The sequence below is a fragment of the Tessaracoccus lubricantis genome, assembly GCF_039544535.1.
Classification (GTDB): domain Bacteria; phylum Actinomycetota; class Actinomycetes; order Propionibacteriales; family Propionibacteriaceae; genus Arachnia; species Arachnia lubricantis.
The window spans coordinates 114697-172367 of the sequence record NZ_BAABLV010000035.1 but is presented as its reverse complement, the minus strand read 5'-3'; the positions used below and the strand labels follow the sequence as shown (position 1 = coordinate 172367).

At 70.0% G+C, this 57671-nt stretch carries 55 protein-coding genes (2 of these 55 only partly in view); 51 read left to right on the top strand and 4 right to left on the bottom strand.

The features are described from left to right. The 5 genes in view from ABEA30_RS11085 to hisH are tightly spaced (at most 11 nt apart) and all read left to right on the top strand, a layout consistent with a single transcriptional unit that may run on beyond the window. On the top strand, window positions 1-75 hold the 3' portion of the coding sequence (locus ABEA30_RS11085) for a hypothetical protein (protein ID WP_345582790.1). It extends 495 nt beyond the left edge of the window; the window shows 75 of its 570 coding nt (coding positions 496-570); its start codon lies beyond the left edge, outside the window; the stop codon is at window positions 73-75. A gap of 11 nt (window positions 76-86) precedes the next feature. Continuing rightward, window positions 87-1388 (top strand): histidinol dehydrogenase, encoded by a 1302-nt coding sequence (hisD, locus tag ABEA30_RS11080; RefSeq protein WP_386085541.1) that lies wholly within the window; start codon window positions 87-89, stop codon window positions 1386-1388. After that, the gene (locus ABEA30_RS11075; RefSeq protein ID WP_345582788.1) at window positions 1385-2467 is read left to right on the top strand and encodes a histidinol-phosphate transaminase; all 1083 of its coding nucleotides are present in this window, start codon (window positions 1385-1387) and stop codon (window positions 2465-2467) included. Before hisD ends, ABEA30_RS11075 begins: the two co-directional genes overlap by 4 nt. Then, complete coding sequence (hisB, locus tag ABEA30_RS11070; protein WP_345582786.1) at window positions 2464-3072, top strand: imidazoleglycerol-phosphate dehydratase HisB; 609 nt, start codon at window positions 2464-2466, stop codon at window positions 3070-3072. Before ABEA30_RS11075 ends, hisB begins: the two co-directional genes overlap by 4 nt. Continuing rightward, window positions 3072-3680 (top strand): imidazole glycerol phosphate synthase subunit HisH, encoded by a 609-nt coding sequence (gene hisH, locus ABEA30_RS11065; protein ID WP_345582807.1) that lies wholly within the window; start codon window positions 3072-3074, stop codon window positions 3678-3680. The genes hisB and hisH overlap by 1 nt, the downstream gene beginning before the upstream one ends. 53 nt (window positions 3681-3733) lie before the next feature. On the opposite strand, the gene ABEA30_RS11060 is transcribed toward hisH, so the two are convergent. After that, window positions 3734-4708: a DUF4091 domain-containing protein gene (locus ABEA30_RS11060; RefSeq protein WP_345582784.1), complete on the bottom strand. Its 975-nt coding sequence runs from the start codon at window positions 4706-4708 to the stop codon at window positions 3734-3736. Between the two features lie 8 nt (window positions 4709-4716). Between ABEA30_RS11060 and ABEA30_RS11055 the strand changes: the two genes are divergently transcribed. From ABEA30_RS11055 to ABEA30_RS10980, 16 genes are all read left to right on the top strand, one after another. After that, window positions 4717-4974: a hypothetical protein gene (locus ABEA30_RS11055; protein WP_345582782.1), complete on the top strand. Its 258-nt coding sequence runs from the start codon at window positions 4717-4719 to the stop codon at window positions 4972-4974. Between the two features lie 11 nt (window positions 4975-4985). Beyond that, window positions 4986-5765 (top strand): bifunctional 1-(5-phosphoribosyl)-5-((5-phosphoribosylamino)methylideneamino)imidazole-4-carboxamide isomerase/phosphoribosylanthranilate isomerase PriA, encoded by a 780-nt coding sequence (gene priA, locus ABEA30_RS11050; protein ID WP_345582780.1) that lies wholly within the window; start codon window positions 4986-4988, stop codon window positions 5763-5765. Then, a complete protein-coding gene (locus ABEA30_RS11045) occupies window positions 5758-8106 on the top strand; it encodes an HAD-IB family hydrolase (protein ID WP_345582778.1) in 2349 nt (782 codons plus the stop codon). The genes priA and ABEA30_RS11045 overlap by 8 nt, the downstream gene beginning before the upstream one ends. A gap of 16 nt (window positions 8107-8122) precedes the next feature. After that, window positions 8123-9640: a lactate racemase domain-containing protein gene (locus tag ABEA30_RS11040; RefSeq protein WP_345582776.1), complete on the top strand. Its 1518-nt coding sequence runs from the start codon at window positions 8123-8125 to the stop codon at window positions 9638-9640. Beyond that, window positions 9637-10425: a hypothetical protein gene (locus tag ABEA30_RS11035; RefSeq protein ID WP_345582774.1), complete on the top strand. Its 789-nt coding sequence runs from the start codon at window positions 9637-9639 to the stop codon at window positions 10423-10425. Before ABEA30_RS11040 ends, ABEA30_RS11035 begins: the two co-directional genes overlap by 4 nt. A 1-nt stretch (window position 10426) precedes the next feature. After that, entirely contained in the window at window positions 10427-11407 is a 981-nt protein-coding gene (locus ABEA30_RS11030) for a GNAT family N-acetyltransferase (protein WP_345582772.1), read from the top strand. Window positions 11408-11466: 59 nt separating this feature from the next. Beyond that, window positions 11467-12240, top strand: coding sequence for a YebC/PmpR family DNA-binding transcriptional regulator (locus tag ABEA30_RS11025; protein ID WP_345582770.1), 774 nt, complete (start codon window positions 11467-11469; stop codon window positions 12238-12240). A 19-nt stretch (window positions 12241-12259) separates the two neighbouring features. Beyond that, window positions 12260-12772, top strand: coding sequence for a crossover junction endodeoxyribonuclease RuvC (gene ruvC / locus ABEA30_RS11020; RefSeq protein WP_345582805.1), 513 nt, complete (start codon window positions 12260-12262; stop codon window positions 12770-12772). After that, complete coding sequence (gene ruvA, locus ABEA30_RS11015; protein ID WP_345582768.1) at window positions 12769-13389, top strand: Holliday junction branch migration protein RuvA; 621 nt, start codon at window positions 12769-12771, stop codon at window positions 13387-13389. Before ruvC ends, ruvA begins: the two co-directional genes overlap by 4 nt. Next, window positions 13389-14408, top strand: a complete 1020-nt coding sequence (gene ruvB / locus ABEA30_RS11010; protein ID WP_345582766.1) for a Holliday junction branch migration DNA helicase RuvB — start codon at window positions 13389-13391, stop codon at window positions 14406-14408. Before ruvA ends, ruvB begins: the two co-directional genes overlap by 1 nt. Window positions 14409-14498: 90 nt before the next feature. After that, the gene (gene yajC / locus ABEA30_RS11005; protein WP_345582764.1) at window positions 14499-14924 is read left to right on the top strand and encodes a preprotein translocase subunit YajC; all 426 of its coding nucleotides are present in this window, start codon (window positions 14499-14501) and stop codon (window positions 14922-14924) included. A 2-nt stretch (window positions 14925-14926) separates the two neighbouring features. Then, window positions 14927-16525, top strand: coding sequence for a protein translocase subunit SecD (gene secD, locus ABEA30_RS11000; RefSeq protein WP_345582762.1), 1599 nt, complete (start codon window positions 14927-14929; stop codon window positions 16523-16525). After that, window positions 16525-17670, top strand: coding sequence for a protein translocase subunit SecF (gene secF, locus ABEA30_RS10995; protein WP_345582760.1), 1146 nt, complete (start codon window positions 16525-16527; stop codon window positions 17668-17670). Before secD ends, secF begins: the two co-directional genes overlap by 1 nt. Further along, window positions 17667-18215 (top strand): adenine phosphoribosyltransferase, encoded by a 549-nt coding sequence (locus ABEA30_RS10990; RefSeq protein WP_345582758.1) that lies wholly within the window; start codon window positions 17667-17669, stop codon window positions 18213-18215. Before secF ends, ABEA30_RS10990 begins: the two co-directional genes overlap by 4 nt. Before the next feature lie 3 nt (window positions 18216-18218). Beyond that, window positions 18219-19301 (top strand): potassium channel family protein, encoded by a 1083-nt coding sequence (locus ABEA30_RS10985; protein WP_345582756.1) that lies wholly within the window; start codon window positions 18219-18221, stop codon window positions 19299-19301. A gap of 48 nt (window positions 19302-19349) precedes the next feature. Further along, window positions 19350-21623, top strand: coding sequence for a RelA/SpoT family protein (locus tag ABEA30_RS10980; RefSeq protein ID WP_345582754.1), 2274 nt, complete (start codon window positions 19350-19352; stop codon window positions 21621-21623). Window positions 21624-21686: 63 nt separating this feature from the next. Here the strand turns inward: ABEA30_RS10980 and ABEA30_RS10975 are convergent, their stop codons facing one another. Further along, window positions 21687-22931, bottom strand: coding sequence for a DUF349 domain-containing protein (locus tag ABEA30_RS10975; protein ID WP_345582752.1), 1245 nt, complete (start codon window positions 22929-22931; stop codon window positions 21687-21689). Between the two features lie 212 nt (window positions 22932-23143). Here ABEA30_RS10975 and hisS point away from each other — a divergent pair, with 212 nt between their 5' ends. The 13 genes from hisS (at window position 23144) to aroB (ending at window position 36850) form a co-directional block, all read left to right on the top strand. After that, complete coding sequence (gene hisS / locus ABEA30_RS10970) at window positions 23144-24478, top strand: histidine--tRNA ligase (RefSeq protein ID WP_345582803.1); 1335 nt, start codon at window positions 23144-23146, stop codon at window positions 24476-24478. A gap of 5 nt (window positions 24479-24483) precedes the next feature. After that, on the top strand, window positions 24484-25101 hold the full coding sequence (locus ABEA30_RS10965; RefSeq protein WP_345582750.1) for an NADPH-dependent F420 reductase: 618 nt from the start codon (window positions 24484-24486) through the stop codon (window positions 25099-25101). An 80-nt stretch (window positions 25102-25181) separates the two neighbouring features. Further along, the gene (gene aspS, locus ABEA30_RS10960; RefSeq protein WP_345582748.1) at window positions 25182-26981 is read left to right on the top strand and encodes an aspartate--tRNA ligase; all 1800 of its coding nucleotides are present in this window, start codon (window positions 25182-25184) and stop codon (window positions 26979-26981) included. Window positions 26982-26988: 7 nt separating this feature from the next. Further along, window positions 26989-28350, top strand: coding sequence for a replication-associated recombination protein A (locus tag ABEA30_RS10955; RefSeq protein WP_345582746.1), 1362 nt, complete (start codon window positions 26989-26991; stop codon window positions 28348-28350). 21 nt (window positions 28351-28371) lie between these two features. Further along, window positions 28372-28752 (top strand): DUF948 domain-containing protein, encoded by a 381-nt coding sequence (locus ABEA30_RS10950; RefSeq protein ID WP_345582744.1) that lies wholly within the window; start codon window positions 28372-28374, stop codon window positions 28750-28752. Then, window positions 28749-28982, top strand: a complete 234-nt coding sequence (locus ABEA30_RS10945; protein WP_345582742.1) for a hypothetical protein — start codon at window positions 28749-28751, stop codon at window positions 28980-28982. The genes ABEA30_RS10950 and ABEA30_RS10945 overlap by 4 nt, the downstream gene beginning before the upstream one ends. A gap of 25 nt (window positions 28983-29007) precedes the next feature. Beyond that, complete coding sequence (gene alaS, locus ABEA30_RS10940; RefSeq protein WP_345582740.1) at window positions 29008-31659, top strand: alanine--tRNA ligase; 2652 nt, start codon at window positions 29008-29010, stop codon at window positions 31657-31659. Beyond that, complete coding sequence (gene ruvX, locus ABEA30_RS10935; RefSeq protein ID WP_345582738.1) at window positions 31652-32113, top strand: Holliday junction resolvase RuvX; 462 nt, start codon at window positions 31652-31654, stop codon at window positions 32111-32113. The genes alaS and ruvX overlap by 8 nt, the downstream gene beginning before the upstream one ends. Next, on the top strand, window positions 32110-33243 hold the full coding sequence (mltG, locus tag ABEA30_RS10930; RefSeq protein ID WP_345582736.1) for an endolytic transglycosylase MltG: 1134 nt from the start codon (window positions 32110-32112) through the stop codon (window positions 33241-33243). The genes ruvX and mltG overlap by 4 nt, the downstream gene beginning before the upstream one ends. Next, window positions 33240-34067, top strand: a complete 828-nt coding sequence (locus tag ABEA30_RS10925; RefSeq protein WP_345582734.1) for a shikimate dehydrogenase family protein — start codon at window positions 33240-33242, stop codon at window positions 34065-34067. Before mltG ends, ABEA30_RS10925 begins: the two co-directional genes overlap by 4 nt. Window positions 34068-34080: 13 nt before the next feature. Next, window positions 34081-35277, top strand: coding sequence for a chorismate synthase (aroC, locus tag ABEA30_RS10920; protein WP_345582732.1), 1197 nt, complete (start codon window positions 34081-34083; stop codon window positions 35275-35277). Further along, window positions 35274-35780, top strand: coding sequence for a shikimate kinase (locus tag ABEA30_RS10915; RefSeq protein ID WP_345582730.1), 507 nt, complete (start codon window positions 35274-35276; stop codon window positions 35778-35780). Before aroC ends, ABEA30_RS10915 begins: the two co-directional genes overlap by 4 nt. Then, complete coding sequence (gene aroB, locus ABEA30_RS10910) at window positions 35777-36850, top strand: 3-dehydroquinate synthase (RefSeq protein WP_345582728.1); 1074 nt, start codon at window positions 35777-35779, stop codon at window positions 36848-36850. Before ABEA30_RS10915 ends, aroB begins: the two co-directional genes overlap by 4 nt. A gap of 67 nt (window positions 36851-36917) precedes the next feature. Here aroB and ABEA30_RS10905 read toward each other — a convergent pair whose 3' ends face one another. After that, complete coding sequence (locus tag ABEA30_RS10905; protein WP_345582726.1) at window positions 36918-39827, bottom strand: ExeM/NucH family extracellular endonuclease; 2910 nt, start codon at window positions 39825-39827, stop codon at window positions 36918-36920. 197 nt (window positions 39828-40024) lie between these two features. Here ABEA30_RS10905 and ABEA30_RS10900 point away from each other — a divergent pair, with 197 nt between their 5' ends. The 16 genes from ABEA30_RS10900 to rpe all read left to right on the top strand — a co-directional run bounded on the left by ABEA30_RS10900 (window position 40025) and on the right by rpe (window position 56461). Continuing rightward, a complete protein-coding gene (locus ABEA30_RS10900; RefSeq protein ID WP_345582724.1) occupies window positions 40025-40663 on the top strand; it encodes a hypothetical protein in 639 nt (212 codons plus the stop codon). Continuing rightward, entirely contained in the window at window positions 40660-41613 is a 954-nt protein-coding gene (locus ABEA30_RS10895; protein ID WP_345582722.1) for a hypothetical protein, read from the top strand. The genes ABEA30_RS10900 and ABEA30_RS10895 overlap by 4 nt, the downstream gene beginning before the upstream one ends. Window positions 41614-41667: 54 nt before the next feature. Next, on the top strand, window positions 41668-42231 hold the full coding sequence (gene efp / locus ABEA30_RS10890) for an elongation factor P (protein WP_345582721.1): 564 nt from the start codon (window positions 41668-41670) through the stop codon (window positions 42229-42231). Beyond that, complete coding sequence (gene nusB / locus ABEA30_RS10885; protein ID WP_345582719.1) at window positions 42232-42660, top strand: transcription antitermination factor NusB; 429 nt, start codon at window positions 42232-42234, stop codon at window positions 42658-42660. A gap of 19 nt (window positions 42661-42679) precedes the next feature. Continuing rightward, the gene (gene carA / locus ABEA30_RS10880) at window positions 42680-43807 is read left to right on the top strand and encodes a glutamine-hydrolyzing carbamoyl-phosphate synthase small subunit (protein WP_345582717.1); all 1128 of its coding nucleotides are present in this window, start codon (window positions 42680-42682) and stop codon (window positions 43805-43807) included. Further along, window positions 43807-47109, top strand: a complete 3303-nt coding sequence (carB, locus tag ABEA30_RS10875) for a carbamoyl-phosphate synthase large subunit (protein WP_345582715.1) — start codon at window positions 43807-43809, stop codon at window positions 47107-47109. The genes carA and carB overlap by 1 nt, the downstream gene beginning before the upstream one ends. After that, a complete protein-coding gene (locus ABEA30_RS10870; protein WP_345582713.1) occupies window positions 47109-48164 on the top strand; it encodes a quinone-dependent dihydroorotate dehydrogenase in 1056 nt (351 codons plus the stop codon). Before carB ends, ABEA30_RS10870 begins: the two co-directional genes overlap by 1 nt. Then, window positions 48161-48973, top strand: coding sequence for an orotidine-5'-phosphate decarboxylase (pyrF, locus tag ABEA30_RS10865; protein ID WP_345582711.1), 813 nt, complete (start codon window positions 48161-48163; stop codon window positions 48971-48973). The genes ABEA30_RS10870 and pyrF overlap by 4 nt, the downstream gene beginning before the upstream one ends. A gap of 116 nt (window positions 48974-49089) precedes the next feature. Beyond that, window positions 49090-49401 (top strand): integration host factor, actinobacterial type, encoded by a 312-nt coding sequence (gene mihF / locus ABEA30_RS10860; protein WP_345582709.1) that lies wholly within the window; start codon window positions 49090-49092, stop codon window positions 49399-49401. A 21-nt stretch (window positions 49402-49422) separates the two neighbouring features. Then, window positions 49423-49974 (top strand): guanylate kinase, encoded by a 552-nt coding sequence (gene gmk / locus ABEA30_RS10855; protein ID WP_345582707.1) that lies wholly within the window; start codon window positions 49423-49425, stop codon window positions 49972-49974. A gap of 36 nt (window positions 49975-50010) precedes the next feature. Next, entirely contained in the window at window positions 50011-50355 is a 345-nt protein-coding gene (gene rpoZ, locus ABEA30_RS10850; protein ID WP_345582705.1) for a DNA-directed RNA polymerase subunit omega, read from the top strand. Window positions 50356-50440: 85 nt separating this feature from the next. After that, window positions 50441-51628, top strand: coding sequence for a methionine adenosyltransferase (gene metK, locus ABEA30_RS10845; protein ID WP_345582703.1), 1188 nt, complete (start codon window positions 50441-50443; stop codon window positions 51626-51628). Between the two features lies 1 nt (window position 51629). After that, complete coding sequence (locus ABEA30_RS10840; protein ID WP_345582701.1) at window positions 51630-53564, top strand: primosomal protein N' family DNA-binding protein; 1935 nt, start codon at window positions 51630-51632, stop codon at window positions 53562-53564. After that, the gene (fmt, locus tag ABEA30_RS10835; protein ID WP_345582699.1) at window positions 53561-54469 is read left to right on the top strand and encodes a methionyl-tRNA formyltransferase; all 909 of its coding nucleotides are present in this window, start codon (window positions 53561-53563) and stop codon (window positions 54467-54469) included. Before ABEA30_RS10840 ends, fmt begins: the two co-directional genes overlap by 4 nt. Continuing rightward, complete coding sequence (locus ABEA30_RS10830) at window positions 54466-55797, top strand: RsmB/NOP family class I SAM-dependent RNA methyltransferase (protein WP_345582697.1); 1332 nt, start codon at window positions 54466-54468, stop codon at window positions 55795-55797. The genes fmt and ABEA30_RS10830 overlap by 4 nt, the downstream gene beginning before the upstream one ends. A gap of 10 nt (window positions 55798-55807) precedes the next feature. Further along, complete coding sequence (gene rpe, locus ABEA30_RS10825) at window positions 55808-56461, top strand: ribulose-phosphate 3-epimerase (protein WP_345582695.1); 654 nt, start codon at window positions 55808-55810, stop codon at window positions 56459-56461. 15 nt (window positions 56462-56476) lie between these two features. Here the strand turns inward: rpe and ABEA30_RS10820 are convergent, their stop codons facing one another. Continuing rightward, a complete protein-coding gene (locus tag ABEA30_RS10820; RefSeq protein WP_345582693.1) occupies window positions 56477-57340 on the bottom strand; it encodes a proteasome assembly chaperone family protein in 864 nt (287 codons plus the stop codon). A gap of 42 nt (window positions 57341-57382) precedes the next feature. On the opposite strand from ABEA30_RS10820, the gene metH reads away from it, so the two are divergent. Further along, window positions 57383-57671, top strand: the 5' portion of a protein-coding gene (gene metH, locus ABEA30_RS10815; RefSeq protein ID WP_345582801.1) for a methionine synthase. 3176 nt of this gene lie beyond the right edge of the window; only the first 289 of its 3465 coding nucleotides appear in the window; the start codon lies at window positions 57383-57385; its stop codon lies beyond the right edge, outside the window.

Genomic DNA, 57671 nt, shown 5'->3' with positions numbered 1-57671 from the left:
GTGATGCTGTTGGCCGCCTTCTGGCCGGAGCCGCTCGATGAGCAGCACCTCGAGGAGCTCGAGCCCACGCAGTAAGATGGCTCATCGTGCTGCGCAATCTTGATTTCACCGGGGCCCAGGGGCCGTACCGGTCCATGCTGCCCCGCGGTTCCTTCGACGTGGAGGCGGCCGTCGGCGTGGTCCGGCCCATCGTCGCGGACGTCGCAGCGCGTGGCGAGGCGGCCCTGCGGGAGTACTCGGAGAAGTTCGACGGCGTGGTGCCGCAGTCGCTGCGGGTCCCGGCCGCGGAGCTCGCCCGTGCCGCGGAACAGCTCGACCCGGCGCTGGCGGATGCGTTCGCCGTGTCCATCCAGCGCCGCCGCCAGGTGGCCGAGGACCTGGAGCTGGACTCCAACCCCACGCCCGCCGTCCTCGCAGACGGTGCGCGGGTCGGGTTGCGCAACATCCCCGTCGAGCGCGTCGGCCTCTACGTCCCGGGCGGCCTGGCGCCGCTGGCCTCGTCGGTGATCATGAACGTGGTGCCTGCCCAGGTGGCGGGCGTCCCGTCGATCGCGGTGGCGTCGCCGCCCCAGAAGGAGTTCGGGGGCCTCCCGCACCCCAACATCCTGGCCCTGTGCCACATCCTGGGCATCGAGGAGGTCTACGCGGTCGGCGGTGCGCAGGCGGTGGCCATGTTCGCCCACGGCGTCGAGGGCCTGTGTGAGCCCGTCTCGCTGGTGACCGGGCCCGGCAACATCTACGTGGTGGCCGCCAAGCGGCTGTTGCGCGGCCTGGTCGGCATCGACTCCGAGGCCGGACCCACGGAGATCGCCATCGTGGCAGACGACACCGCCAACCCGGCCTACGTCGCCGCAGACCTCATCTCGCAGGCCGAGCACGACCCGCTCGCCGCCTCCGTCCTGATCACGCCGTCCACGGCACTCGCCGAGGCCGTCCAGGCGGAGCTGGTGCGGCAGGTGGACACGCAGAAGCACCGCGAGCGGATCCGCACCGCGTTGACCGGCCAGCAGTCCGCCGTCGTGCTGGTGCGTGACCTCGACCAGGCCGTGGCCGTGGCAGACGCCTACGCGGCCGAACACCTCGAGATCCAGACCGCAGACGCCGAGGCGGTCGCCGCCCGCATCCGCAACGCCGGAGCGATCTTCGTCGGGGGCTACGCCCCGGTCTCGCTGGGCGACTACTCGGCCGGCTCCACCCACGTGCTGCCCACCGCGGGGTGCGCCTGCCACTCCTCGGGCCTCAACGTGCGCTCCTTCATGCGCACGGTCCACGTCATCGGCTACACCGAGGGTGCGCTCATGGCCATCGCAGACGGCGTCGAGCGGTTCGCCCTGGCAGAGGACCTGCCCGGCCACGCGGCCGCCATCACCGTGCGGAGGCCGCAGTGATCAGCCTCGATGACCTCCCGCTGCGGGCAGACCTGGTGGGGGAGGAGCCCTACGGCGCGCCCCAACTCGACGTGCCCGTCGTCCTCAACGTCAACGAGAACCCGTACCCGCCGTCGCCCGCGATCAGGCAGGAGATGGCCGCGGCCATCGTCAACGCGGCCGGCACGCTCAACCGCTACCCCGACCGGGAGGCGCGCGCGCTGCGGGCCGACCTGGCCGCCTACCTGGGCCACGGCGTGACGGCCGACCAGGTCTGGGCGGCCAACGGCTCCAACGAGATCATGAGCCACCTGCTGACGGCCTTCGGCGGCCCCGGCCGCAAGGTGCTCACGTTCGCCCCGACGTACTCGATGTACCCGGAGTACGCCCGCAACACCTGCACCGAGTACGTCACCGTGCCGCGCCGCGACGACTACACGCTCGACGCCGAACTCATCCTCGGCGCCATCGCCGAGCACCAGCCCACCGTCGTGCTCATCACCACGCCGAACAACCCCACGGGCACCACGGTCCCGCTGGAGGTCATCGACGAGGTCTGCGCGAACACCGACGCCATCGTCGTGGCCGACGAGGCGTACCAGGAGTTCTCGAGCCGCCCCAGCGCGCTGGAGTTGTTGGCCAAGCATCCTCGCCTCGTGGTCTCGCGCACCATGAGCAAGGCCTTCGCGCTGGCGGGGGGCCGGGTCGGCTACCTTGCCGCCACGCCCGCCATCGTCGACGCCTGTCGGATCGTGCGCCTGCCGTACCACCTCAGCGCCCAGACCCAGGCCGTCGCCCGGGTCGCGCTCGCGCACGCCGACGAACTGCTGGCGCAGGTGCGTGCCCTCACGGCCGAGGCCCGCGGCTTCGAGGCCTGGGCGCGCACGCACGGCTACGCCGTCGTCGACTCGGGGGCCAACTTCTCGCTGATCGGGCGGTTCCCCGATCGCCACCAGGTCTGGCAGGCGCTGCTGGACAGGGGCATCCTGATCAGGGAGACCGGCCCCGCCGGCTTCCTGCGCGTCTCCGCAGGCACGCCCGCGGAGATGGCCTCGCTCAAGGAGGCCCTCACAGATCTCGAGCCCGAAAGGCAGCCATGACCCGCACCGCCACCGTCGAACGCACCACCAGCGAGTCGTCCATCACGGTCACCCTCGACCTCGATGGCACCGGCACGTCGCACATCTCCACCGGCATCGGCTTCTACGACCACATGCTCACGGCGCTGTCGAAGCACTCGCTGATCGACCTCACCGTCCAGGCGGAGGGCGACCTCCACATCGACGGCCACCACACCATCGAGGACACCGCCATCTGCATCGGCCAGGCGCTGAAGCAGGCGCTGGGGGACAAGTCGGGCATCCGCCGCTACGCCTCCGCGGTCGTGCCGCTCGACGAGGCGGTCGCCGAGGTCGTCGTCGACGTGGCCGGTCGCCCGTACGTCACCTGCCAGGGCGAGCCCGAGGGGCAGGTGTACGCACGCATCGGCGGTTCCGGCGTTCCCTATGCCGGTTCGATGACCTACCACTTCTTCGAGTCGCTCGCCCTCAACGCGGGCCTCTGCCTCCACCTCACCCTGCGTGCCGGCCGTGACCCCCACCACATCGTGGAGGCCGAGTTCAAGGCCCTCGCGCGTGCCCTGCGTGACGCCGTCGAGATCGACCCGCGCCAGCAGGGGATCCCCAGCACGAAGGGTGCACTCTGATCCGGCGGGTGGGGCTGCTCGACTACGGCTCGGGCAACCTCCACTCCGCAGCCCGGGCGTTCCGCAACGCGGGGGCCGACGTCGTGGTGACCTCTGACCAGGCCGTGCTGCTCCAGCAGGACGGCCTCGTGGTGCCTGGCGTCGGCGCCTTCGCCGCCTCGATGGCGGGCATCGCCGCCGTCGGGGGCATCGACGTGATCCGTCGGTGGGCCGAGGCCGAGCGCCCGCTGTTCGGCATCTGCGTCGGTCACCAGATCCTGTTCGAGGCGGGCCACGAGCACGGCACCCACACCGACGGCATCGGCCTCTACGACGGCGAGGTCATCGGCCTCGATGCCAGGCGCCTGCCGCACATGGGCTGGAACACCGTCGTGGCGCCGGCGGGCAGCGCCCTCTTCAGCGGGCTGGGCGACGAGCGCTTCTACTTCGTGCACAGCTATGCCGCCCTCACGGGGCCCGCGGACGCCCTGGTCACCACCGCGGAGCATGAGGACGCGCGTTTCGTCGCGGCAGTCGAACGTGGGCACGTCTCCTCGACCCAGTTCCACCCGGAGAAGTCCGGCGCCGCGGGGGCGCGGCTCATCGCGAACTGGTTGCAGACCTCCTGACATGACATCGGGCCGCCGGCACACGCCGGCGGCCCGATGCGTCCTGGGCGTCGTCAGGCTGATCGCGCCGGGGCCAGGGCCTCGGCGACGGCCGCGTCGAGACGCGCACGGCGCTCCAGCCATTCCTCCCCGGAGACCCACCCGGCGTTGTAGTCGAGGTCCCCGTGGGGGTCGACGATCGCCAGCACCCGTTCCCGACCGATGAGTGCCTCGGCGCCGCGCGCCACGGCGAGGTCGTCGAACGCGTCCCGCACCAGGCGGTGGCGCAGCGACTCCCATGGCTCGCCGCCCGGGCCGGGGTAGACGATGAAGGGGTCACCGCTGATGAAGCCGCCTCCGGCGCTGGTCTCCGCGAAGGGATCGATGGGCCAGCGCGACAGCTGGCTGGAGTAGAAGTTGAACGCCCAGTGCAGGAAGCCCTGCGCGTTCGCCTTGTACAGCTGCCAGCCGAGCGCCCGCGTGCGTATCGCGTCCTGGGCGATGAAGCGGTTGGCGACGTCCCACGACTGCGCGATGCAGTGGTAGACCCAGGCCGGCTCCACGCCGTGGGCCCGGAACGCGGGGACTGCGTCGGTGGCGACCACGGGGGTCTCGACCAGCGCGGCGAACTCCGGGTGCGACAGGGCGTCCAGCACGCGGCAGCCGTCGAGGAGGTCGAGGACGGACTTCCTGGCCAGCCGATAGGACTCGACGTGCTGGTCGTTGGGTTCGTCGGAGATGTGGAAGACCGTGCGGTCCAGGCCCAGCCGCTCGGCGAAGTACTGCTTCAGGAAGGGGATGAGGGCCCGCAGGAACTCCTGGTAGGACTCGTCGGTCGCGGCGGCGTCCCAGCCGAACATGTCGCGTGGCTCGCCGGCCACCCGTACCCGGAAGCGCGGTGCGGCCTTGGCGCCCCACTGGGTGAACAGGTGGGGGAGTTCGACCTCGTGGATGCCCACGGCGGTGAGCATGTCGAGCCACCGGTCGAGGCGCTCGGTGCCGAACGCGTAACGGCCGTCCTCGAGGCTGATGTCCAGGAGCTGGGTCAACCGCCGAGGTGATCGGGCACGTCGCACAGGGGGTCAGGCCCCTGATCCTCGCGCTCGACCCTGACGCGGTCCTGCTGGGCGGCGAGCTCGCGGAGAACGGCCAGCAGCTGCGCAGCGTGCTCACCACCCAGATCGCGTCGCTCGGGCTGACGCCGCCGTCGATCCACGTGGTGGAGGGTTCCGTCGACGCCATCATGCGCGGCGCGCCCCAGATGGCCGTGGCGCAGGCGCGTGACGCGATCGCCTCCAGCCTGATGGCGGAGTAGCGGCCTCGGCCATGGTGTCGGAGGGCGGCGCCGACCGGGTAGGGTGGGGCGTCGTGGAGAAGCTTCAACTGTTGCCCGCCGTCGACGTCCAGAACGGCCAGGCCGTTCAACTGGTGCAGGGCATTGCCGGCACCCAGAAGGAGTTCGGCGACCCGCTCAAGGCCGCCCTGCGCTGGCAGGAGGGTGGCGCCGAGTGGCTCCACCTCGTGGACCTCGACGCCGCATTCGGGCGCGGCAACAACGGCGCGCTGCTGCGCGAGATCGTGGGACGACTCGACCTCCAGGTGGAGATGTCGGGCGGCATCCGCGACGACGAGTCGCTGGAGCGGGCGCTTGCCACTGGCTGCCGGCGCGTCAACATCGGCACAGCCGCCCTGGAGAACCCCGAGTGGTGCGAGCGCATCCTCTCCGAGCACGGCGACCGCATCGCCATCGGGATCGACGTGCGCGGCGAGAACCTCGCGGCCCGCGGCTGGACCACCGAGGGTGGCCCGTGGCACGAGGTCGTCGACAGGCTCACCGCCGCAGGCTGCGAGCGCTTCGTGGTGACTGACGTCAACGCGGACGGCATGCTGACCGGCCCCAACGTGGACCTCCTCCTCGAGGTGGCGCAGCGCAGCGGACAGAAGGTCATCGCCTCCGGCGGCATCGCCACGCTCGACGACCTGCGGGCGCTGCGCCGCCACGTCGACCAGGGCGTCGAGGGCGCCATCGTCGGGACCGCGTTGTACGTTGGCCGGTTCACGATCGAGGAGGCGCTCGCCGTCGCAGAGGGCGCCATCGATGGCTAGGCCGCCCGCCAGCACCTTCGGTGCCGTCGACCCGACCCACGGGCACGTCCCGCCGCTCCTGACCGGGCGGATCAAGGACCTCCTCGCAGGCAAGAAGATCGCGATGACCGGCGTGACCGGCTTCATCGGCGAGCAGTTGCTCTGGAAGGTGCTCACCGAGTGCCCCGACACCACCACGGCCGTCCTCGTGCGACGCAAGGGCTCGGTCACGGCCGAGCAACGCGTCGTGGCCATGCTGAAGAAGAAGATCTTCAAGGACCTCGCGGACGCGGCCGGCGGCCCGGCGGAGCTGATGGCCGCCCGTGTCCAGGTCATCGAGGGTGACCTGCCGAAGGTGCCTGACCTTCCGCGCGACATCGACGTCCTCGTGCACTGCGCCGGCGACGTCTCCTTCGACCCGCCCATCGACCAGGCCTTCATGACCAACGTCGTGGGCACCAAGGCCCTGCTGACGAAGCTGCGTGAGTCGTGCTCCGACGAGGACGGCACCCTGGTGCGCGTACCGCACTACGTGCACGTGTCGACGGCGTACACCGCCGGCCGGCGCAGGGGCGCGATCCCCGAGGCTGCGCACGTCCACAGCATCGACTACGAGGCCGAGACGGCGGCGGCGCTGGCCATGGCGGAACACATCGAGGCCCGCTCCCGCAGCGCAGAGCAGCTCACCGTCCTGCGCAAGCAGGCGGAGGCGCTGCACCGCCAGGCTGGCTACCTCACCACGTCCGAGGACACGGAGCGTCGCCGCCTCGAATGGGTCAAGAAGGAACTGGTCCAGGCCGGTACCGAGCGCGCCCGCTCACTCGGCTGGACCGACGTGTACACGTTCGCCAAGGCCCTCGGCGAGAGGGTGGTCGCCGACCTGACGCACGACATGCAGGTGTCGATCTTCCGCCCCGCCATCGTCGAGTCCTCGCTCCAGTACCCCCATCCGGGCTGGATCGAGGGCTTCAAGATGGCGGACCCGATCATCCTGGCCTACGGCCGCGGACAGCTGCCGGAGTTCCCGGCCTCACCTGACGCCGTCATCGACATCATCCCGTGCGACTACATCGTCAACGGGCTCGTCGCCGTCTGCGCCACGCAGCCCGCCGTCGGGGAGGTGGAGTACTACCACGGCTCGTCCGGCGCCAGGAACCCCCTGACGTTCCGCGGCATCTACGAGCACGTGCGCAACTACTTCAGCCAGCACCCGTACACCTCGGGCCAGGGCTCGACCCCGCTGGCGACCTGGAACTTCCCGGGCGCCGAACCCATCGAGAAGCTGATGTGGGCGGCGGAGAAGGGCGTCAAGGTCGGCAACAAGCTGCTGAGCTTCGCGCCCCGCGGCAAGCGCACCCGGGCCATCGCCACCAGCTTCGACAAGACGTCCAAGACGCTCGAGTTCCTCGGCAAGTACCTGACCCTCTACGGCGAGTACCTCCAGTCCGAGCTGCACTTCGTCGACGACAACACACTGGCGCTGCACAACTCGCTGCACCCCAAGGACAAGGAGCGCTTCGGCTTCGACTCGGCGGCCTTCGACTGGAAGCACTACATGGAGGAGGTGCACATCCCGGCCATCACGGATCCGGTGCGCCGCCTCGAGGCCGTGCGCAAGCGCCGGCAGGCCAGGGCCGCCACGTTCAAGGACCTGAAGCCGGCAGAGCCTGGCACGGTGCTCGCGGCGTTCGACCTCGACGGCACCGTCATGGCCACCAACGTCGTCGAGACCTACCTGTGGGCACGGCTCCCAGAGCTCAGCCCGCTGCGTCGGATGGGGGAGATGGCCAGCATCGCGGCGCGGTTGCCGCTGTACCTCGGCGCTGAACGCCGAGACCGCGGCGTCTTCCTGCGCTCCATCTACCGGCGGTACGCCGGCGCCGACCTCGAGGCGCTCGAGGCCTACGTCGACGAGAAGCTTGCGCCGCTCATCCTGGACCGGATGTCGCCCGACGCCATCCGCCGCATCCGGGAGCACCGCGACGCCGGGCACACCACGATCCTGATGACCGGCGCGGTCCGTCCGCTGACCAGGCCGTTCGAGGGCCTGTTCGACACCATCGTCGCCGCGGAGCTGGCCACCGACGAGGACGGCCGCTGCACGGGCTTCCTGAGCGGGCCGCCGATGGTCGGCGAATCCCGCTCGGCCTGGCTCAACCACTATGCCAAGCTGCACGACATCGACCTGGGCGCCAGCTATGGGTACGCCGACAGCCACGTCGACCTCCCCATGCTCAGCACCGTGGGCAACCCCGTGGCGGTCAGCCCAGACATCGGCCTCATGCGAGCGGCCAAGTCGAGGGGTTGGTCGATCGTCGAATGGCCGGAGATGTCTCCGCTGCCCCGCTGGAAGATGTCGTGAACGAAAGGACCCACTGATGGCCCGTCCCGGATTCGTACTGGAAGTCGACGAGAAGACCCCGCCGATCATGGCGCCGGCCGGCGCGGAGCTGCGCCTCGAGCGACTCGGCATCGGCACCCGCGCGGTCTACCCGGCTGATGCAGTCGCCTCCAGCGACCCCACCGCGCTGATCGACTCCGCACTCACCGCGCCGCTGGACTCCTACTCGCTGGCCTCGCGCCTGCAGCAGGACACCAAGCTCACCGTCGTGGTCTCCGACCCCGAGCTGCCGCTGCCCAGGCCGCAGTTCGACCCGCGCCGCACGCTGGTCGAGCGGGTGCTCGAGGCCGCGGCCCGCGCCGGTGTCGACGACGTCGAGCTGGTCGTGGCCAACGGGCTCCGGCAGCGCTGGTCGCCGGCCCAGATCACCGCCGTGCTCGGCGACCGCGTGGCCAGCAGCTTCCTGCCCGACGGCCTCGTGACCAGCCATGACGTCACCGCGGACGACCTCGTCACCATCGGCGAGGCCGGCGGTGGCCCGGTCAGGCTGAACCGTCGCGTGGCTGAGTCCGACGTGGTGGTCGTGGTCGGCCTCGCCACCGGCATCACCTCGGCCTGCCCGCTGTCGGAGGGCCTCACGGACCTCGCCACGATCAACCGGATGGCCGGTGCGCACGCCACCGACGAGGCCCGCACCGCCGTCGAGGACCTCGTGCAGGAGAGGGTCGACGCCTTCGCGCTCGTCGCCGTCCTCGGCCAGCCCCTGCTGAGCGCCGGCATGCGCTTCGTGTCGAAGCGCGAGTGGGAGTGGAACCTAGGCGACAAGGCCGCCTACGCCGGCGTCCGCCAGGTGATCGGCGCCATGCCGCGCAACGGCGCCTCGCTGGTCCACAGCCGCATGTCTGCCGACTACGCCATCATCGACGTCGTGGCCGGCGCGCCCGCGGCGGTGCGTCGCGACGCCGCCCTCGTGTGGCAGGCCGGCAACTCCGTCGAGCTGCAGGGCGCAGCCGACGTGCTCGTCGTGCCCGTGTGGGGGGCAGCCACGGAGGAGGGCCCGATCGGCTCGCCGCTCGACGCCGCCCACCACGCACTCGTGACGGCGGCCGGCTCGCACCTCGGCAACCCCTACGTCCGCGACGGCGGCGTGCTGGTGGCGTTCCACCCGCTGCCCAACAAGTTCTCCAACCGTCGCCAGTCCGCCGCAGCCGACTTCTTCGCGAAGGTGCTGCCGGCCAGCACCGACCCGGGCGAGATCGCCGCCGAGCACGAGCCGCGCGCGCTGCAGGACGAGTGGTACCTCGACCTGTACCGCAAGCAGTTCGCCCACCACCCGTTGCGCACCTTCCACCAGTGGTACCGCATCGCCTCGGCCGCCGAGCGGTTCTCGGACGTGATCTGGGTGGGCGGGGACCGCCGCAGCGCCGCGCTCCTCGGCCATCGCGCGGCCAGCACCTATGCGGACGCGCTCGAGATCGCCTCGGATGCGGTCGGCAGGCAGCCGGGCATCACGTTCCTGCGCGGCCCCGGCCTCGCGCTGGGTGACGTGCGATGAGCCGTGCCCTGCCGTCCTGGGCCCAGCCGCGGCGCTCGAAGGCCAGGCCCCGGCTGACCCTGCTGGCGGACGCGGCGCGGCTGCTGAAGACCCTGCCCACCCGCCGCCCCACCGGGGCCCCGCCCCAGGAACGCACCGGCCTCGAACTCGCCGGCCGCATGCAGCTGCCGCAGGGCCACCTGAGGCTCAGCCTCCTGTCGCTGCGCTTCGACATCGAGTTCGTCGGCCTCGACACCCTCAACGGGCTGCGCCAGCCCCTGGTGTTCGCAGCCAATGAGCAGGGCGTGCTCGACTACCAGGTCCTGCGCATGGCGCTGCCCTCGCGGCTGCGGCCCACCAACGTCGGGCTGTCGCGCGCGCTGGTGCGCGGCCACAACGTGGTCGCGTTCACCGACGAACCACGGCACGGCCGCCTCGTCGGGGACTTCTCGACGGTGGCGGCGGAGCTCGCCAACCAGCACAACGTCGCGATCGTCCCGGTGGGCCTGGCGGGCACGTTCAAGCTCAAGGACATCCTGAAGCTGCCGTTGACCACCAAGCCGAAGGTGTCCATCCGCTTCGGAACGCCCATCTACGTGCGCGGCCGCTCGCTCGCCGAGGCCACGGCCGAGTTGCAGGACCGCGTCGAGCAGCTCGTGCACGAAGGCGACCTCAGCTGGTGGACCGTCGAGCGGCGGCGCCAGGGCCACGGTGAACTCGCCGCGCCCACGCCCACCCCGCGGTGGCGCCGACTCTGGGACCAGACCGCCCCGAAGCCGGAAGACCGGAATCGAATCTGGCGCTGAGATGACTGCCAACGACGCCTACGTCGAGCCGCACCTCACCTGGCGACTCCTCGGGCCGGGGGACGTCCAGGAGGTTGACGAGTTCCGGCAGCAGCTCGACGCACTCGACGACTCCGTGCTCTCGGGCGTGGCGGCGTCGATCACGCATTCGGGCCTGCACGTCGTCGAGGGGATGGCGGTCGGCGGCTGGGATGCGTACGCATCGCTGTCCGCTTTCGGGATCAGCTACGTGGCCGAGACCGACCCGCCGCGGGTCTACCTCATGGGTGGCGTGCACCCGGTGCACCGGCACCAGAACATCGGCACCGCGCTGTTTCGGTGGCAGTTCCGTCGTGCCGTCGAGTGGCGCGACGAGCACCGGCCCGGTCAGCCGCTCTGGGTGGGTTGCTACGCCGAGCTCACCCGCCCCGGGTCGGAGAAGGTGCCCCGGAACTTCGGCTTCGTGCCGGAGCGCTACTACTACGACCTGCAACGTGACCTCCAGCGCCCCGTGCGCCACTTCGAGGTCGACGGCATCACGTTCGCGCCGCTCGACGACGCCCGTGAGGAGGAGGTGCGCGTACTGCACAACCAGTGCTTCGCGCCGCTCGGTGGCTCCGACGTCACCAAGGTCGACTGGCGGCACCGGCTCGACGAGGCGACCTTCCGCTACGACTGGTCGTTCGTCGCACTCGACGGTGGGCGCGTCGTCGGCTACGCCATGAGCGGCGTGGACGAGGGTGGCGGCGAGGTCGATGAGGGCGGCGCCCAGGCCAGGTTGGGTGGTTGGACGGAACGCTTCGGCGTCCACCCGGAGTACCGGGGGCGTGGCATCTCGCTGGCGCTGATGTCGCACTGCCTCACCGCCATGCGGGCTTCCGGGTGCACCGAGGCGGGCATCGGCGTCGACACCATCGACGGCGAGGGCATCAAGCGGTTCGCCGCAGACCTGGGCTATGCGACACGCGATGCGGTGGCGCTCATGTCCACGGTCGTGGGGTGAGTGGGTCACTGTAAGCTGCACAGAGCACAGATTTTCCGAACATAGAGAGAGTGGGGCCGATGTCAGGGCATTCCAAGTGGGCGACGACCAAGCACAAGAAGGCGGTCATCGACGCCAAGCGGGGCAAGCTCTTCGCCAAGCTGGTCAAGGGCATCGAAGTGGCCGCCCGGCTCGGCGGCGGCGACCCCTCAGGCAACCCGGCGCTGGAACTGGCCATCCAGAAGGCGAAGAAGTCCTCCGTCCCCAATGACAACATCGACCGGGCCGTCAAGCGCGGCTCCGGGGCAGAATCCGGTGGCGCCGACTACGAGACGATCATGTACGAGGCCTACGGCTCGGCCGGCGTCGCGCTCCTCATCGAGTGCCTCACCGACAACCGCAACCGCTCGGCGTCGGAGGTGCGCGTCGCGGTCACCCGCAACGGCGGCACGATGGCCGACATCGGCTCCGTGCAGCGCGGCTTCTCCCGCATGGGCGTCATCGACGTGCCCAAGTCGCAGGGCGGCAGGGACGTCTCGGAGGACGAGGTCCTCGAGGCCGCGCTCGACGCCGGCGTCGAGGAGGTCGTCGAGGACGGCGACAACTGGGAGGTGCGCTGCGACCCCAACGACCTCGACGAGGTGCGCAAGGCCGTCGAGGGGGCGGGCATCGACTGGGAGGTCGCCGAGGTCCAGTTCGTGGCATCCTTCGAGACCCCCGTCGACGACGTGGAGGTCGCCAACCGCGTCTTCCGCATCATCGACGCGCTGGAGGACTGCGACGACGTGCAGAACGTCTACTCCAACCTGGACCTGACGCCCGAGGTGGCCGCGCAGCTCGAAGAAGAGGAGTGACCGTACGGGCATGCGAGTCATCGGCATCGACCCCGGCCTGACCCGCTGCGGCATCGGCATCGTCGACGGCACCGTCGGCAAGCCACCGCGGCTGGTCGCCGTCGGCGTCGTGCGGACGCCCGCAGCCCTCGACGTCGCACGGCGCCTCGTCGCGCTCGAGGAGGGCCTGGTCGGCTGGTTCGACGAGTACCAGCCGGAGGCCGTAGCCATCGAGCGGGTGTTCGCGCAGCACAACCTCAACTCCGTCATGGACACCGCGCAGGCCGCCGGGGTCGCCGCACTGACCGCAGCGCGCCGGGGCCTGCCGGTGGCCTTCCACACGCCTTCGGAGGTCAAGGCCGCGGTGACCGGCTCCGGTTCTGCCGACAAGGCGCAGGTGACCCTCATGGTCACCCGGATCCTCAAGCTCACGGAGGCACCCAGACCGGCCGACGCGGCGGACGCGTTGGCCATCGCCGTGACCCACGTGTGGCGTGGGTCAGGCACCAATCGTTACGCCGCGGCCGTCGCGGCAGCCAAGGGGAAGCGATGATCGCCCAACTCACCGGCACCGTGCTCACCGCAGGTGCCACCGACTGCGTGCTCGACGTCGGCGGCGTCGGCTACCTGGTCAACATCACCCCGTCGACCGCCGCCGCGTTGCGGCCCGGCGAGACCACCACGCTGCACACGTCGCTCGTCGTCCGCGAGGACTCGATGACGCTGTTCGGCTTCGGCGAGGCGGGGGAGCGGCACGCCTTCGTCGTGGCGCAGAGCGCCTCCGGCGTCGGCCCGAAGCTCGCGCTGGCGATCGTCTCCGTGCTCACGCCGGCCGAGTTGCGGCGCGCCGTGCAGACCGAGGACATCCGGCGCCTCACCTCGGTGCCCGGCATCGGCACCAAGGGCGCGCAGAAGATCATCATCGAACTGAGGGACAAGGTCGTCGCGCTCGGCCTGGACGAGGCGGAGACCGCCCGGCCCAGTGCCGCATCCGAAGGTGCCGACGAGCAGTGGCGCCTCCAGGTCAGCGAGGGCCTGCAGTCACTGGGCTGGTCGGCGCGCGACGCCGAGGCCGCCTGCGACAACGTGGCCCACCTCGTCGACGAGGATCCGGCCATGCCCATCGGCAAGCTGCTGCGCGCCGCCCTCAACTCGTTGGCGAGGCGCTAGTGGAACACGCAGAGACCGACCCGTACGCCCAGGTCGAGGAGCGCGACTACGAGGCCGCCCTGCGCCCGAAGACGCTGGCCGAGTTCGACGGCCAACCCCGGGTACGCGAGCAGCTGGCACTCGTGCTGGACGCCGCGCGCCACCGCGGCACCACCCCTGACCACGTGCTGCTCTCGGGCCCGCCCGGGTTGGGCAAGACCACGCTGGCGATGATCATCGCCGAGGAGATGGGGGTGGGGCTGCGCATCTCGTCGGGCCCCGCCATCCAGCACGCGGGCGACCTCGCCGCCATCCTCTCGGGCCTCGACGAGGGCGAGGTGCTGTTCCTCGACGAGATCCACCGCCTCTCGCGGCCGGCCGAGGAGATGCTCTACCTGGCCATGGAGGACTTCCGGGTGGACGTGATCGTGGGCAAGGGCCCCGGCGCCACGGCCATCCCGATCGAGCTGCCGCCGTTCACGCTGGTGGGCGCCACCACCCGAGCCGGCATGCTGCCCGGGCCGCTGCGCGACCGCTTCGGCTTCACGGCCCAGCTCGACTTCTACGACCCGGCGGACCTCTCGGGCATCGTGGCCAACTCGGCAGGCAAGCTCGGCGTGTCGATCCACCCCGACGCCACCGACGAGATCGCCAGGCGCTCGCGCGGCACGCCGCGCATCGCGAACCGGCTGCTGCGCCGTGTGCGGGACTTCGCCCAGGTCAAGGGACACCCGCAGGCGCACCGCGCAGTGGCCCGCGCGGCCCTCGAGCTGTACGAGGTCGACGAACGTGGCCTCGACCGGCTCGACCGCGCAGTCCTCGGCGCGCTGTGCAACCTGTTCGACGGCGGCCCGGTCGGCCTGTCCACCCTCGCGCTGAGCGTGGGGGAGGAGATCGAGACGGTCTCCGAGGTGGCCGAGCCGTTCCTCATCCGCGAGGGGCTGCTCGTCCGCACGCCACGCGGCCGGGTGGCGACCCGCGCCGGCTATGCCCACATGGGGCTTCGCCCGCCTGCGCAGAACCCCGCACTGTTCGACTGACCATTTGACGGCACCGGTACCTCAGGTGCTGACTTTTTCCCGGCCTCCGCTATTCTGAGCGACGGCCCACCTACCTCGACGGAGATGTCCATGCCACCAGGATTTGAACTGCCGATCATGATCATCGCGATGGTCGCGTTGTTCTACTTCATGATCATCCGCCCGCAGCGCAAGCGCATGCAGCAGCACCAGGAGATGCAGCAGCAGCTCCAGCCGGGCACGCGGGTGCTGCTGACCTCCGGCATGTTCGGCACCGTCGTGCACGTCGGCGAGCGGCAGCTCATCGTCGAGCTGGCCCCCGGCACCGAGATCACCGTCCTCAAGGGGAACGTGGCCCGCCAGGCCAACCCCGACGAGGAGGAGTTCGAGTTCGACGACGCCCCGGCCGACACCCTGAGCACCGAGGCCGTCATCCCCGACGAGGAACTCGGTGACGTCTACGGCACCGATGGCCTGGCCGACAACGAACCGTCCGCCCCTGGGACGGACCCGAACCGCACCGAGGATCCCAAGTAACCGTGGCTACGCAAGCTAAGAGGTCGCGACCAGGAGTCGTCCTCATCGTCTTCCTGCTCATCCTGGCAGGACTCTTCACCATCATGGCGGCCACGCGGACGTGGGGCCCCAAGCTCGGCCTGGACCTCCAGGGTGGCCAGACCATCACGCTGACGGCGACCAACAAGACCGTCTCGCTCGAATCCCTCGAGCTGGCGCGCGACATCATCCGCCAGCGCGTCGACGGCCTCGGCGTCGGCGAGGCGAGCGTCGCCGTCCAGGGCGAGCGCCACATCGTCGTCTCGGCCCCCAACGTCTCGCGCGACGACCTCGTCGACCTCGTCGGCGCCACCGCTCAGCTGGCGTTCCGCCGCATCCTGCAGGTGGGCGTCGGCACCGGCCCCGCGTCGGACCCGGCGGGCGAGGACGGCACGGCGCTGCCCGGCCTGCCCGTCGCCCCGACGCCGGAGGCTGAGGACGGCGAGGACCCGCAGCAGCTGGGCACCGCCGAGGCCATCGGCTACCAGCCCACCTCGGAGGACCTGTCGTACTTCGAGTCGTTCGCCTGTGGCGACGACACGCACGACGACCCCACCCGCGTGCTGGCCGCCTGTGACGCCACCGGCTCGCAGAAGTACCTCCTGGGCCCGACGGTCATCCGCGGGCAGGAGCTGTCCACCGCATCCTTCGGCGTCCCGCAGGGTGAACTGCAGTACGCCGTCACGCTGACGTTCAACGGCACCGGCACCCAGCAGATGTCCGAGCTGACCGGCGCCCTCGTTGGGCAGCCGGAGCCCAACAACATGTTCGCGATCGTGCTCGACGGCGTGGTCGAATCCGCCGCCACCGCGCAGGACCGCATCCTCAACGGGGAAGCGATCATCCGCGGCGGTTTCACGGCCGAGTCGTCGGCCGCGCTGGCCAACGTGCTGAAGTTCGGCGCGCTGCCGCTGAGCTTCGAGCCGTCCCAGGTGGAGACGGTCTCCGCCACGCTCGGCGGCGAGCAGCTGCGCGTCGGCATCATCGCCGGCCTCATCGGCCTGATCTTCGTGGCGCTCTACGCGTTCATCTACTACCGCGCGATGGGCATCGTCGTGGTGGCCTCGGTCCTCGTCGCGGGTCTGGCCACCTATGCCATGATGGTGCTGCTCGGCACCACCATGGGTGTGGCGCTGAACCTGCCCGGCATCGCCGGCGCCATCGTCGGCATCGTCATGACGGCAGACTCGTTCGTCATCTACTTCGAGCGGATCCGAGACGAGATCAGAGAGGGCAAGTCCCTCAAGTCCGCGCTCCTGTCCGGCTGGACGAAGGCGCGCGGCACCATCGTGATCTCCGACGCGGTGCAGTTGCTCTCTGCCGTCGTGCTGTTCATCCTGGCCGTCGGTAGCGTCAAGGGCTTCGCGTTCATGCTGGGCCTGACCACCATCCTCGACCTGCTCGTGGTGTTCTTCTTCACCAAGCCCATGGTCGAGTTGCTCGGACGCACCAAGTTCTTCGGTCAGGGCCACAAGCTCTCCGGCCTCAACGCCGAACACATGGGCGTCTCCCGGGATTCGCTGTTGGGCCGCCGTTTCCGTCGTGCGACCGCCACCCCGACGACCACCCCGCAGGAGGCCTGATGTCCACCACGGATACCAAGAAGCAGAGCTTCGCCAACCGCCTCTACACCGGGCAGATCTCCTACGACTTCATCAAGCACCGCCGGATGTGGTTCATCATCTCCGCGGTCATCATCGGCCTGAGCATCCTGGTGGTGCTCCTGCGTGGCCTCACGCTCGGCATCGAGTTCCAGGGCGGCACGGACTTCCAGGTCCCGATGGAGGTCACGGAGACCACGGTCGACGACGTGCGCGGCCACCTGGATGAGTTCTCCGTCGAAGACCTCAACCCGCAGGTCTTCTCGCTCGGCGGCGAGCAGATCCGCATCCAGACCCGCTCGCTCAGCTCCGATGAACTCGCCACCACGCGCGGCGAGATCGCCCAGATCGCCGGCGTGGCGCCCGAGGACGTCACGTCCAACGTCATCGGCGGGTCGTGGGGCAAGGAGATCTCGCGTCAGGGCATCATCGCGCTGGTCGTGTTCACCGTGCTGGTGATGCTGCTGATCGCCGTCTACTTCCGAGACTGGAAGATGTCGGTGGCGGCCATCGTCGCGGTGTTCCACGATCTCGTCGTCACGGTCGGCGTCTATGCCCTCGTCGGCTTCACCGTCACGCCGTCGACGGTCATCGGTGTGCTGACCATCCTGGGCTACTCGCTCTACGACACCGTCGTTGTCTTCGACAAGATCCGCGAGAACACCAGGGGCCTCGAAGAGACCAACCACACGTTCTCCGAGATGGCCAGCCTGGCCACCAACCAGGTCATCGTCCGTTCGCTGAACACCACCTTCATCGGCGTCATGCCTGTGTTGGCGCTGTTCATCGCCGGCTCGTTCCTCCAGAGCGGTCCCCTGGCGGATCTGGGTCTGGCGCTGCTGGTCGGCATGATCGCCGGCGCCTACTCGTCGCTGTTCATCGCCTCGCCGTTGCTGATGTGGCTGCGTGAGCGTGAGCCTGCCATGGTGGAGCACCGGGAGCGCATCGAGCGCCGCCGGGCCCGCTCCGAGGCCAAGGCCGCCCACCGCCAGCAGCTGCACGAGGGCGAGCTGGCCACCGCAGGCGTCGCCGCGGGTGACGCCAGCCCGGTTTCCCCGGTCACGCCGGGCGAGCGCCGAGTGCGCCGCACGTCCAGCACCAGGGCGGAACGGAGGAAGGGCAAGTGACCACGGGCGAGTCGGCGGCCCGCCGAGCGTTGGTCGCCGAACTGATCCGGGACGTCCCGGACTTCCCGAAGCCCGGCGTGGTGTTCAAGGACATCACCCCGCTGCTGGCCTCGGCGCAGGGCTTCCGGGCCGCGGTGACGGAGCTGGTGGCCACGGCACCCGAGCGCATCGACGTCGTGGTGGGCATGGAGGCCCGGGGCTTCGTGTTCGCGGCCCCCGTGGCCCTCGAGCTCGGCGCCGGGTTCGTGCCCGTCCGCAAGCCCGGCAAGCTGCCCGGTGAGGTGATCAGCCACTCCTTCGAGCTGGAGTACGGCTTCGAGACGCTTACCATGCACCGTGACGCCATCCGGCCCGGGGCGCGCGTCCTGGTGGTCGACGACGTGCTCGCCACCGGCGGCACGGTCGGCGCCACGGCCGCGCTCCTGAAGGAGATGGGGGCAGAGCTGGTGCACGTCTCCGTCGTCATGGAGCTGGGCTTCCTGGGCGGGCATGCGCGCCTCGCCGAGCTGGGCATCGACAACTGCACCGCGTTGGTGACAGTCTGAGCCATGGCCAAACTGCAGCCCGGCGGCCGGGGCGGGGTGTTGTCGCTGGTCAGCCTGCCCCGGATCGCCTCTTCCCCCTTCAAGGAGCTGGCCCGCCGTGGGGTGCTCGCGCTCCTGCTGCTGTTGGTCTCCACCAGCCTGGTGTGGCTGGACCGTGACGCCTACGTCGACAACACGACGCAGGACGGCGTCAGCCTGGTCGACGCCCTGTACTACTCGACGGTCACCATCACCACCACGGGCTATGGCGACATCACGCCGATGGCTCCGCACGCCCGCATGATCAACGCGCTCGTCGTCACGCCGTTGCGCATCGGGTTCCTGGTGTTGTTGGTCGGCACCACCATCGAGGTGCTCGCCAACGAGGGCAGCCGCAGCATCAAGGACAACCTCTGGAGGAGAAGGATGCGCAACCACGTCGTCGTCATCGGCTACGGCACCAAGGGCCGCAGCGCCGTCAACACCCTCCGTCGCCAGGGGGAGCAGCCCGACAGGATCGTCGTCATCGACAGCTCGGCGGCCGCCGTCAACGAGGCCAACCTCGACGGCCTGGCGGCGTTCCAGGGTGACGCCACCAGGCGCACGCTGCTGCGGCGGGCCGAGGTCGCGAAGGCGCGGCAGGTGATCATCTCCCTCGACCGCGACGACGCAGCCATCCTGACCACGCTCAACGTGCGCCAGCTCAACCCCACCGCCGGCGTCATCGTGTCGGTGCGGGAGCAGGACAACGTGATGCTGGTGCGCCAGTCGGGTGCATCGTCCGTCGTGACGAGTTCGGAGACGGTCGGGCGTCTGCTGGGCCTGTCGGCGATCGGCCCCGAGCTCGGCACGATCATGCAGGACATGCTCACCGGCGCCGAGGGACTCGAGGTGCACCAGCGCCTCGCGGAGCCCGACGAGGTGGGCAAGCCGCCGTCGTCGGTGCTGGGTGAGCGCGTGATCGGCCTCATCCGCAACGGTACGCTGCGGCGGTTCTACGACCAGACCGCCACGCGGGTTGAGACCGGCGATGAACTGATCGTCGTGCGGCGCGCCGCTCCGCCCGCGTCGAGGGACTTGCTGCGCGCTGCCGAGGACGAGTCCTGATCGAACGACGGTCTCGACCATCCAGCGGCCGCACTACACTTGGCCAGCATGACGGATGAGCCCCTCGGTGGAACCTCCCGGTTGGTGACCGGGCCGGAACAACCGCGCCTCCGCATGCGGCACCGGCTGGCGCGGCTGGGCGCCGTGCGGCCCAAGTCGGCCATCCTGGACCCGCTCAACCGCATCGTCAGGTCCAACCACCCCCGAGCCGATCTCGCGCTCATCGAACGTGCCTACCGCGTCGCGGAGCACTATCACGAGGGGCAGACCCGCAAGTCGGGTGACCCGTACATCACGCACCCGCTCGCCGTGGCCACCATCCTGGCCGAGCTCGGGATGACGGAACCGGTGTTGGTCGCAGCGCTGCTGCACGACACCGTCGAGGACACCGACTATTCGCTGGAACAGCTGCGCGTGGAGTTCGGCGACGAGGTCGCCCACATGGTCGACGGCGTGACCAAGCTTGACAAGCTGACCTACGGCGAGTCCGCCAAGGCCGAGACCATCCGCAAGATGATCATGGCCACCAGCGAGGAGGTCCGCGTCCTCGTCATCAAGCTGGCGGACCGCCTGCACAACATGCGCACCCTCGGCTACCTGCGCCCCGACAAGCGCGTGCGCATCGCCACCGAGACGCTCAACATCTTCGCCCCGCTGGCCCACCGCCTGGGCATGAACACCATCAAGTGGGAACTCGAGGACCTGTCGTTCGCCACGATCGAGCCGAAGGTCTACGCCGAGATCGTCGACATGGTGGCCCAGCAGGCGCCGGGCCGCGAGCGGTACCTGCGCGAGCTCATCGCCCAGTTCCAGAAGCTGCTGGCAGAGGCCAAGATCGAGGCCACGGTCTACGGCCGCCCGAAGCACTACTACTCCATCTACCAGAAGATGATGGTGCGCGGCCGCGACTTCAAGGACATCTACGACCTCATCGGCCTGCGCGTGCTCGTGGGCGACATCAAGGACTGCTACGCGGTGCTCGGCGTGGCGCACGCGGGCTGGAAGCCCATCCCCGGCCGGTTCAAGGACTACATCGCCGGTCCGAAGTTCAACATGTACCAGTCGCTGCACACCACCGTGCTGGGGGCCAACAACGAACCGGTCGAGTTCCAGATCCGCACGCACGAGATGCACCGCAGGGCCGAGTACGGTGTCGCCGCCCACTGGAAGTACAAGGCCGACCTGCGCGAGGGCGTGACCCCGGAGGAGGCGGGCCTGCGGGCCATGCACCAGCTGGGCGTCATGAGCAAGGAGACGGAGGACCCCAGCGAGTTCCTCGACTCCGTGCTGTTCGAGATCAACGCCGACGAGATCTACGTCTTCACGCCCAAGGGCGAGGTCGTGGCGCTCCCCGTGGGCGCGACCCCCGTCGACTTCGCGTTCTCGGTGCACACCGAGGTGGGCTACCGCACGATCGGCGCCCGGGTCAACGGCCGCCTCGTCGCGCTCAGCACGCCGCTGCAGCAGGGCGACAAGGTCGAGATCCTCACCTCCAAGGCAGAGGGCGCCGGGCCCAGCCGCGACTGGCTGGGCTTCGTCGTCTCCTCCAGGGCGCGCCAGAAGATCCGCCAGCACTTCTCCCGCGAGCGCCGCGACGTGGCCCTGGAACAGGGCAAGGAGACGCTCGCCAAGGACCTGCGCCGCGCGGGCGTGCCGCTGCAGCGACTCCTGACATTGGAGAACCTGACCGCGGTGGCCAACTCGCTCGGCCACAAGGACGTCCCCAGCCTCTACATCGCGCTCGGTGAGGGGCACATCGGCCCGCAGGGCGTCGTCGAGAAGCTCGTCCAGCTGCACGGGGGCGAGGACGAGACGGTCGACACCGTCACCGAGGACGTGGTGGTCAAGCAGCACCGCCGGCCCATCACAGACGGGGCGCACATCCTCGTCGACGGCGACGACTCCGTCACCGCCAAGTTCGCCAAGTGCTGCTACCCGCTGCCGGGCGACGACATCGTGGGCTTCGTCACCAAGAGCGACGGCGTCTCGGTGCACCGCCGCGACTGCAGCAACGTGCCGTCGCTGATGAAGGAACCGGAGCGAATCGTGCCGGTGGCCTGGTCGGGCAGTCAGGAGGGGGCCGCGTTCAGCGTCACCATCCAGATCGAGGGCATCGACCGCGCCCGCCTGCTCTCGGACGTCTCCTCGGTGCTGTCAGACCAGCACATCGACATCCTCGCGGTGAGCATCAACACCAACAAGCAGCGCCAGTTCACAGGCAAGATGACGTTCGAATCCGCGGACCCCACGCACCTGCAGCACGTGATGAACCTCATCCGCCGCGTGCCGGGCGTCTACGACGTCTTCCGAGTGGCCGGCTGAGCACCTGACGACACAGGAGCGGGCGCACCGAGGTGGTGCGCCCGCTCCTGCCGTGTCCAGTGACTACTTGGTGAAGTCCGCCAGGGTCTCCCGGGCCTGCTCCAGCCAGCTGGCGTACGTCTCGATGGACTTGCGGGCGTCCTTGGCGTTCTTCGCGTCGCCCTTCGCCTCGGCGGCGGCGAGGTCCTGCTCGAGCTTGGCGATCTGGTCCTCGAACATCTTCACCGTGCTCTCAGCGCGCTCGCGGGCCTCGGGATCGGTCCGGCGCCACTCCTCGGCCTCCAGCTCGGCAACCTTGTCGCCGATGGCGCGCACCCGGTTGTCCAGGTCGCGCATCGCGTTGCGCGGCACGTGGCCCAGTTCGTTGAACTGGGCCAGGAAGTCCCGGTGGATGCCCTTGGCCGCGTCGACGTCGGTGACGCCCTCCAGGTCCTTCTCGACCTTCTCCACGAGCGCCTGCTTGGCGGCCAGGTTCTCCGACTGCTCGCCGTCGACCGCGTCCTGGGCGGCGGTGCGGGCGTTGAAGAACTCGTCCTGGATGCCACGGAAGCGGGCCCACAGCTTGTCGTCGTCTGCGCGGCGGGCGCTGCCCGCAGCCTTCCAGCGCACCATCAGGTCGCGGAACGCGGCGGACGTGGCGCCCCAGTCGGTCGACGAGGCCAGCGGCTCCGCCTCGGCGATGATGGCCTCCTTGGCCGACTTCGCCTCGTCACGGCGGGTGTTCAACTCGGCGAAGTGCGACTTGCGGCGGCGGGTGTACTGCGTGCGGGCCGACGAGAACCGGTGCCACAGCTCGTTGTCCGTGGCGCGGTCGATGCGGGGGAGCGCCTTCCACTCGTCCAGCAGCGTGCGGAAGCGGTCGACGCCACCGCGCCAGTCGTTGCCTGCGGCGAGCTTCTCGGCCTCCTCGACCATGGCCTCCTTGGCGGCGACGGTGGCGGCGTTCTGCTCGGCGCGCGCAGCCTTGCGGGCCTCGATCTGCGCCGGGAGCACCTCGCCCAGGGCCTCGAGTCGGGCGGTCAGCGCGGGCAGGTCGCCGACGGCGTTGGCCTCGGCGACGTTGGCCTTCGCCGTCTCGATGGCGGTGCGCGCCTCCTCAGGCGACATCGCCTGCGCCTTCACGCGCGACTCGAGCAGGGTCACCTCCGCCGCCAGGTTCTCGTAGCGGCGGACGTAGAACGCCATGGCCTCTTCGGGGGTGGAATCGGGGATCTGCCCGACACTTCGCTCTGTGTCACCCGTGATGACGTAGACCGTGCCGTCTGCATCGACGCGGCCGAAGTCTGCGGGCGCTTGCGGTTCGCTCATGGTGCACAATCTAGCGGCAGAGCGTGGGATGTGCTCGTCAAGCCCATCGGTGTGTGCCGTCGGCTGGCAAATTGTTATGTTGCGGCACCGCGCGCGGGCCGCGCGGATGCCGGTACTGCGGCGCCAGCGGTACCATGGCCGCGATGCGTGAGTCGCTGCGGCGCATCTCCCGCCCGTCCCGCAGCCCGGAATCGTGTAGAGGTACCGCCACCTTGTCCCGCCCCAAGCCGCTCAGCGGTTTCCCCGAGTTCCTGCCCGCCGGTCGCTTCGTGGAGAACCGCGTCCTCGACGTCGTGCGCACCACGTTCGAGCTGCACGGCTTCGCGCCGATCGAGACGCGCGCCCTCGAGCCGCTGGACCAGCTCGCGCGCAAGGGCGAGATCGACAAGGAGATCTACGTCGTTCGGCGGCTGCATGCCGAGGCGGGGGACGCCGACGAGCTGGGCCTGCACTTCGACCTCACGGTGCCGTTCGCCCGCTACGTCCTCGAGAACTCCGGGCACCTCGTGTTCCCGTTCCGCCGCTACCAGGTCCAGAAGGTGTGGCGCGGCGAGCGCCCGCAGGAGGGTCGTTACCGCGAGTTCACGCAGGCGGACATCGACATCGTCGGCCAGGGCGACCTCGCGGCCCACCACGACGTCGAGATCCCGCTGGTGGCCCTCGACGTGTTCGAGAAGCTGCACAAGGACCTCGGCCTGCCGCCGGTCCAGCTCCACGTCAACAACCGCAAGCTCTCGGAGGGCTTCTACCGCGGCCTCGGCGTCGAGGACACCGCGGCCGTGCTGCAGCGCGTCGACAAGTACGACAAGATCGGTCCCGATGCCGTCGTCGAACTCCTCACCGAGGACCTCTCGCTCAGCCAGACACAGGCCCGGGCGTGCGTGTCGCTGGCCGGCATCTCCGCCACCGACGAGTCGTTCGTCGACGCCGTGCGCGCCCTCGGCGTGGGCTCTGACCTGCTCGACACCGGCCTCGAGGAACTCGCCGCCCTCATCCGCGTCGCCCGCCGGTCCGTGCCGGACCGCGTGGTCGCCGACCTCAAGATCGCCCGCGGCCTGGACTACTACACCGGCACCGTCTACGAGACCGTGCTGGTCGGCTCGGAGAAGCTGGGCTCGGTCGCCTCCGGCGGCCGCTACGACTCGCTCGCCAGCGACGGGAAGACCACCTTCCCCGGCGTCGGCTACTCCTTCGGCATCACCCGCATCCTCGCGCCGCTCATCGGGCAGAAGAAGCTCGTCGCGTCACGTTCGGTGCCCAGCGCCGTGCTGGTGGCGGTCGACAACGAGGAGAGCCGGGAACAGGCCATCGCCGTCGCCGCCCAGCTGCGGGGCCGGGGGATCGCCGTCGAGGTGGCGCCGAAGGCCGACAAGTTCGGCAAGCAGATCCGCTACGCCGAGCGTCGCGGCATCCCGTACGTGTGGTTCGGGGCCGGCCACGACGACTCGGTCAAGGACATCCGCAGTGGTGACCAGGTGCCCGCCTCGCCGCAGGAGTGGATGCCGCCCGCCGAGGACCTGCACGTCACCGTCGGCCCGGCCGACTGACCGACGTGTCTCGCATCGGGATCATCGGCGCCGGAAAGCTCGGCACCGCGCTGGCGAGGCTCGCGCTCGACGCCGGCCACGAGGTACGCATCTCGGGCTCGCCCCGACAGGCGATGATCGAGCTCGTCATCGGCACCGTGCTCCCCGGCGCGCAGCTGCTGCCGGAGGCCGACGTGATCGCGCAGTCCGACGTCGTCATCCTCGCCATCCCGTTCGGCAAGGCACACTCCGTCGACTTCGACGCCCTGGCCGGCAAGGTCGTCGTCGACGCAATGAACGCATGGGAGGCCGCAGGCGGCCACCTCGACGAGGACCACGACGGCACCACGTCGTCGCTGGTCAAGCTCCGCAACCCTGAGATGCGGCTGGTGAAGTCGCTCAACCACCTGGGCTACCTCGATCTCACCGCCGACGCACGGGAGGCGGGACACCCGCTGCGCCGCGCCATCGGCGTCGTCTCCGACGACGAGGAGGCCCGCCGCGTGGTGGCCCGGCTCGTCGACTCGATGGGCTTCGAACCCGTCGAGGGGCCCCGCTCGGCGTCCCGGTGCCTGGAGCCCGGCTCGCCGATCTTCGGCCGCCCCGTGTCGGCCGAGGAACTGCGCGAGGCCCTCGGGCTCTGATTGTTGCCCCGCGCGTCCCCCTCCATATGATTGCTGGACGAGCTGCACCGTCTATGCAGCCGAAGATAGGAAAAACTGAAGTGATTCGCACCTTTGAGGCCGGCACGCTGCGTGCCGCGCACGTGGGCCAGGAAGTCGTTCTCGCCGGATGGGTGGCCAAGCGCCGCGACCACGGCGGCGTGGCGTTCATCGACCTGAGGGATGCGTCGGGCATCTGCCAGATCGTCGTGCGCGACGAGTACCTCGAATCCGCCGGCATCCACGACCTTCGCAACGAGTACTGCATCAAGGTCACCGGCGTGGTCGACAAGCGCGAGGACGGCAACGTCAACCCGAACCTCCCCACCGGTGAGGTCGAGGTCGCGATCCGCGAACTCGAGGTGCTCAACCCCGCCGCGCCGCTGCCGTTCCAGATCGACGAGCGCACCACCGTCGGTGAGGACGTGCGCCTCAAGCACCGCTACCTGGACCTGCGCCGCCCGCGTCAGCACGAGGCCATGGTGCTGCGCTCCAACGTGACGCACACCATCCGTGAGGTGCTCGCCAAGCGGAACTTCTACGACATCGAGACCCCCACGCTGACGCGCTCGACGCCGGAGGGCGCCCGCGACTTCATCGTCCCCGCCCGCCTCCACCCCGGCAAGTGGTACGCCCTGCCGCAGAGCCCCCAGTTGTTCAAGCAGTTGCTCATGGTCGGTGGCATGGAGCGCTACTACCAGATCGCGCGCTGCTACCGCGACGAGGACTTCCGCGCCGACCGCCAGCCGGAGTTCACGCAGCTCGACATCGAGATGAGCTTCGTGGACCAGGACGACGTCATCGCGCTGGCCGAAGAGGTCATGGCCGCCTGCTGGCGCCTCATCGGCGTCGAGATGGAGCTGCCGTTGCCGCGCATGTCGTGGCACGACGCGATGGACAACTACGGCTCCGACAAGCCGGACCTCCGCTTCGACCTCAAGATCCGCGAGCTCACCGAGTTCTTCAAGGACACCCAGTTCCGCGTCTTCCAGAACGAATACGTCGGTGGCGTGGTCATGCCCGGTGGCGCATCGCTCCCGCGTCGCCAGTTCGACGCCTGGCAGGAGTGGGCCAAGCAGCGCGGCGCCCGTGGGTTGGCCTACATCACCATTGGTGAGGACGGCGAGCTCGGTGGCCCGGTCGCCAAGAACCTCTCCGACCAGGAGCGTGACGGGATCGCCGCAGCCATGGACGCCACGCCGGGTGACGCGATCTTCTTCGCCGCCGGCAAGCGCGAGCAGTCCCAGGAGCTGCTGGGCGCCGCCCGCCTCGAGATCGGCCGCCGCACCGGCCTGATCGATGAGGACGCCTGGAGCTTCCTCTGGGTCGTCGACGCCCCGATGTTCAAGTCGACGGCGGACGCCGAGGCGGCCGGTGACGTCGCCGTCGGTGCCGGCAAGTGGACGGCGGTGCACCACGCGTTCACCTCGCCCACGCCCGAGTGCCTCGACACGTTCGACACCGACCCCGGCTCGGCGCTCAGCTACGGCTACGACTTCGTGTGCAACGGCAACGAGGTGGGCGGCGGTTCCATCCGTATCCACCGCCGCGACGTGCAGGAGCGGGTGTTCCGGGTCATGGGCATCGGTCAGGAGGAGGCCCAGGAGAAGTTCGGCTTCCTGCTCGACGCGTTCAGCTTCGGCGCCCCGCCGCACGGCGGCATCGCGTTCGGCCTGGACCGCCTCGTGATGCTGCTGGGCGGCTTCGACACCATCCGCGACGTCATCGCCTTCCCCAAGAGCGGTGGCGGTTTCGACCCGCTGACCGAGGCCCCGGCCCCGATCGACCCGAAGCAGCGCAAGGAGGCCGGCGTCGACTTCGTGCCGCCGAAGGAGGAAGAAGGGGCCGCGACCGGCTCCTGAGCCCCGCATGAGCTACGACCTGTTCGGCAACCCGGACCCGACGCCGTCCCAACGCGGCGGGTCGCTGAGCGGCGCCTCCAACCCGGAGGCGCCGCTCGCGGTGCGTCTGCGGCCCCGCAACCTCGATGAGATCGTCGGGCAGCAGCACCTCCTGAAGGCGGGCTCCCCGCTGAGGAGGCTGGCCGACGGGCAGCCCATGTCGGTGTTCCTCTGGGGGCCGCCCGGCGTCGGCAAGACGACGATCGCCTCGGTGGTGTCGCAGGCCACCAACCGGCGCTTCGTCGAACTCTCGGCGGTCACGGCCGGCGTGAAGGAGGTCCGCGCGGAACTCGACGAGGCCCGCCGCGAACTGGCCCGCGGCTGCGGCACCGTCCTGTTCGTCGACGAGGTGCACCGCTTCTCGAAGGCCCAGCAGGACGTCCTGCTGCCCGCCGTCGAGAACCGCCTGGTGACGCTCATCGCGGCCACGACGGAGAACCCCAGCTTCTCGGTCATCTCGCCGCTGCTGTCGCGCTCCCTGCTGCTGCGGCTGCAGCCGCTGACCAACGACGACCTGTCGGTGCTCCTCGACCGGGCACTCACCGACGAACGGGGCGTCGCCCGCAGCACCGGAGAGCTGTTCGAACTCGCCGACGACGCCCGCGACCTGATCCTGCGGCTGGCCGGGGGAGACGCACGCCGCGCGCTGACCTACCTCGAGGAGTCCGCCGCCGCGGCCGACGCGAAGGGCGAGGGCGTCATCACGCTCGCCTCGGTCGAGTCGTCCGCGGACCGGGCGGCCGTTCGCTACGACAAGGACGGCGACCAGCACTACGACGTCATCTCGGCCTTCATCAAGTCCATCCGCGGCTCCGACGTGGATGCGGCGCTGCACTACCTGGCCCGCATGCTGGAGGCGGGGGAGGACCCTCGCTTCATCGCCCGCCGCCTGATGATCTCGGCCAGCGAGGACATCGGCATGGCCGCCAGCGGCGTCCTGCAGACGTGCGTGGCCGCAGCCCAGGCCGTGCAGCTGCTGGGCATGCCGGAGGCGCGCATCACGTTGGCCCACGCCACCGTCGCAGCCGCCACCGCGCCGAAGTCGAATGCGGCCTACCTGGCCATCAACGCGGCCATCGCCGACGTGCGCTCCGGCAAGGGCGGGCTGGTGCCGCCGCACCTGCGCGACGCCCACTACGCGGGCGCCGAGAAGCTCGGCCACGGCAAGGGGTACAAGTACGCCCACGACTACCCGCACGGCGTGGCCCCCCAGGTCTACCTGCCCGACGACCTGGTGGGCACCGAGTACTACCGGCCCACGGGCCACGGCCAGGAGGCGGCCATCGCCGAGCGCCTCGCTGCGCTGCGCGCACTGCTGGGCGAGGGATGAGCGTCGGCTAGAGTTACGCCCATGACGCTCATGACTGTTGGAGAGATCGCCGGGCTGATCGCCGCGATCGCAGCTTGCGTATTCGTGGCGCTGGCCGCGGTGCCGCTGCTGAAGGCCGGGCGCGCCCTCGACGAGGTGCGCCTCGCCGTCCGCGACATCGGCCACAACTCCGTGCCGGTGCTCCAGGAGCTCAAGGGTGCCGTCGCCACCACGAACACCGAACTGGTCAAGCTCGGGGCCGTGACGGAGGACGCGGCCAAGGTCACGGGCCACGCCACGGTCGTGAGTGAGAACGCGGCCCAGCTCTCGACGCTGTTCGCCGCCACGCTCGGCGGGCCGCTGGTCAAGACCGCCGCCTTCACCTACGGCGTGCGCAAGGCCCTCAGGGGGCGGAAGAAGTGAGCCGCTTCTTCTGGCTGCTCGTCGGGGCGGCCCTCACCGTCTTCCTGATGCTCAAGGGCAGGGAGCTGCTCCACAAGCTGACCCCGCGCGGGGTCGCGGAGCAGGTCGAGAGGAAGGGTCATGAGGCCGCTGCCGGCTTCGGCACCTTCATGGCCACCTTCCGCAGCGCCATGGCCGAACGCGAGGCCGAACTGCGCAGCGAACTCGACCTCTCCGAATCCACCAACTGACACCGATTTCCAAGGAACCACATACATGAAGACCTCCGAGATCCGGAGCCGGTTCGTCGACTTCTTCGCGCGCCGCGACCACACCGTCGTCCCCAGTGCGTCGCTGCTGTACAACGACCCCACGCTGCTGTTCGTCAATGCGGGCATGGTGCCGTTCAAGCCGTACTTCCTGGGCGACGAGCCCGCGCCGTTCAAGCGCGCCGTCAGCTCGCAGAAGTGCGTGCGCACCCTCGACATCGACGAGGTGGGCAAGACGACCCGCCACGGCACGTTCTTCCAGATGCTGGGCAACTTCGCGTTCGGCGACTACTTCAAGGAAGGCGCCATCCAGTACGCCTTCGACCTGGTCACGGGCTCCGAGGCCGACGGCGGCTGGGGCTTCGACGCCGACAAGGTGTGGGTGACCGCCCTGTTCGGTGACCAGGAGACCATCGACCTGTGGCAGAAGGTCGGCATCCCGCGCGAGCACATCCAGGAACGCGGACTGAAGGACAACTACTGGCACATGGGCATCCCCGGGCCGGGCGGCCCGTGCTCGGAGATCTACATCGACCGTGGCCCGGAGTTCGGGCCCGACGGCGGCCCGGAGGCCGACGAGGACCGCTTCCTCGAGATCTGGAACCTGGTCTTCCAGCAGGAGGAACTCTCCCAGGTGCGCCGCAAGGACGACTTCGACGTGCTGCGGCCGCTGCCCAACCAGAACATCGACACGGGCTCCGGCCTGGAACGCGTGGCGTACCTCAAGCAGGGCGTGGCCAACATGTACGAGATCGACGAGGTCTACCCGGTCATCGCGAAGGCCTCCGAGCTCTCGGGCCGCACCTATGGCGCCAACGAGCTGGACGACATCCGTTTCCGCGTGGTCGCAGACCACGTCCGCTCCGGCCTGATGCTGATGACCGACGGCGTCACTCCCGGCAACGAGGCCCGCGGCTACGTGCTGCGCAGACTCCTTCGCCGCGTGGTGCGTGCCATGCGACTGCTCGGCGTGGCAGACCCGGTCCTGCAGGAACTGCTGCCCGTGTCGAAGGCCGCGATGTTGCCGTCGTTCCCCGAGATCGAGGACGCGTGGGGCCGCGTCTCCCAGTCGGCGTACGCCGAGGAGGAGTCGTTCCGCCGCACCCTGCAGTCGGGCACGGTGATGTTCGACACCGCCGTCGGCGAGGTCAAGAAGGGCTCGTCCACGACGCTGCCGGGCGACAAGGCGTTCCAGTTGCACGACACCTACGGCTTCCCGATCGACCTCACCATGGAGATGGCCGAGGAGCAGGGCCTCTCGGTGGACCGCGCCAAGTTCGACGAGCTCATGAAGGAGCAGAAGGAGCGCGCCCGCGCCGACGCCAAGGCGAAGAAGGGCGGGGCCACCTCCATGGAGGCCTACCGCCAGCTCCGCGAGAAGGGCGACGTGCCGTTCCTCGGCTACACCGACCTCGACGTGTCGACCACGGTGCGCGGGATCATCTCCGACGGCGTGGCGGTGGACCGAGCAACTGACGGCAGCACCGTCGAGATCGTGCTGGCCGAGACGCCGTTCTACGCGGAGGCCGGTGGCCAGGACGCAGACCGTGGCACCATCGTCGGCGACGGCTTCTCGCTCGACGTGGTCGACGTGCAGCGCCCCGTGCCCGGCCTCGTCGTCCACCGCGTCGAGGTGTTCGGTGAGCTGCCGCTGGGTGCCCAGGCGGACGCCCGCGTCGACGCCGCAGCCCGCCATGGCGCCTGCCAGGCGCACACCGCCACGCACATCGTGCACGCGGCGCTGCGCGAACTGGTGGGCTCCAACGCCACGCAGGCCGGCTCGTACAACAAGCCCGGCTACATGCGCTTCGACTTCTCCTCGCCCAAGGGCCTGTCAGACCAGCTGAAGGCCGAGGTGGAGGCGCGGGCAAACGAGGCGATCATCGCCAACCACGCCGTCACCGCCCAGCAGATGAAGTTGGAGGAGGCCAAGGCGCTCGGCGCCATGGCGATGTTCGGCGAGAAGTACCCGCCGATCGTGCGCATGGTCGAGCTCGCGGGCCCCTGGTCGCGGGAGCTGTGTGGCGGCACCCACGTCGCCAACACGGCGGAGATCGGCGTGCTGAACCTGCTCAGCGAGTCGTCGATCGGCTCCGGCGTGCGCCGTGTCGAGGCACTGGTCAGTACCGACGCGTTCGCCAAGTTCGCGGCCGAGCGGGCGCTGGTCAACCAGCTCACCGAGACCCTCCGTGTGCGGCCCGACAACCTGGTCGAGCGCATCGAGAAGCTCGTCGCGCAGCTGAAGGACGCGGAGAAGTCCATCGCGAAGCTGCAGTCGGAGAAGCTGCTCGCGGGGGCGGCCTCGCTCGTCGGCCAGGCGGTCGACGTGGCGGGCGTGCGGTTCCTCGGGGTCGAGACCCCGGGCGTGGGCGGCGGCGAGCTGCGCACCCTGGCCCTCGACCTGCGCGAGCGGCTCGGCAGCGAGCCCTCCGTCGTCGCCCTCATCGGCGGTGCCGAGAAGCCCACGGCGATCGTGGCCACGAATGAGGCCGCGCGCGGCCTTGGCCTGGGCGCGGGCCGGTTGATCTCGGTGGCCTGCGCGGCACTGGGCGGCAAGGGCGGCGGCAAGGACGACCTGGCCCAGGGCGGCGGCACGGACGCGACGGCGGCACCGCAGGCCATCGCGGCCGTCCGCGCGGCGCTGGAGGGGCGTGGCTGACGGCGCCCGCCTCGGCATCGACTGGGGCAAGGCGAGGATCGGGGTCTCGGCGAGCAACGCCGGGGTCTCCTTCGCCTACCCAGTCGAGACCGTCCAGGCGGGGCCCGACGAGCTGCGTCGGCTCGCGGCGATCGTCGCGGAGTACGAGCCGGAGGTGGTCTACGTCGGCCTGCCGCTGACCTTGACCGGTGAGCGCAGCTTCGCGGCGCAGTTCGTCATGGACAAGGCCGCGCAACTCGTACGTGCGCTCCCCGCGACACGAGTGATGCTCGTCGACGAGAGACTGAGCACCGCGTCGGCATCCCGTAGTCTGGGCGACGCGGGTCGACGCGCCAAGCAGCAACGCAGGGTCATCGACCAGGCCGCGGCCGTGGAGATCCTGCAGCGGGCCCTGGACGCGGAGGAGCGTGCCGGGCACGTGGTCGGAGAACCTGTAGAGCTGGAGGCAGAGTGAACGCACAGTTCACCGATAACGACGGGCGCCTGAACTGGCGCCGACTCGGGTACACGGCGCGCAGTGCCTTCGCGGTGCTGCTGTCGCTCACGGTGCTGATCGGCGGCGGCTGGTTCGTGTACTCGAAGGCCAACGACGCCTACATCGCGTGGCGCACCGCCGACGACTACCTGGGCGAAGGTACCGAAGACGTCCAGATCGTCATCCCGCGGGGCGCCTCGATCACGCAGATCGGCGAGATCCTCCGCGAGGCTGACGTCATCAAGTCCACCCGCACCTTCCGGCAGGTCGCCACCCGCAGCGGCGAGTCCGACAAGCTGCAGGCGGGCCGCTTCAACCTCAAGAAGCAGCTCCCGGCGGAGTCGGCGTTCAAGATGCTGCTGGACCCCGAGAACGTCGAGCGCCTGATGGTGACCTTCCCTGAGGGCACGGTCTCCGTGCGGCAGTGGCAGATCCTCGAGCGGCCCGCCAACGCCAAGATCGGCCTCACCTACGCCGACATGGAGGCCGCCGCAGCAGACCCGAGCATCTACCAGCTGCCCGGCTACGCCAACGGCCAGCTCGAGGGGTTCCTGTTCCCGTCGACCTACCAGGTGGGTGAGCCCGCCGTCGCGTCGCACCTCATCGGCACGCAGGTGGCGCAGTTCAACCGCGTCGCGGACAAGATCAAGCTCGAGGAGGGTGCGCAGGCGTTGGGGGTGACGCCGCGCAACATCGTCACCACCGCCTCGATCATCGCGGCCGAGGTGAGCAACGCCAAGGACCAGCCCATGGTCGCCCGCGTGATCTACAACCGCATCAACGCCGGCATGCCACTGCAGATGGACTCCACGGTGCATTACGCCGTCCAGCGGTGGGACACGGTCACCACCACGGCCGAGGAACGGGCCAACCCCTCGCCCTACAACACCTACGTGCACAAGGGCTACCCGCCGGGCCCCATCAGCAATCCCGGCGAGTCGGCGCTGCTGGCCGCGCTCAACCCGGCGGAGACCGACGCACTGTTCTTCGTGACGGTCAACCTGGACACCGGCGAGACCAAGTTCGCCGCCACCCTCGAGGAGCACCAGGCCAACCAGGCCGAGTTCCAACAGTGGTGCCAGGCCAACACCGGCCGCTGCAGCGGATGAACAGGTCAGGACGCCACCGGGCCGCCGTGATCGGCGACCCGGCCCACCACTCGCTGTCCCCGGCCATCCACCGCGCCGGTTACGAGGCCAACGGGCTCGACTGGCGCTACGAGGCGATCACCGTGTCGGCCGAGGAACTCGACGGCTTCGTGCGCGCCCGCCTGTACGACCCCGCCTGGGCGGGGCTGAGCGTCACCGCGCCGCACAAGGAGGCGATCGTCGCCTACGGCGAACCCGATGAGCCCACCCGCCTGGTCGGTGGCGGGAACACGCTCGTGTTCGGGCCGCACCCGAAGGTCTACAACACCGACGTACCCGGTTTCGTCCGGGCGTGGCGGGCCCACGGCCTGGACCGCCCCCGCAGCGCGGCCATCCTGGGCAACGGAGCGACGGCGCGCTCACTCGTGCTGGCCCTGGCCGGGCTCGCGGCCCGCGAGGTCGTCGTGCTGGCGCGGAGGCCGGAACGGGCCACGTCCATCCTCGAACTCACCCGCGCGCTGGGGCTCTCCGCAGAGGTGAGGCCACTGGGCGAGGACGTGGGGCCGGTCGACCTCGTGGCCTCCACCATCCCCGCATCAGCCACCGCGGCACACGCCGCCTCGCTCGCATCGGGCACCCGGGTGGTGTTCGACGCCGTCTACGACCCGTGGCCCACCCCGCTCGGGACGGCCGCAGAGCAGGCCGGCCGTGTGTCGCTCAACGGTCTGGACCTCCTCGCGGGCCAGGCCGTGGACCAGTTCTTCCTGCTCACCGGGCACGAGGTCACGTTCGAGGACTGCCGTTCGGCAGCCGGTCGGGAGCTCAAGAGGCGTTCCGGTCTCTGACACAATGACCCACATGCTTCGATACCTGACTGCCGGGGAATCCCATGGCCAAGCGCTCATCGCCACCATGGAGGGCATCCCCGCCCACGTACGCGTCGGGGTCGACGAGATCGCCGAGAACCTGCGCCGCCGTCGGCTGGGCGTGGGGCGCGGCGCGCGCATGAAGTTCGAGGCCGACGAGGTCACGCTCCTCGGCGGCTTCCGGCACGGCGAGACGCTCGGATCCCCGATCGCGATCATGGTGGGCAACACCGAATGGCCGAAGTGGGAGAAGGTCATGGCCCCCGGCGTGGTGGACGAGGCCGAACTGGCCGAGCTGGCCCGCAACGCCAAGCTCACCCGCCCCCGCCCCGGACACGCTGACCTCGCCGGCATGCAGAAGTACGACTTCGACGAGGCCCGGCCGCTCCTGGAACGCGCCTCCGCGCGCGAGACGGCGGCACGCGTCGCGCTCGGCACCGTCGCGCAGGCATTCCTCGCCCAGGCCTTCGGCATCACCGTGCTCAGCCACGTCGTCGAGCTCGGCCCGGTGCGCGCCACGCGGCCCGACCTCCCCACCATCGACGACCTCGCAGCCATCGACGCAGACCCGGTGCGGTGCTTCGACCCCGCCGCCTCGGTCGCGATGCAGGCCGAGGTCGAGGCATGCCAGAAGGAGGGCGACACCATGGGCGGCGTCGTCGAGGTGGTGGCCTGGGGGCTGCCCCCGGGCCTGGGCTCCCACACGCAGGGCGACCGCCGCCTCGACGCGAAGCTGGCCGGCGCCCTCATGGGCATCCAGGCCATCAAGGGGGTCGAGGTGGGCGACGGCTTCGAGCTGGCCCGCACCCGCGGCTCCCTGGCGCACGACGAGATCATCCCCACCGACGGCGGCATCCGCCGCGCCTCGCACCGCTCCGGCGGCACCGAGGGCGGCATGTCCACCGGTGAGGTGTTGCGCGTCCGTGCCGCCATGAAGCCCATCGCCACCGTGCCCCGTGCGCTGCGCACCATCGACACGACCACGGGGGAGGCCGCCGCCGCCCACCACCAGCGCTCCGACGTGTGCGCGGTGCCCGCCGCCGGCGTCGTGGCGGAGGCCATGGTGGCGCTGGTGCTCGCCGAGGTCGCCCTGGAGAAGTTCGGTGGCGACTCGCTGGGCGAGGCCCGGCGCAACCACGAGAGCTACCTCGCAGACGTGGCCGCCCGAGGCCTGGAGATCGGCCGATGAGCATTGCACTCATCGGAGCCCCCGGTGCCGGCAAGTCCACCGTCGGCAAGCGCCTGGCCCGCAAGCTGGGCAAGACGTTCGTGGACGTGGACCAGCGGATCGAGGAGGTCGAGGGCAAGCCCGTCTCGGAGATCTTCGCCGACGAGGGCGAGGAGTACTTCCGCGCCCTCGAACAGGAGGCGACCCTGGAGCTCCTGGCGGCCTACGAGGTGGTCTCGCTGGGCGGCGGCGCGGTCATGAACGAGGCCATCCAGCAGGCGCTGCGGGACGGCGGCCACGAAGTCATCTGGCTCAAGGTCTCCATCGGCCAGGCAACCCGTCGCGTGGGCATGAACAAGGCACGGCCGCTGCTGCTCGGCAACGTCCGCGGCCGGCTGATCGAACTGCTCCGGGAACGAAATCCCGTATATGAAGCGCTGGCCACCCAGATCGTGGAGACTGATGGTCGTGGCAGTTCCGAAGTGGCGGATGAACTTGCCACGGAGAGGGGCGCGGACCAATGAGCGTGCGAGTGGAATCCGCCCAAGGCCCTTATGACGTGCACATCGACCGCGGCGCGCTGACGCACCTGCCCGGCCTGCTGGGCGATGCCTCGCGCGTGGCCGTCATCCACCCCGAGCCCCTGCTGCCACTGGCGCAGAAGGTGGCGGCGACGGTGGGTCGCCCCGTCACGTTGATCGCCGTGCCCGACGCCGAGGCGGCGAAGACCTCCGAAGTGCTGGACGCGTGCTGGAACACGCTGGCCGAGGCCCGGTTCACCCGCAACGACGTGGTGATCGGCATCGGTGGCGGCACCACGACAGACCTGGCCGGCTTCGTGGCCGCGTCGTGGCTGCGCGGCGTCCCCTACGTCAGCGTCCCCACCTCGGTGCTGGCGATGGTCGACGCGGCCGTGGGCGGCAAGACCGGCATCAACCTGCCGGCGGGCAAGAACCTGGTGGGCGCGTTCTACGAGCCGGTGGGCGTGATCTGCGACCTGTCGCTGCTGGACACCCTGCCGGAGCGCGACGTACGCGCCGGGCTGGCGGAGGTCCTCAAGTGCGGCTTCATCGCCGACACCCGCATCGTCGAACTGGCCCGCGAGGACCTCGCGGACGCGGCAGACGTGACCAGCAGCCGGTTCGCCGAACTGGTCACCCGCGCCGTCCAGGTGAAGGCGACGGTGGTGGCGGCCGACTTCCGCGAATCCACGTCCAAGGGCACCAAGGTGGGGCGCGAGTCGCTCAACTACGGGCACACCCTGGGCCACGCCATCGAGGCGCACGCCGGCTACACGTGGCGCCACGGCGACGCGATCGCCGTCGGCATGGCCTGGTGCTCACGCGTGTCGCGGCAACTGCTGGGGCTCGACCATGAGTCGGTCGCGATGCACGACGACCTCCTCGGCGGCCTCGGCCTGCCGCTGCGCTACGAGCAGTCGGCCTGGGAGGAACTGCGTGCAATCATGAACCTCGACAAGAAGGCGCGCGGCTCCATGCTCCGCATCGTGGGGATCTCCGAGTTCGGCAAGCCCGTCGTCGTCGACGCCCCTGACGAGAAGGTCATGGTCGCGGCCTACCGCGAGCTCTCCTGACCAGCGCCCCCCCCAACGCGAGAGGCCCCGGAACACACGGTGTTCCGGGGCCTCTGCCGTGCGGGGACTATCGCAGTTCGGGGCCGCCGAACATCACGATGTTGTTGAAGACCCACTCGTTGGCCTGGCTGAACGCGTAGCCGCCAGTGCCCTCCGGGGTGGCCTTGTACACCGTCACCAGCGCGTACGAGCGGCAACCGTTGCGGCCGGTGGCCGCCGTGTCGCACTCGGTGCGCCACTTGCGCCCGTCCGCTGCCGTCCACTCGTTGGCGTGGCCGAGCGGGTTGGCAGCCCAGGCCTGACGGGTCATGTAGGGCAGGTAGGTGAGGTTGTTGAACGCCCACCCGCTCCGGCGGACGAACTGGCCGTCCTCGATGACCACGACGGTGGCCCAGATCTCGGTGCGGCACCGCAGCGTCTGCGAGTACGGCTCACACGTGGTGACCCAGTCGCGGCCGTTGAGGTGGAACCGGCCCGGTGCCGTGTACGGCGGAGTGGGCACGAACCTCTGCGGCGGGACGGTCGGGGTGGCCGACGGCGACTTCGACGGCTGGGGGCTGGGCTTGACGCCGGGGACCTCGATGCCCACCACGACGGGGTCGTGGTCGGACGATGCGAACTCGTCGGCCACGTGGTAGTCGGTGGTGTTGTAGTTGCGGCGCGAGTACTGGAACGCGATCGACTCGTCGCCGTTGATGTTCCACACGGCCGCGTCGGTCACCAGGTCGAGCGCGTCGGCGTTGGCGAACACGTGGTCGAGCGAGCCGAGGCGGCCCGAGAACTGGTAGGTCGCGTCCTGGGTCACGCCACCCTCGGTGAGGTTGGCGTAGCCGGCCGCCTCGATGATCTGGACCGGCGTCTCCTTGGTGTAGGCGTTGAAGTCACCCATCAGGAAGACGGCCTTGTCCTCGAACTCGTCGAACGTGTTGGCCCAGGTGCTCAGCGCGGTGGCCTGCGCCTCGCGCGACGGGTTGGCGTTGCCCTGACCCGTGCCGTCGTCGACGCCGGAACCCTTCGACTTGAAGTGGTTGACGATGGCGACGAACGTGGTGCCGCTGCCCTTCACCTTGAACTCCTGCGCCAGCGGCTGGCGCGCATCGGCGAAGGCGGCGTCGAGCAGGATGTGGGACGGGCCCACGAGCTCGATGGTGGCCGGGTCGTAGATGAAGGCCGTGCGGATCACGTCCTCGTTGGGCGGCGTCACCACGGGGCTGGGCGCGAACGCCCAGTTGCCGCCTGCGGCGTTGAGCGCCGCCACCAGGGTGGCGAGGGCCTTGTCGCGGGACTGGCCCGGCAGGTAGGTGATGCCGGCGCTGTTCTCGATCTCCTGCAGGCCCACGACGTCGGCGTCCAGCTTGTTGATGGCCGCGACGATCTTGGCCTCCTGGTCGGCGAAGGCCGACTCGGAGTAGGCACCGCGCACCTGGCAGCCGTTGGCGCCCACCGGGTTGCCGTACATGTCGTTGTAGGCGCGGCAGTCCGCCTCGGCGACGCCGAGGTCGTCGAAGTAGTTGAGCACGTTGAACGAGGCGAGCTGCACGTCACCGCCCACCGCGGGTGCCGTGGTGGGGCGGTCGTTGACCGAGGTCAGGAAGTCGACCTCGGGGCCCACCACCTGGCTCCTGGGCTGGTAGTTCCAGCCACCGAAGCGGTACTCGAGGATGACCGGCCCGTCGAACGTGACGGGGGAGCCGGTGCGCATCGGGGTCTCGGCGCTGAGGTAGGGCAGCGGGCTGGCCTTCGCCGTGGCGTTCGACATGTAGTTCCAGCTCGAGCCGTCGTCGAGCGTGATGGCCTTGCGCAGGTTGGCCTGCTCGTAGGCCAGCGCCTCAGCGCCGGGCCGGACGACGTCGGTGGCCTGGAACAGCGGCTCGGTGCCGAAGGCGAGGCCCAACGAGCCGTACTGGTTCAGCGCGTAGTTGTTCGTGATCGTGTAGGTGCCGGTGGGCTGGACCAGCATGCCCTCGTAGGCGTTCTTCACGTCGTCGGCGGGCAGCTCTGCCAGCGTCGTGGCCACCACCCGGGCGCAGTCGGCCATCGGCGTCAAGGCGGGCGACGAGAGCTGGGTGAGGCTGCCGCCGGCGCTGGAGTACTCGGCGACGGTGCCGCTCACCGTGTAGCACTGGCCGACGGTGGCGGCGGCTGCGGCGTTGCCCCAGACGAAGATGCCGTCGGAGGCGTCAGCCGCGGTCTTGGTGGTGCCGCCGGTGCCGGGGGTCTGGATGAAGGCGCCGTTGAAGCCGCCAGTGGGGTACGCGGCGGTCACGACGCCGACGGTGGTGACGGCCTGACCCTTGAGCGCTGACTCGGCGCCAGTGCCCTGGATCTGCGCGATCGTGATGGGTGCCTGCGGGGTGGGCTCCACCGTCGGGGTGGTGTCGGTGGGCGAAGCCGTGGGCGCCGGGCCCTCTGCGCCCGGGGTCACCGTCTTGGTGTAGGAGAAGTCCGCAGCGTTGTCGTCGGTGTCCGCGCCGCCCGTGCGGTTGATCGAACCCTGGTCTGCGTTGGCCCCTGGGTACGCCGCTGCCGCGGCCTCGAACCGTACCGCCGTGCCGTAGCCGACGAGGTCGACGGTGTCCGCGCCGTTGAGGAGGGTCACGGCCCGGTTGGTTCCGCTCAGGCTGAAGGTGCAGTCAAGGTTGGTCGTGACGGCCTCGCCCGTGGCACCGTTGCTGCCGGCACCGATGACGAAGTACCCGCCTGCGGCAACCGCGCCGCTGAGGGCGCAGCTGTTGCCGATGCCGGCGTTGGTCGCCGCGCTGTAGCCGAGCGTCCAGCCCGCGAGTTCGATGGACTGGCTGGTGGGGTTGTAGAGCTCGACGAACTTCTTGGTGTACGGGGCGTTGGCGCTGCCGCCGCGGGCGTAGACCTCGTTGATCACGAGGTGGTCGGCTGGTACCGCCTGTGCGGGCGCGGCGACGAATGAGGCGGCGAGCAACGCCGTCGTCGCGGCCAGCACGTAGAGGTGCTTGCGCATGGATCGGACTCCTACTGGAAGTGACGTCGCCGTCGGATGACGGCCACAGTGGGCCTCACCATAGAGGGATCCTGTCAACGATTTGCTCACCCCTGCAGATCGTTCAGGGGAAGTTCACCCGTGCTTGGCCAAGAATTCGTCCACGGCGCAGCGGCGTCGCACGTTTCGGCCGAACGCGGCTGGTCTAGGCTCATCCCATGTCCGAGGTGATCCGAGCCCTTGCGGTGGCGCTGCGGCTCGACATCGCCCAGTTCGGCACGGTGGGCACGTGGGCCGCGCTGGGGGTCGCGTTCATCGCAGGTGCCTCGACGATGCTCGGCCACGCCGCCATCCTCCTGCTCAACCGCATCAAGGGCCTGCGCCTGGTCACCACCCTCCTGATGAACTTCGTTTCGCTGGTGGTGCTGCACGTGGTCCAGGCGGCCGTCACCTGGGCCGTGACCTCGCTCGCGCTGCGTCGTGCCGCGCCGTTGATGCCGCTGGTGTTCGTCGGGCTGCTGTCGGTGGCGCCGCTCAGCTTCGCGTTCATCCAGGCGATGCCGCACTTCGGGTTGTTCTTCGGACGGGTGCTGCAGGGCTGGAGCTTCCTGATCCTGTGGTTCGGGCTCGACGTCGTGTTCGGCATCGGCCGGTGGTGGGGGCTGGTGTTCGCGCTGTCCGGCTGGGGCGTGATGCAGGTGCTCTCGCGGCTGCTGCAGCGCCCGGTCAACTGGGTGGGGTCACGGCTCTGGACGCTGGCGACGGGCCGGCCCACCGTCGTCACCTCGCGAGACATCCTCGCCGGGACGCCCGCCATGCCCGTGCTGGACCGCACGAGGCGGGAGCTGCAGGCGTGATCACCTGGGTGCTGGGCGGCGCGGTGCTGGTCGTGGCGGCGTTCGTCCTGCTGTCGCCGCTCGAGTCGCTGCGCTGGTGGGCGGACAAGGGGCAGGCCGAGATCGCCGCCACCTTCGAGCAGCTGCCGACGGAGGGGCTCCGCCCTTCCGAATCCACTGCGTTCGTCGTCTACCTGTCCGGCGTGGGCGTGCTCGGCGGGGACGCGCTCTCGGACCGCGAGAGGGCATGGCTGGACGCGGTGGGGGAGCGGGTGCCCAGCGCGGAGATCGTCTCCGACGTGTTCCCGTACGCCGTCGACAACCGTGGCCTGCTGCAGCGCGCAACCATGGGGCTGTGGAAGCTGCTCGACTGGACGCGCCGACACTGGCACTGGAACCCCGTGCACAACCTGATCAACGTGCGCAACATCGCCCAGGTGCTGGTCTCGGCGGACCCGCGCTATGGCCCCACGTTCAACATCGGGCTGGCCCAGGAGATCTGGCGCGCCCTGCAACGGCACGGGTACCGGCCAGGTAGCGGGGCACCCGTCACGCTCATGGGGCTCTCCGGCGGCGCGCAGATGGCGCTGGGCGCGGGCTGGTTCCTGCACGCACTCCAGGTGCCCGTCTCCATGATCAGCATCGGCGGCATCTTCGGCGACGACCCCGGGTTGGACCGGATGCGCCACGTGTGGCACCTCACCGGCACGGCCGACCACGCGCACCTCCTGGGGACCATCGCGTTCCCAGGCCGGTGGCCGACGGCACCGATGTCGCCGTGGGGCAGGGCCAAGCGGGAGGGACGGGTGAGTTTCCACACCATCGGCCCCATGGGCCACGACGGCACCAACGGCTACTACGGCAGGCGCGCCGTCGACGCGGAGGGCCGCAGCCATTTCGAGCTCACCCGGGACGCCGTCGTGGAGATCCTGACCACGGAGTGTGGACGATTTTCCACTCAGGGGGCCTGATCCCGTAGAATGCACTGTTGGCCGCAGCCCCCGATCCCCTGAGGAGAACAAGCAATGGTCTCGACCAACGATTTGAAGAACGGCATGGTCCTCGATCTCGATGGACAGCTGTGGCAGGTGCTGTGGTTCCAGCACCACAAGCCGGGCAAGGGCAACACCGTCGTGCGCTCCAAGCTGAAGCACGTGCTGACCGGCAAGATCATCGACAAGACCTTCAACTCCGACACCAAGGTCGACACCGCCAAGGTGGACCGCTCGGAGATGCAGTACCTCTACATCGACGGTGACGACTACGTCTTCATGGACAACACCACCTTCGAGCAGGTCCACGTGTCCGCCGAGACCGTCGGCGACGCGAAGGACTACCTCCTGGAGAACCAGAACGCCTTCGTCGCCACGCACGAGGGCAACCCGCTGTTCATCGAACTGCCCGCCTCCGTCGAACTCGTCGTCGACTACACCGAGCCCGGCCTGCAGGGAGACCGCTCCACCGGTGGCACCAAGCCCGCCACGCTGGAGACCGGCAAGCAGATCCAGGTGCCCCTCTTCATCACCACCGGTGAGAAGATCAAGGTCGACACCCGCGACGGTTCCTACCTCGGACGCGTCTCCAGCTAGATGACCGAGCGCTCCTCCCACTACAGCGCACAGACGAAGGCCCGCAAGGCTGCTCTCGACATCCTCTTCATGGCGGAGCAGCGCGGCGCCTCGCTGGCCGAGACGTACACGGAACAACGCAGCCTCAGCGGCGGCACCGTGCGCGACCTGACGCGTGAGATCGTCTTCGGCGTCGCCGAGCACTTCGATGCCATCGACGCCCGCATCGCCGCAGCGACCTCCCCGGCATGGCCCCTCGAGCGCATGCCCTCGGTCGACCGGAACATCGCCCGCATGGCGATCTACGAGCTCGACTACACCGACACCCCGCCCGCCGCAGTGATCTCCGAGGCGGTACGCCTCGCGGGAGACCTGTCCACCGACGAATCACCGACGTTCCTCAATGGCCTGTTGGCCAAGGCCGCCGGCGCGAAGCCAACCACGAACTGATACCCGAAAGAGGTAACGCATGAGTCCCGTTCCCGCACTGTTGGTCTTGGAGGATGGGCGCGTGTTTCGTGGCCAGTCCTTCGGCGCCACTGGCGAGACGTTCGGCGAGCTGGTGTTCTCCACCGGCATGTCCGGATACCAGGAGACCCTGACAGACCCCAGTTACCGCGGACAGGTGGTGCTCGCCACCGCCCCGCACATCGGCAACACCGGCTGGAACGACGAGGACGGCGAGTCCGGTCGCATCTGGGTGGCCGGCTACATCGTGCGGGACCCCTCACCTCGCCCGTCGAACTGGCGCTCGGCGCGCAGCCTCGACGAGGAGATGCGGGCCCAGGGCATCGTCGGCATCTGCGACATCGACACCCGTGCGCTCACCCGGCACATCCGTGACCTCGGCGCCATGCGGGTGGGCATCTCCACCGAGACCGACAACGCCGACGAGCTGCTGGCCCGTGTCCTGGCGCAGCCGATGATGGCGGGCCAGGACCTCGTGGGCGACGTGACCACCCAGATGCCCTACACCGTCGAGGCGCAGGGCGAGAAGAAGTTCACCGTCGTGGCCGTCGACCTCGGCATCAAGTCCATGACCCCCGCCCAGCTCGCCGCGCGCGGCCTGGACGTGCACGTCGTGCCGGCGCACGCCACGTTCGACGAGGTCATGAGCTACGCACCCGACGGCGTCTTCTTCAGCAACGGCCCGGGCGACCCATCGACGGCCGACGCCCCGACGGCGCTGCTCGGCGAGGTCCTCAAGGCGAAGGTGCCGTTCTTCGGCATCTGTTTCGGCAACCAGCTGTTCGGCCGGGCGCTGGGCTTCGACACCTACAAGCTGAAGTTCGGCCACCGCGGCATCAACCAGCCCGTGGTCGACCGCACCACCGGGCGCATCGAGGTCACGGCCCACAACCACGGCTTCGCCGTCGACGCGCCGCTGGACGAGGCCACCGACACCGAGTTCGGCCAGGTGACCGTCAGCCACAAGTGCCTCAACGACGACGTCGTCGAGGGCCTCGAGCTGCGCCGCGACGGCGAACTGGTGGCCTTCTCCGTCCAGTTCCACCCGGAGGCCGCCGCAGGCCCCCACGACGCCAACTACCTCTTCGACCGGTTCGTGTCGGTCATCTCGGCCGGAAAGGACGCCTGATGCCCCGTCGCACAGACATCTCGTCGATCCTCGTGATCGGCTCGGGCCCGATCGTGATCGGTCAGGCCTGCGAGTTCGACTACTCCGGCACCCAGGCGTGCCGTGTCCTCCGCGAGGAGGGCTACCGCGTGGTGCTCGTCAACTCGAACCCGGCCACGATCATGACCGACCCGGACTTCGCGGACGCGACGTACGTCGAGCCCATCACCCCTGAGTTCGTCGAGCGGGTCATCGCGAAGGAACGCCCCGACGCGGTGCTGGCGACGCTGGGCGGCCAGACGGCGCTCAACACCGCCGTCGCGCTGCACGACAACGGCGTGCTGGAGAAGTACGGCGTGGAGCTCATCGGCGCCTCGATCGACGCGATCCAGCGCGGCGAGGACCGTGAACAGTTCAAGGAGATCTGCCTCGCCCTGGACATCCCCGGCGGCCCGCCCGAGGTGGCCAAGTCCCACATCTGCCACACCATGGACGAGGTGCTGGCCGCGGCCGAGGACCTGGGCTACCCGGTCGTCGTGCGCCCCTCGTTCACCATGGGCGGCGTCGGTTCGGGCTTCGCCCACGACGAGGCCCAACTGCGCAACATCGCCGGCGCCGGCCTGGCCGCCTCCCCGGTCACGGAGGTCCTCATCGAGGAATCCATCCTGGGCTGGAAGGAGTACGAGCTCGAGGTGATGCGCGACAAGGCGGACAACGTCGTGATCATCTGCTCCATCGAGAACTTCGACCCGATGGGCGTGCACACCGGCGACTCCATCACCGTCGCCCCGGCCATGACGCTCACGGACCGCGAGTTCCAGCGCATGCGCGACGTGGGCATCGGCGTCATCCGCGCGGTCGGCGTCGACACCGGCGGCTGCAACATCCAGTTCGCGGTCAACCCCGTCGACGGGCGCATGATCGTCATCGAGATGAACCCGCGGGTGTCGCGCTCCTCGGCGCTGGCGTCGAAGGCCACCGGCTTCCCGATCGCCAAGATCGCCGCCAAGGTCGCCGTCGGCTACACGCTCGACGAGATCCCCAACGACATCACCAAGGAGACGCCCGCCAGCTTCGAGCCGACGCTGGACTACGTCATCGTCAAGGTGCCCCGGTTCGCATTCGAGAAGTTCCCGGCGGCGGACCCGTACCTCACCACCCACATGAAGTCGGTCGGCGAGGCCATGGGCATCGGCCGCAACTTCACCGAAGCGCTCGGCAAGGCGCTGCGCTCGATGGAGGACCCGAAGGCCCCCTTCGAGTTCAACATGCCCATCGCGGAGAGCGTCGAGGAACTGCTCGAACTCGCGTCGCGGCCGTTCGACGGCAGGCTCCAGGTGGTCATGAAGGCGCTGCGTGCCGGTGCCACCGTCGACCAGGTCTTCGAGGCCACCAAGATCGACCCGTGGTTCATCGACCAACTCGTCATCCTGCTCGACGTCGCCCGCGAGGTGCGCGACGCCGCGGAACTGACCGCAGGGCTGCTGCGCCGTGCGAAGCGCCACGGGCTCAGCGACCAGCAGATCGGCAAGCTGCGCAACCTCACCACCGACGTCGTCCGGGGCGTGCGGCACGCGCTGGGCATCCGCCCGGTCTACAAGTCGGTCGACACCTGCGCGGCCGAGTTCGAGGCCACCACGCCCTACCTGTACTCGTCCTACGACGAGGAGACGGAGGTGCCCAGCCGCACCAAGGAGGCGGTGCTGATCCTCGGCTCCGGCCCCAACCGCATCGGCCAGGGCATCGAGTTCGACTACTCCTGCGTGCACGCCACCATGGCGCTGCGCGAGGCCGGCTACGAGACCGTGATGGTCAACTGCAACCCGGAGACGGTCTCGACCGACTACGACACCTCGGACCGCCTGTACTTCGAGCCGCTCACGGCCGAGGACGTCCTCGAGATCTACCACGCAGAGCTCCAGGCCGGCCCCGTCGCGGGCGTCATCTGCCAGCTCGGCGGCCAGACGCCGCTCAAGCTCGCCCAGACGCTCAAGGACGCGGGCGTGCCCATCGTCGGCACCTCGCCCGAGGCCATCAACCTGGCCGAGGAGCGCGGCGCCTTCGGGCGGGTCCTCGCGCGCGCTGGGCTGCCCGCCCCGAAGCACGGCATGGCCGTGACTGCCGACGAGGCCAAGGCGATCGCCGCCGAGATCGGCTACCCGGTGCTCGTGCGGCCCAGCTACGTGCTGGGCGGACGGGGCATGCAGATCGTCTACAACGACGAGGCGCTCGAGACCTACATCGCCAAGGCCACCGAGGTCAGCGAGGACCAGCCGGTGCTGGTCGACCGGTTCCTGGACGACGCCGTCGAGATCGACGTCGACGCGCTCTATGACGGCACCGAGCTCTACATCGGCGGCATCATGGAGCACATCGAGGAGGCCGGCATCCACTCCGGCGACTCCTCCTGCGCGCTGCCGCCCATCACCCTGGGTGACGCGATCATCGAGCAGATCCGCTCGTCGACCCTGGCCATCGCGGCCGGCGTCGGGGTACGGGGCCTGCTCAACATCCAGTACGCGCTGCACGCGGACACGCTCTACGTGCTCGAGGCCAACCCCCGCGCCTCGCGCACCGTGCCGTTCGTGTCCAAGGCGACCAACAGGTCGCTTGCCAAGGCCGCGGCGCTGATCATGATGGGCCGCACCATCGCCGAGCTGCGCGCCAGCGGCATGCTCGGCGCAGAGGGAGACGGCTCCACGCCGCGCCCCGGTGCCCCGGTCGCCGTCAAGGAAGCCGTGATGCCGTTCAACCGGTTCCGCACCACTGCGGGCGCCTTCGTCGACACCCTGCTCGGGCCCGAGATGCGCTCCACGGGCGAGGTCATGGGCCTGTCGGACAACTTCGGCACGGCGTTCGCCAAGTCGCAGAGCGCGGGCGGCGGCCCGCTCCCGACCGGAGGCACGCTCTTCGTCTCGATCGCCGACCGCGACAAGCGCCACGCGATCTGGCCGATCAAGCGCCTGGTCGACCTCGGGTTCCGCGTCCTGGCGACCTCGGGCACCGCCTCCGTGCTGCGGCGCAACGGCGTGGAGGCCGAGGAGGTGCTCAAGCTCTCCGAGCTGAAGGAGGGCGACGAGCACAAGTCCATCGTCGAGATGATCAAGTCGGGCGAGATCGACCTGATCTTCAACACGCCGGAGGGCTCCGCGTCGGGTGCCAGCACCCGCGAGGACGGCTACCTCATCCGCACCGCTGCCGTGCTGGCCGACGTGCCGTCGATCACGACGGTGCCCGGCCTGGCCGCCGCGACGCAGGGCATCGAGGCGCTCCAGCGCGGTGAGGTGGGCGTGCGTTCGCTGCAGGACTGGGCGAACAGCTGATGGCCGGCCTCGTCACCCGCGGGCTCCGCACGGGGTACCACTGCCTGCGCGCAGGCCTGTTCCGCTCGGCCGGCGGAGACCCCGAGCGGGTGCACGAGGCCATGATCGACCTGCTGGCGAAGGCCCCCGGAGGGGCCCGCGCCAAGGTGTCGGACCCGGTGACGGTGGCGGGCATCCGCTTCCCGAACCGGGTCGGCCTGGCCGCCGGGCTCGACAAGGACGGCGTCGCCGCCCAGACGTGGGCGCGGTTCGGGTTCGGGTTCGCCGAACTCGGCACCGTCACGGCGCTGGCCCAACCCGGCAACCCCAAGCCCCGTGTGTTCCGGGCGGTCACGTCGCAGGGCATCGTCAACCGGATGGGCTTCAACAACAGGGGGGCTGCGGCCCTCGCGGAGACGTTGCGGGCCAAGGGTGTGCGGCGCGGCAACCACGCCGTCGGCATCCCGCTGGGCATCTCCATCGGCAAGTCCAAGGTGACACCGCTCGAGGAGGCCACGGCGGACTACCTCACCTCGCTGCGGTTGTTGGCGCCCCTGGCCGACTATGTCGCCGTCAACGTGTCCAGCCCCAACACCCCCGGCCTGCGCAGCCTCCAGGCGGCGCACGAGCTGGGGGCCCTGCTGGGTGCGCTCACCGACGAGGCCGCGGCGCTCGACCGTCGTCGCCCGGTGCCGATCTTCGTCAAGCTCGCGCCTGACCTGGAGGGCGCCGACCTGGCCGAGACGCTCGCGGTGGTCAACGCGTCGGCCGTCTCGGGCGTCATCGCCACGAACACCACGCTGGCGCGGCACGGGCTCAGCCCGGCGGACCGGCACCTCGCCGGGGAGGCCGGTGGCCTCAGTGGCCGGCCGCTCACCGCCCGGGCGCTGTCCTTCGTCGAGCACCTCGCGGCCTCGACGTCCCTGCCCGTCATGGGCGTCGGCGGCATCATGACGCCGGCAGACGGCAGCCGCATGTTCGACGCCGGCGCGTCGATGCTGCAGATCTACACCGGATTCATCTACGAGGGCCCCGCACTGGTGCGGGGCATCCACGAGTACAGGAGGGCCTCATGACCTACGCCCAGCGACTGGCGGCCGTCACGGCAGAGCGTGGCCGGCTCTGCGTCGGCATCGATCCCATGCCGGCCGTCCTCGATGCCTGGGGCCTGCCGCACACCGTCGACGGGCTCGAGCGCTGCGCCCGGGGCATCGTCGAGGAGATCGGCAGCTCGATCGCCGTGTTCAAGCCGCAGTCGGCGTTCTTCGAGGCGTTCGGCTCGCGCGGCGTCGCCGTGCTGGAGCGCGTGCTGGGCGACATCCGCGCCGCCGGTGCCCTCAGCATCCTCGACGTCAAGCGTGGCGACATCGGCTCGTCGATGGCCGGATACGCCGCCGCCTTCCTGGGCGACGACGCGCCCACCCGCGCCGACGCCATCACGCTGTCGCCGTACCTGGGCGTCGGCTCGCTGAAGCCGGCGATCGACGCAGCGGTGGCCGGGGGTCAGGGCCTCTACGTGCTGGCCCGAACCTCCAACCCGGAGGGTGCGGAGATCCAGCTCGCGGACGCCGGGGAAGTCACCGTCGCCCAGCACGTGGTCGACACCATCGCTGCGCTCAACCCCGAGGCCGACCACGCCGTCGGCCTGGTGGTCGGTGGTACCCACACCGACTCAGGGTGTGATCTCACCGCTTTCAACGCCTCGGTGCTGGTGCCCGGAATCGGTGCTCAGGGCGGGACGATCGAGGCCCTCTCGAAGCTGTTCGGACAAAGCTTGCCGCACGTGCTGCCCACCGCAAGCCGGGGGGTCATCGGTCATGGACGTGACAAGCTGAAAGCCAATGCGCACGCCCTTGTCGCCGAGATTGCCTCCCTGTTGCCCTGATGCGGGCAAATCTCACCCCTAGGGCTGAAGTTTGCGCTCCGACGCGGTATGTTTCTCGCATCACCTCAGCGCCATGGCAACGGTGTTATGAGCAATTACCTTGAAGGGACACTCCAATGGCAATCCCCCAACTGAGCAGCGCACAGCTGGAGTCGGCCAGGGCAGCGGCTACCGAGGCGCGGCGCGCCCGTGCGAACCTCAAGGAGCAGGTCAAGAACGGCGACCTCTCCTTCACTGATGCGCTGAACAAGGCGGTCGACGACGACACGCTGTCGCGCATCAAGGTGGTCGACCTGCTCCGCGCCATGCCCCGCGTCGGCGTCACCCGCGCCTCCGAGATCATGGAGAACCTCCAGATCGCCCCCAACCGTCGCATCCGCGGCCTTGGCCGCCACCAGGTCGTGCGCCTGACTGAACTGTTCCAGTGATCCACCGGTAGGCTCGGCCGGGTGACTTCTTCTCCTGTGTGGGTGATCTCGGGGCCGAGCGCCGTTGGCAAGGGCACTGTGTGCGCGCGGTTGCGCACCCTGCATCCGGAACCCTTCTACTCCGTCTCCATGACCACGCGCCGCGCGCGGCCCGGTGAGGTGGAGGGAAAGAGCTACCACTTCGTCAGCATCGACGAGTTCCGTGACCTGATCGCAAACGGCGAACTGCTGGAGTACGCGGAGGTGCACGGCAACTACTACGGCACCCCACGCCGACCCGTCCTCGCCGCGGTCGCTGAGGGGCGCCCCGTCATCCTGGAGATCGACCTCCAAGGAGCCCGGCAGGTGAAGAAGAACCTGCCCGAGGCCCGTCTGGTCTTCCTCAGCCCGCCGTCGTGGGACGAACTGGTGAGCCGCCTGCGGGGGCGTGGCACGGAGGACGACGAGTCGATGGCAAGGCGTCTCGCCACCGCGAAGGTCGAACTCGCGCAGGTGGGGGAGGCCGATCACGAGATCGTCAATGTCTCGATCGATGAAACGGTCGACGCTTTGGTAAGCTTGATGGGCTTGTGACCGGATGTTCTGTGCTCACAACGTGAAAGGATCACCTTGAACACGCAGCCTGAAGGCATCACCAACCCGCCGATCGACAACCTGCTCGAGAACATCGACTCGAAGTACCGGCTCGTCCTGTTCGCGGCGAAGCGCGCCCGTCAGATCAACGCCTACTTCTCGCAGCTCGGCGAGGGCCTGCTGGAGAACGTCGGCCCGCTGGTGTCGGCCGCTCCCGAGGAGAAGCCCCTCTCCATCGCCCTGCGCGAGATGAACGAGGGCCTCCTCCAGTACACGGAGATCGACCCCAACGCCGAAGAGGTCGCCGCGGCCGTCAGCGACGTCGATCCCGCCTTCGCCTTCGTCGATCCGTTCGCGGACACCGACGTCGCGTCCTCCTGACGCACCCCAAGGGGGCGGCTTGTCGCCGCCACGAAACACCCCTTTCCCACTATGCGGCTTGTTGCCGCGCTAGGAGTGCTCTGCCATGAGCCGTCTGTTCACCTCGGAGTCGGTCACCGAAGGCCATCCGGACAAGATCGCTGATTCCATTTCCGACGCCGTGCTCGACGGCCTGCTGGAGCAGGACCGCGAGGCGCGGGTCGCCGTCGAGACCCTCGTCACCACCGGGCTGGTGGTCGTCGCCGGTGAGGTGTCGACGAGCGGCTACGTCGACGTCGCCAACCTCGCCCGCAAGCGCATCCTCGAGATCGGCTACGACTCGTCGAGCAAGGGCTTCGACGGCGCCTCCTGCGGCGTGACGGTCGCCATCGGCGCCCAGTCGCCGGACATCGCGCAGGGCGTCGACGACGCCTACGAGCGGCGCGTCGACGCGGACGGCGACCTCGCCAGCGCGCAGGGCGCGGGAGACCAGGGCCTCATGTTCGGGTTCGCCTGCAACGAGACCGAGGCGCTGATGCCCCTGCCGATCGAGCTGGCGCACCGGCTGGCGGAGCAACTCACGGCGGTCCGCAAGGACGGCACCCTCGACTACCTGCGCCCCGACGGCAAGACCCAGGTGACCGTGCGCTACGGCGACGACGGGCAGCCCGAGGGCATCGACACCGTGGTGGTCAGCACCCAGCACCGGGCGGACGTCGCGCAGCCGCACATCCACAAGGACCTGCGCCGCGACGTGATCGCGCCCGTGCTGGAGCGGTACGGCTTCGGCATGCCAGAGCGCGTGCTCATCAACCCCACCGGCAAGTTCGTCATCGGCGGCCCCATGGGCGACGCCGGCGTGACCGGCCGCAAGATCATCGTCGACACCTACGGCGGCATGGCCCGCCACGGTGGCGGCGCCTTCTCCGGCAAGGACCCGTCTAAGGTGGACCGCTCCGGTGCGTACGCCACGCGCTGGGTGGCCAAGAACGTGGTGGCCGCCGGCCTGGCGGACCGCTGCGAGGTGCAGGTGGCCTACGCCATCGGCAAGGCGCACCCCGTCGGCTTCTACCTGGACACGTTCGGCACCGGCAAGGTGCCCGAGGAGCAGATCCGCAGCGCGGTGCTCGCGACGTTCGACCTGCGTCCCGGCGCCATCATCCAGGACCTCGACCTGCTGCGCCCCATCTACTCCGACGTGACGGTCTACGGCCACTTCGGCCGCACCACCTCGTCGGCCACGTGGGAGCGCACCGACCGGGCCCAGGCACTGGCGGCCGCAGTCAAGGGATGACGTGACGGGCCGGGTGGCGAGGGTCGCCGTCGACGTGGCGCTGGCCCACCTGGACCGGCTCTTCGACTACGAGATCCCCGAGCAGCTGGCAGACGCGGCCACCGTCGGCGCCAGGGTGAAGGTGCCCTTCGCCGGCACCCAGCGCGACGGCTGGCTCATCGAGATCGCAGAGACCTCCGAGGTCGCGTCGCTGGCGCGCCTCGGCAAGGTCGTCTCGTCCGAACCCCTGGCCACGCCCGAGACCCACGCACTGATCCGGGCCGTGGCAGACCACTACGCGGGCGTCTGGTCCGACGTGGCGCGGCTGGCGATCCCGCCGCGCCACGCGGCCACCGAGAAGGCGCCCCAGCGGGAGTGGCCGGCGCCCCGTGAACTGGAGCGGGCCTCCGTGCTCCCCGCATACCCGGATGGCCATGCGCTGCTCGAGGCCCTGGCCACCGGGCGCTCACCCCGGTTGCTCTGGCAGGCGTCGGCCGTGCACGGCGGCCCCGGTGATCTCCTGGGCGGGGTGATCGAGGCCGTCGACGCCACGCTACGGTCGGGCCGCTCCGCCGTGGTGGTGCTGCCGACCGTCCGCGAACTCACTCCTGCCGTGGCCCGGTTCCGAGCGGCGTTCGGCCACGGCGCGGTGGGCGCGCTCGCCTCCGAGGCCGGGCGATCCGCCCGCTACCGCGCATACCTGGCAGCGTCCCGTGGGCAGGCGCGCATCATGCTCGGCACGCGCAGCGCAGTGTTCGCGCCTGTGCGCGACCTCGGGCTGGTCGTCGTCGTCGACGACGGACACGACGCCCACGAGGAACTGCGCGCGCCGTATCCGCACGCGCGCGCCGTCGCCATCCTGCGCTCGGCGCGCCAGAACGCGGCGCTCATGCTGGCCGGCCACTCCCGCAGCGTCGACGCGCAGGCCCTCGTCGAGCGTGGCTGGCTGGCGGAACTCGGCCTGTCGCCGGCGGAGGCGAGGCGCGTGGTGGCGCCGGTCCGCGCCGTGGGCGAGGTGGAACGCGAGCACGACCCCACGGCCGCGAGGCTGCGCATCCCCTCCATGGCCTTCCGCTTCCTGCGTGACCACCTCCCGCAGGGGCCCGTGCTCGTCCAGGTGCCGATGACCGGCCATTCGGCGTCTCTGGCGTGCCAGCGATGTGGCAATCGGGCGACGTGCTCGAAGTGCAGCGGGCCCATGCGCGCGCGCCGCCGCGACGAACCCGAATGCGCACTGTGCGGTTTCAAGCCGGCCCGGTGGACCTGCCAGCACTGCCACACGTCGCGCCTGCGGACGCCGCTCCCGGGCGCCGCGCGCACGGCGGAGGAGTTGGCACGCGCGTTTCCGGGCGTGCTGGCAGTCAACTCGTCGGCCAGGAACATCCGCGACGAGATCCCCGACGAGCCGGCCATCGTCGTCGCCACTCCCGGCGCCGAGCCGGCAGCCCCCTCGGGATACGCAGGGGTGCTCGTGCTCGACACCGAGGTGACGTTGTCGCGGGTCAGCCTGCGCGCCGCCGAGGAGGCCGTGCGCAGGTGGTCGAACGCCGCCGCCATGGCCAGACGCCCCGTCGACGGCGGGTCGGTGCTGCTGGTCGGCTCCGCCACGCATCCCGCGGTGCAGGCGATGCTGAGGGCAGACCTGGCCGGGTTCGCCTCGCGCGAGCTGGCCGACAGGGCCGACGCGGGCCTGACGCCCGGCGTCAAGATGGCCCGCATCGTCGGCGACGCCGACGCCCTGCGCGAGTTCCTCGACAACGACGACTGGGCCGGGGTGGATATCCTCGGTCCGACAGAGGTGGGCACCGAACGCTGGGCGGCCCTGCTGCGCACCCCGGTCGAGGGCGCCCGAGACCTGACCCGGCGCGTCAAGAGCGCAGCCGCCATCCGCTCCGCCCGCAAGGAACGGGGCCAGCTCAGCATCCACGTCGACCCCGAATCCCTGGAGGACAGATGAGGCTCGTGTTCGCCGGCACCCCCGAGGTGGCCGTCCCGTCCCTGAACGCGCTAGCGGAGTCCGGCCACGAGGTCGTGGCAGTGGTCACCCGTCCGGATGCCCCTGCCGGCCGGGGGCGCAAGCTGACGCCCTCGCCGGTCGCGGTGCGCGCCGCGGAACTGGGCATCGAGGTCCTCAAGCCCGCGCATCCCAAGGACCCCGAGTTCCAGGACCGGCTCCGGGCGCTCGACGTGGACCTGTGTCCGGTGGTGGCCTACGGCGCGCTGCTGCCGCAATCCGCCCTCGACATCCCGCGCCACGGGTGGCTCAACCTCCACTTCTCGCTGCTGCCCCGCTGGCGCGGCGCGGCGCCGGTGCAGCGCGCCGTCATGGCCGGTGACGCGGAGATCGGCACCGCGTGCTTCCAGATCGTGCGGGAGCTCGACGCCGGCGACGTCTACCTGATGGAGTCGCAGCCCATGCCCGACGCGACGGCGGGCGAGCTCCTGACGTCGCTCGCCGAGAGCGGGGCCGGGCAACTGGTGCGCGCCGTCGACATGGTGGCGGCAGGGGAGAGCCCCACGCCGCAGCCCACCGAGGGCGTCACCGTGGCGGCCAAGATCACCGTCGAGGAGGCCCGCATCGAGTGGACCCGGCCCGCGCGGCACCTGCGCAACCTCATCATGGGCTGTTCACCGGACCCCGGCGCCTGGTGCGAACTCGACGGGCAGCGGTTCAAGGTCTACCGCGTCGCCGTGGCGGAGCAGCAACTGGCGCCGGGCGAGCTGCTGGCCACCAAGCGGCAGGTCTTCGTCGGCACCGGCGCGGGCGCGCTCGAGCTGCTCGAGGTGCAGGCACCCGGGAAGCGCCGGATGCCCGCGGCGGACTGGGCGCGTTCGGGCGTGGCAGGGAAGGTGCTGACGTGAACCCGCGCAGGGTCGCCTTCGACGTGCTGCGCCAGATCACCGGCGAGCACGCCTACGCCAACCTGGCGCTGGCGAAGCGGTTGGCGACGGCGGGGCTCGACACGCGCGACGCCGGGCTGGTCACCGAACTGGTGTCGGGCACCTGCCGTCTGATGGGCACCTATGACCGGGTCATCGAGGCCGCCGCCGGCCGGGAGCTCGGGTCGCTGCAGCCCGCCGTCGTCGACCTCCTGCGGCTGGGCGCCCACCAACTGCTCGGCATGCGGATGAAGAAGTACGCGGCGGTGACCTCGACGGTGGACCTGGCCCGCGCCACCGTCGGCCAGCGCGTCACCGGGCTGGTCAACGCGATCATGCGCAAGATCTCCGCGCGCGACCTCGACGGGTGGCTCGACGAGTTGTCCCGCGGCGCAGATGCGCTGGACGAGCTCGCCATCCGTGGGCACCATCCGCGCTGGATCGTGGACGCCTACGCCGAACTGCTCACTCCCGATGAGCTCCCGCGTGCGCTGGCAGCGAACAACGAAGCCCCGCATCCGACGCTGGTGGTGCGGCCCGGCCTGGCGACGATCGACGACCTGGAGGGCGCGGTGGCCACCCGGTTCTCGCCGTTCGGCGCCACCACCGCGGGGGCGCCGGCGGAGCAGGCTCCGGTCCGGCAGGGGCGCGTGGGCGTACAGGACGAGGGCTCCCAACTCGTGGCCTGGGCACTGGCGCTCACCGAGGCACCGGAGGGGCCGTGGCTCGACATGTGCGCCGGGCCGGGCGGCAAGGCGGCGCTGCTCGCCGGCCTCGCGCGCGGGCAGCACACCTGGCTGGTGGCGTCGGAGGCGCAGGAGCACCGGGCCCGGCTGGTGCAGCAGGCCCTGGCGGCGTACCCCGACGGCACCGTGACGATCACCGCTGACGGCACGCGACCCGCCTGGGGCAGGCAGTTCGCGAAGGTGATGGTGGACGTGCCGTGCAGCGGCCTGGGTGCCCTGCGCCGCCGGCCTGAATCCCGCTGGCGCAGAAGGCCCGAGGACGTCACCGCCCTGGGCGGCCTGCAGCGCGACCTCCTGCGGCAGGCGATCGCGTCGACGCTGCCCGGGGGAGTGGTGGCCTACGTGACGTGCTCGCCGCACCGAGCCGAGACCGTCGAGGTGGTCGACGACGTGCTGGCCGAGCACCCGGAGGTGACGCGGCTGCGCGCCGCCGACGCGCTGCCGGAGGTCCCGGACAGCGCGTTGGGCGACGACGTGCAGCTGTGGCCGCAGCGCCATGGGACCGACGCCATGTACCTGTCGCTCCTGCGGGTCGGCGAAGGGTGGGCGGGGGAGCCTCGATAGGCTGGGGCCCATGCGTATCACCCCGAGCATCCTCAACGCCGACTTCACGAACCTGGCCGGTGAGATCGGCCGCATCGGCAGTGCGGACGCCGTCCACGTCGACGTGATGGACAACCACTTCGTCCCGAACCTGACGATCGGGCTGCCAGTGGTGGAGTCCATCCGGAAGGCCACGGACATGATGCTCGACATCCACCTGATGATCGAGGACCCCGACCGGTGGGCGCCGGAGTACGCCGAGGCCGGGGCCGAGTCGGTGACGTTCCACGTCGAGGCCGCCGCGGCCCCCGTCCGGCTGGCCCGCGAGCTGCGCCGCCTGGGCGCGCGGGCGTCGATGGCGTTGAAGCCCGCGACCCCCATCGAGGCCTACGCCGACATGCTCGACGAGGTCGACATGGTGCTGCTCATGACCGTGGAGCCGGGCTTCGGCGGCCAGAAGTTCCTCGACCTGGTGCTGCCCAAGATCCGCCGCACGCGTGAACTCCTCGGCAGCCGGCAGATCTGGCTGCAGGTCGACGGCGGCGTGAGCCTCGAGACCATCGAGCGGTGTGCGGAGGCCGGTGCGGACACGTTCGTCGCGGGCTCCGCCGTCTACAACGCCGCAGACCCGGACGCGATGGTCAACCGGCTGCGCGAGGCCGCCGTCGCCGCCTGCCGTCACTGACGCCCGGGCGGGCGGTCAGGACTCGATGGCGTTGCCGTTGCCGGGCTTGTCGTCGCCGCGGCGCCGCAGGAACTTCTCCAACTCCGCCGCGATGGTGTCGCCGGTGGCGCCCTCGACCTCTTCGGTGTCGCGCGCTTCCTCCAACTGCTCGATGTACTCGGCGATGTCGGGGTCCTGCTGGCTCAGCTGGTCCACCGCAGTGGTCCACTTCTGCGCCTCGACGGGCAGCTCCGCGTGCTGGAACTGCACGTGCAGGACGCCCTCCAGCTCCGTCAGCAGCGCGTCCTGGGCCTTCGGGTTGGGCGGCGACGACACGTAGTGCGGCACCGACACCCACAGCGACGCGGCGGGCACCCGCTCGTGCAGCATCAACTGCGCCGCCACGCCGATCATGCCGGTGGGGCCGGTGTAGTCGCTGGCGTCCATGCTGTACTTCCGCTCGACGGCGGGGTCACTGGTGTAGACGCCCACGGGCAGCGGGCGGGAGTGCGGGGTGTCGCTCAGCATGGCGCCGAGGAACACCACGATCTCCGGGTCGATCTTCTTGATCCGGTCCACCAGCTCCATGGAGAACTGGCGCCACAGCAGGTTCGGCTCCGGGCCCAGCACGACGATGATGTCGCGGTCGGGGTGGTGGACGGTGCGCAGCCGCAGGGCCGGCCACTCGACCCAGGCGCCGTCGGCGGTGCGGTGCAGCATCGGGCGGGTCTGCTGGTAGTCCCAGTACCGCTCATCGTCGATGATGCCCGCGTCCGTCCCCGGGTAGGCGTCCATCAGGTGGCGGAGCAGGTCGGTGGCCGCGTTGCCGGCGTCGTTCCAGCCGGAGAACGCGATCACCACTGCGGGATCACGGAGACCGTCCATAGGCGCGAACTGCATTCGTCCAGCCTACCCGGGTGGGGCTAGCCTTGCCGCGTGGCTATTTCTCTGAGAGACCTGTTGAATCGTCGTGTGCTGGTGGCCGATGGCGCCATGGGCACGATGCTGCAGTCCTTCGGCGAGCTCAGCCTCGAGGAGGACTTCCAGGGTCTCGAGGGTTGCAACGAGATCCTCAACGTGACCAGGCCCGACGTCGTGGCCTCCGTCCACCGCGCCTACTTCGAGGCCGGCGCCGACGCCGTCGAGACCAACTCGTTCGGCACCAACCTCGCAGCCCTGGCCGAGTACGACATCGTCGAGCGCCTCGATGAACTCGCCGAGGCGTCCGCCC

Coding starts and splice junctions, on each gene's coding strand:
- pyrF (WP_345582711.1), top strand. CDS start 48,161: ATGACCTACGCCCAGCGACTGGCGGCCGTCACGGCAGAGCGTGGCCGG.
- ABEA30_RS11035 (WP_345582774.1), top strand. CDS start 9,637: ATGAGCCGTGCCCTGCCGTCCTGGGCCCAGCCGCGGCGCTCGAAGGCC.
- ABEA30_RS10870 (WP_345582713.1), top strand. CDS start 47,109: ATGGCCGGCCTCGTCACCCGCGGGCTCCGCACGGGGTACCACTGCCTG.
- alaS (WP_345582740.1), top strand. CDS start 29,008: ATGAAGACCTCCGAGATCCGGAGCCGGTTCGTCGACTTCTTCGCGCGC.
- ABEA30_RS11030 (WP_345582772.1), top strand. CDS start 10,427: ATGACTGCCAACGACGCCTACGTCGAGCCGCACCTCACCTGGCGACTC.
- hisB (WP_345582786.1), top strand. CDS start 2,464: ATGACCCGCACCGCCACCGTCGAACGCACCACCAGCGAGTCGTCCATC.
- rpe (WP_345582695.1), top strand. CDS start 55,808: ATGCGTATCACCCCGAGCATCCTCAACGCCGACTTCACGAACCTGGCC.
- ABEA30_RS10915 (WP_345582730.1), top strand. CDS start 35,274: ATGAGCATTGCACTCATCGGAGCCCCCGGTGCCGGCAAGTCCACCGTC.
- carB (WP_345582715.1), top strand. CDS start 43,807: ATGCCCCGTCGCACAGACATCTCGTCGATCCTCGTGATCGGCTCGGGC.
- ruvA (WP_345582768.1), top strand. CDS start 12,769: ATGATCGCCCAACTCACCGGCACCGTGCTCACCGCAGGTGCCACCGAC.
- yajC (WP_345582764.1), top strand. CDS start 14,499: ATGCCACCAGGATTTGAACTGCCGATCATGATCATCGCGATGGTCGCG.
- ABEA30_RS10925 (WP_345582734.1), top strand. CDS start 33,240: ATGAACAGGTCAGGACGCCACCGGGCCGCCGTGATCGGCGACCCGGCC.
- carA (WP_345582717.1), top strand. CDS start 42,680: ATGAGTCCCGTTCCCGCACTGTTGGTCTTGGAGGATGGGCGCGTGTTT.
- ABEA30_RS10820 (WP_345582693.1), bottom strand. CDS start 57,340: ATGCAGTTCGCGCCTATGGACGGTCTCCGTGATCCCGCAGTGGTGATC.
- ABEA30_RS10900 (WP_345582724.1), top strand. CDS start 40,025: ATGTCCGAGGTGATCCGAGCCCTTGCGGTGGCGCTGCGGCTCGACATC.
- ABEA30_RS11040 (WP_345582776.1), top strand. CDS start 8,123: ATGGCCCGTCCCGGATTCGTACTGGAAGTCGACGAGAAGACCCCGCCG.
- ABEA30_RS10950 (WP_345582744.1), top strand. CDS start 28,372: ATGACGCTCATGACTGTTGGAGAGATCGCCGGGCTGATCGCCGCGATC.
- priA (WP_345582780.1), top strand. CDS start 4,986: ATGGTGTCGGAGGGCGGCGCCGACCGGGTAGGGTGGGGCGTCGTGGAG.
- ABEA30_RS10980 (WP_345582754.1), top strand. CDS start 19,350: ATGACGGATGAGCCCCTCGGTGGAACCTCCCGGTTGGTGACCGGGCCG.
- ABEA30_RS11045 (WP_345582778.1), top strand. CDS start 5,758: ATGGCTAGGCCGCCCGCCAGCACCTTCGGTGCCGTCGACCCGACCCAC.
- nusB (WP_345582719.1), top strand. CDS start 42,232: ATGACCGAGCGCTCCTCCCACTACAGCGCACAGACGAAGGCCCGCAAG.
- aroC (WP_345582732.1), top strand. CDS start 34,081: ATGCTTCGATACCTGACTGCCGGGGAATCCCATGGCCAAGCGCTCATC.
- ABEA30_RS10955 (WP_345582746.1), top strand. CDS start 26,989: ATGAGCTACGACCTGTTCGGCAACCCGGACCCGACGCCGTCCCAACGC.
- ABEA30_RS10905 (WP_345582726.1), bottom strand. CDS start 39,827: ATGCGCAAGCACCTCTACGTGCTGGCCGCGACGACGGCGTTGCTCGCC.
- efp (WP_345582721.1), top strand. CDS start 41,668: ATGGTCTCGACCAACGATTTGAAGAACGGCATGGTCCTCGATCTCGAT.
- ABEA30_RS10975 (WP_345582752.1), bottom strand. CDS start 22,931: ATGAGCGAACCGCAAGCGCCCGCAGACTTCGGCCGCGTCGATGCAGAC.
- ABEA30_RS10985 (WP_345582756.1), top strand. CDS start 18,219: ATGGCCAAACTGCAGCCCGGCGGCCGGGGCGGGGTGTTGTCGCTGGTC.
- aroB (WP_345582728.1), top strand. CDS start 35,777: ATGAGCGTGCGAGTGGAATCCGCCCAAGGCCCTTATGACGTGCACATC.
- secF (WP_345582760.1), top strand. CDS start 16,525: ATGTCCACCACGGATACCAAGAAGCAGAGCTTCGCCAACCGCCTCTAC.
- ABEA30_RS11025 (WP_345582770.1), top strand. CDS start 11,467: ATGTCAGGGCATTCCAAGTGGGCGACGACCAAGCACAAGAAGGCGGTC.
- metK (WP_345582703.1), top strand. CDS start 50,441: ATGAGCCGTCTGTTCACCTCGGAGTCGGTCACCGAAGGCCATCCGGAC.
- fmt (WP_345582699.1), top strand. CDS start 53,561: ATGAGGCTCGTGTTCGCCGGCACCCCCGAGGTGGCCGTCCCGTCCCTG.
- mihF (WP_345582709.1), top strand. CDS start 49,090: ATGGCAATCCCCCAACTGAGCAGCGCACAGCTGGAGTCGGCCAGGGCA.